59 protein-coding genes (2 of these 59 running past the window's edge) are annotated in these 55909 nt (G+C 64.3%); 32 read left to right on the top strand and 27 right to left on the bottom strand.

Going from position 1 to position 55909, the window contains the following annotated elements; genetic code table 11:
* The 3 genes in view from B4394_RS02750 to B4394_RS02740 are tightly spaced (each overlapping or abutting the next) and all read right to left on the bottom strand, a layout consistent with a single transcriptional unit that may run on beyond the window.
* Positions 1-244: the 5' portion of an SDR family oxidoreductase gene (locus B4394_RS02750; RefSeq protein ID WP_078314067.1), read on the bottom strand. The gene continues 584 nt to the left of window position 1, outside the view; 244 of the gene's 828 nt are visible here — the first part of the coding sequence; it begins with the start codon at positions 242-244; the stop codon falls past the left edge of the window.
* Positions 244-1455 carry a cytochrome P450 gene (locus B4394_RS02745; RefSeq protein WP_078314065.1) on the bottom strand — a complete coding sequence of 404 codons (1212 nt, stop codon included), beginning with the start codon at positions 1453-1455 and terminating at the stop codon, positions 244-246. The genes B4394_RS02750 and B4394_RS02745 overlap by 1 nt, the downstream gene beginning before the upstream one ends.
* On the bottom strand, positions 1452-2039 hold the full coding sequence (locus B4394_RS02740; protein ID WP_078309834.1) for a TetR/AcrR family transcriptional regulator: 588 nt from the start codon (positions 2037-2039) through the stop codon (positions 1452-1454). The genes B4394_RS02745 and B4394_RS02740 overlap by 4 nt, the downstream gene beginning before the upstream one ends.
* 171 nt (positions 2040-2210) lie before the next feature.
* Between B4394_RS02740 and B4394_RS02735 the strand changes: the two genes are divergently transcribed.
* From B4394_RS02735 to B4394_RS02705, 7 genes are read left to right on the top strand one after another with little or no spacing between them, the layout of a single operon-like run.
* A complete protein-coding gene (locus B4394_RS02735) occupies positions 2211-3680 on the top strand; it encodes an aldehyde dehydrogenase (RefSeq protein ID WP_078314063.1) in 1470 nt (489 codons plus the stop codon).
* Positions 3681-3690: 10 nt separating this feature from the next.
* A complete protein-coding gene (locus tag B4394_RS02730) occupies positions 3691-4443 on the top strand; it encodes an SDR family oxidoreductase (protein ID WP_078309830.1) in 753 nt (250 codons plus the stop codon).
* A complete protein-coding gene (locus B4394_RS02725; protein ID WP_078314060.1) occupies positions 4440-5306 on the top strand; it encodes an NAD(P)-dependent oxidoreductase in 867 nt (288 codons plus the stop codon). Before B4394_RS02730 ends, B4394_RS02725 begins: the two co-directional genes overlap by 4 nt.
* Complete coding sequence (locus B4394_RS02720; protein ID WP_078314057.1) at positions 5299-5667, top strand: carboxymuconolactone decarboxylase family protein; 369 nt, start codon at positions 5299-5301, stop codon at positions 5665-5667. Before B4394_RS02725 ends, B4394_RS02720 begins: the two co-directional genes overlap by 8 nt.
* Positions 5660-6883 carry a hypothetical protein gene (locus B4394_RS02715; RefSeq protein WP_078314056.1) on the top strand — a complete coding sequence of 408 codons (1224 nt, stop codon included), beginning with the start codon at positions 5660-5662 and terminating at the stop codon, positions 6881-6883. Before B4394_RS02720 ends, B4394_RS02715 begins: the two co-directional genes overlap by 8 nt.
* A 43-nt stretch (positions 6884-6926) precedes the next feature.
* Complete coding sequence (locus B4394_RS02710; protein WP_078314242.1) at positions 6927-8423, top strand: carboxylesterase/lipase family protein; 1497 nt, start codon at positions 6927-6929, stop codon at positions 8421-8423.
* Positions 8424-8469: 46 nt separating this feature from the next.
* Positions 8470-9066: a DUF5701 family protein gene (locus tag B4394_RS02705; RefSeq protein ID WP_078309821.1), complete on the top strand. Its 597-nt coding sequence runs from the start codon at positions 8470-8472 to the stop codon at positions 9064-9066.
* 5 nt (positions 9067-9071) lie between these two features.
* On the opposite strand, the gene B4394_RS02700 is transcribed toward B4394_RS02705, so the two are convergent.
* From B4394_RS02700 to B4394_RS02685, 4 genes are read right to left on the bottom strand one after another with little or no spacing between them, the layout of a single operon-like run.
* Positions 9072-9653, bottom strand: a complete 582-nt coding sequence (locus B4394_RS02700; protein WP_286141875.1) for a TetR/AcrR family transcriptional regulator — start codon at positions 9651-9653, stop codon at positions 9072-9074.
* A gap of 42 nt (positions 9654-9695) precedes the next feature.
* Positions 9696-11696 carry an acetoacetate--CoA ligase gene (locus B4394_RS02695; RefSeq protein ID WP_078314053.1) on the bottom strand — a complete coding sequence of 667 codons (2001 nt, stop codon included), beginning with the start codon at positions 11694-11696 and terminating at the stop codon, positions 9696-9698.
* Complete coding sequence (locus B4394_RS02690) at positions 11693-13348, bottom strand: FAD-dependent monooxygenase (protein WP_078314241.1); 1656 nt, start codon at positions 13346-13348, stop codon at positions 11693-11695. Before B4394_RS02690 ends, B4394_RS02695 begins: the two co-directional genes overlap by 4 nt.
* Before the next feature lie 5 nt (positions 13349-13353).
* The gene (locus tag B4394_RS02685) at positions 13354-13869 is read right to left on the bottom strand and encodes a VOC family protein (protein WP_078309815.1); all 516 of its coding nucleotides are present in this window, start codon (positions 13867-13869) and stop codon (positions 13354-13356) included.
* Between the two features lie 139 nt (positions 13870-14008).
* Between B4394_RS02685 and B4394_RS02680 the strand changes: the two genes are divergently transcribed.
* Positions 14009-14872, top strand: coding sequence for a fumarylacetoacetate hydrolase family protein (locus B4394_RS02680; RefSeq protein ID WP_286141874.1), 864 nt, complete (start codon positions 14009-14011; stop codon positions 14870-14872).
* A 72-nt stretch (positions 14873-14944) separates the two neighbouring features.
* On the top strand, positions 14945-16327 hold the full coding sequence (locus B4394_RS02675) for a hypothetical protein (protein ID WP_078309813.1): 1383 nt from the start codon (positions 14945-14947) through the stop codon (positions 16325-16327).
* Here the strand turns inward: B4394_RS02675 and B4394_RS02670 are convergent.
* Positions 16310-17218, bottom strand: coding sequence for an oxygenase MpaB family protein (locus B4394_RS02670; RefSeq protein ID WP_078314050.1), 909 nt, complete (start codon positions 17216-17218; stop codon positions 16310-16312). The two genes, B4394_RS02675 and B4394_RS02670, sit on opposite strands and share 18 nt — an antisense overlap.
* A gap of 130 nt (positions 17219-17348) precedes the next feature.
* Between B4394_RS02670 and B4394_RS02665 the strand changes: the two genes are divergently transcribed.
* A complete protein-coding gene (locus B4394_RS02665) occupies positions 17349-17783 on the top strand; it encodes a hypothetical protein (RefSeq protein WP_078309809.1) in 435 nt (144 codons plus the stop codon).
* 75 nt (positions 17784-17858) lie between these two features.
* Here the strand turns inward: B4394_RS02665 and B4394_RS02660 are convergent, their stop codons facing one another.
* From B4394_RS02660 to coaA, 3 genes are read right to left on the bottom strand one after another with little or no spacing between them, the layout of a single operon-like run.
* Positions 17859-19541 (bottom strand): GMC oxidoreductase, encoded by a 1683-nt coding sequence (locus tag B4394_RS02660; protein WP_078309807.1) that lies wholly within the window; start codon positions 19539-19541, stop codon positions 17859-17861.
* Between the two features lie 41 nt (positions 19542-19582).
* On the bottom strand, positions 19583-19978 hold the full coding sequence (locus B4394_RS02655; protein WP_078314048.1) for a nuclear transport factor 2 family protein: 396 nt from the start codon (positions 19976-19978) through the stop codon (positions 19583-19585).
* A 40-nt stretch (positions 19979-20018) separates the two neighbouring features.
* Positions 20019-20951 (bottom strand): type I pantothenate kinase, encoded by a 933-nt coding sequence (coaA, locus tag B4394_RS02650; protein ID WP_078309803.1) that lies wholly within the window; start codon positions 20949-20951, stop codon positions 20019-20021.
* Between the two features lie 118 nt (positions 20952-21069).
* Between coaA and B4394_RS02645 the strand changes: the two genes are divergently transcribed.
* The 6 genes from B4394_RS02645 (at position 21070) to B4394_RS02620 (ending at position 29619) form a co-directional block, all read left to right on the top strand.
* Complete coding sequence (locus tag B4394_RS02645; RefSeq protein ID WP_078314046.1) at positions 21070-22278, top strand: DUF885 domain-containing protein; 1209 nt, start codon at positions 21070-21072, stop codon at positions 22276-22278.
* A gap of 21 nt (positions 22279-22299) precedes the next feature.
* Positions 22300-23757, top strand: a complete 1458-nt coding sequence (locus B4394_RS02640; protein ID WP_078314043.1) for a glycine hydroxymethyltransferase — start codon at positions 22300-22302, stop codon at positions 23755-23757.
* A 127-nt stretch (positions 23758-23884) separates the two neighbouring features.
* Positions 23885-24691, top strand: coding sequence for an acyl-ACP desaturase (locus B4394_RS02635; protein WP_078309797.1), 807 nt, complete (start codon positions 23885-23887; stop codon positions 24689-24691).
* A 365-nt stretch (positions 24692-25056) separates the two neighbouring features.
* Positions 25057-26370 (top strand): RNA 5'-3' helicase PhoH2, encoded by a 1314-nt coding sequence (phoH2, locus tag B4394_RS02630; RefSeq protein ID WP_078309795.1) that lies wholly within the window; start codon positions 25057-25059, stop codon positions 26368-26370.
* A gap of 22 nt (positions 26371-26392) precedes the next feature.
* Positions 26393-27259 carry a polysaccharide deacetylase family protein gene (locus B4394_RS02625; protein ID WP_139359875.1) on the top strand — a complete coding sequence of 289 codons (867 nt, stop codon included), beginning with the start codon at positions 26393-26395 and terminating at the stop codon, positions 27257-27259.
* A 2-nt stretch (positions 27260-27261) separates the two neighbouring features.
* A complete protein-coding gene (locus tag B4394_RS02620) occupies positions 27262-29619 on the top strand; it encodes a penicillin acylase family protein (RefSeq protein ID WP_078314039.1) in 2358 nt (785 codons plus the stop codon).
* Here the strand turns inward: B4394_RS02620 and B4394_RS02615 are convergent.
* Genes B4394_RS02615 through glpX form a run of 3 tightly spaced genes read right to left on the bottom strand, consistent with a single transcriptional unit; the run spans position 29616 to position 32467 of the window.
* Positions 29616-29960, bottom strand: a complete 345-nt coding sequence (locus B4394_RS02615) for a hypothetical protein (RefSeq protein ID WP_286141873.1) — start codon at positions 29958-29960, stop codon at positions 29616-29618. The two genes, B4394_RS02620 and B4394_RS02615, sit on opposite strands and share 4 nt — an antisense overlap.
* Positions 29961-30013: 53 nt before the next feature.
* Complete coding sequence (locus tag B4394_RS02610; RefSeq protein ID WP_078314036.1) at positions 30014-31408, bottom strand: class II fumarate hydratase; 1395 nt, start codon at positions 31406-31408, stop codon at positions 30014-30016.
* Between the two features lie 30 nt (positions 31409-31438).
* Complete coding sequence (glpX, locus tag B4394_RS02605; protein WP_078309785.1) at positions 31439-32467, bottom strand: class II fructose-bisphosphatase; 1029 nt, start codon at positions 32465-32467, stop codon at positions 31439-31441.
* A gap of 94 nt (positions 32468-32561) precedes the next feature.
* On the opposite strand from glpX, the gene B4394_RS02600 reads away from it, so the two are divergent.
* The gene (locus tag B4394_RS02600) at positions 32562-33134 is read left to right on the top strand and encodes a DUF4245 domain-containing protein (RefSeq protein WP_078309962.1); all 573 of its coding nucleotides are present in this window, start codon (positions 32562-32564) and stop codon (positions 33132-33134) included.
* Between the two features lie 4 nt (positions 33135-33138).
* Here B4394_RS02600 and B4394_RS02595 read toward each other — a convergent pair whose 3' ends face one another.
* From B4394_RS02595 to B4394_RS02580, 4 genes are read right to left on the bottom strand one after another with little or no spacing between them, the layout of a single operon-like run.
* A complete protein-coding gene (locus B4394_RS02595; RefSeq protein ID WP_078309783.1) occupies positions 33139-34221 on the bottom strand; it encodes a D-TA family PLP-dependent enzyme in 1083 nt (360 codons plus the stop codon).
* 29 nt (positions 34222-34250) lie between these two features.
* Entirely contained in the window at positions 34251-34445 is a 195-nt protein-coding gene (locus tag B4394_RS02590; RefSeq protein WP_078292881.1) for an exodeoxyribonuclease VII small subunit, read from the bottom strand.
* The gene (gene xseA, locus B4394_RS02585; RefSeq protein ID WP_078314035.1) at positions 34442-35674 is read right to left on the bottom strand and encodes an exodeoxyribonuclease VII large subunit; all 1233 of its coding nucleotides are present in this window, start codon (positions 35672-35674) and stop codon (positions 34442-34444) included. Before xseA ends, B4394_RS02590 begins: the two co-directional genes overlap by 4 nt.
* Positions 35667-36371: a lipid droplet-associated protein gene (locus B4394_RS02580; protein WP_078314033.1), complete on the bottom strand. Its 705-nt coding sequence runs from the start codon at positions 36369-36371 to the stop codon at positions 35667-35669. Before B4394_RS02580 ends, xseA begins: the two co-directional genes overlap by 8 nt.
* Positions 36372-36431: 60 nt before the next feature.
* Between B4394_RS02580 and B4394_RS02575 the strand changes: the two genes are divergently transcribed.
* Positions 36432-37430 carry a 4-hydroxy-3-methylbut-2-enyl diphosphate reductase gene (locus tag B4394_RS02575; RefSeq protein ID WP_078292878.1) on the top strand — a complete coding sequence of 333 codons (999 nt, stop codon included), beginning with the start codon at positions 36432-36434 and terminating at the stop codon, positions 37428-37430.
* Here B4394_RS02575 and B4394_RS02570 read toward each other — a convergent pair whose 3' ends face one another.
* From B4394_RS02570 to B4394_RS02560, 3 genes are all read right to left on the bottom strand, one after another.
* Entirely contained in the window at positions 37431-38357 is a 927-nt protein-coding gene (locus tag B4394_RS02570) for a DUF6542 domain-containing protein (RefSeq protein ID WP_217697760.1), read from the bottom strand.
* A 62-nt stretch (positions 38358-38419) separates the two neighbouring features.
* Positions 38420-38599: a YbdD/YjiX family protein gene (locus B4394_RS02565; protein ID WP_078314030.1), complete on the bottom strand. Its 180-nt coding sequence runs from the start codon at positions 38597-38599 to the stop codon at positions 38420-38422.
* A complete protein-coding gene (locus tag B4394_RS02560) occupies positions 38596-40860 on the bottom strand; it encodes a carbon starvation CstA family protein (protein WP_078314028.1) in 2265 nt (754 codons plus the stop codon). The genes B4394_RS02565 and B4394_RS02560 overlap by 4 nt, the downstream gene beginning before the upstream one ends.
* A 120-nt stretch (positions 40861-40980) precedes the next feature.
* Between B4394_RS02560 and B4394_RS02555 the strand changes: the two genes are divergently transcribed.
* The 4 genes from B4394_RS02555 (at position 40981) to B4394_RS02540 (ending at position 42376) form a co-directional block, all read left to right on the top strand.
* Positions 40981-41298: a hypothetical protein gene (locus B4394_RS02555; RefSeq protein WP_078309771.1), complete on the top strand. Its 318-nt coding sequence runs from the start codon at positions 40981-40983 to the stop codon at positions 41296-41298.
* 36 nt (positions 41299-41334) lie between these two features.
* The gene (locus tag B4394_RS02550; protein WP_078309769.1) at positions 41335-41556 is read left to right on the top strand and encodes a PspC domain-containing protein; all 222 of its coding nucleotides are present in this window, start codon (positions 41335-41337) and stop codon (positions 41554-41556) included.
* 121 nt (positions 41557-41677) lie between these two features.
* A complete protein-coding gene (locus B4394_RS02545; protein ID WP_078314027.1) occupies positions 41678-42010 on the top strand; it encodes a hypothetical protein in 333 nt (110 codons plus the stop codon).
* Between the two features lie 66 nt (positions 42011-42076).
* The gene (locus tag B4394_RS02540) at positions 42077-42376 is read left to right on the top strand and encodes a hypothetical protein (RefSeq protein WP_078309762.1); all 300 of its coding nucleotides are present in this window, start codon (positions 42077-42079) and stop codon (positions 42374-42376) included.
* Positions 42377-42389: 13 nt separating this feature from the next.
* Here B4394_RS02540 and B4394_RS02535 read toward each other — a convergent pair whose 3' ends face one another.
* Positions 42390-42776, bottom strand: a complete 387-nt coding sequence (locus B4394_RS02535; protein WP_078314024.1) for a DUF488 domain-containing protein — start codon at positions 42774-42776, stop codon at positions 42390-42392.
* A gap of 3 nt (positions 42777-42779) precedes the next feature.
* Here B4394_RS02535 and ychF point away from each other — a divergent pair, with 3 nt between their 5' ends.
* Positions 42780-43853, top strand: coding sequence for a redox-regulated ATPase YchF (gene ychF, locus B4394_RS02530; protein ID WP_078314023.1), 1074 nt, complete (start codon positions 42780-42782; stop codon positions 43851-43853).
* 30 nt (positions 43854-43883) lie between these two features.
* Positions 43884-44252, top strand: coding sequence for a CPCC family cysteine-rich protein (locus tag B4394_RS02525; RefSeq protein WP_078309757.1), 369 nt, complete (start codon positions 43884-43886; stop codon positions 44250-44252).
* 541 nt (positions 44253-44793) lie between these two features.
* Here B4394_RS02525 and B4394_RS02515 read toward each other — a convergent pair.
* Positions 44794-45174: a nuclear transport factor 2 family protein gene (locus B4394_RS02515; RefSeq protein ID WP_078314022.1), complete on the bottom strand. Its 381-nt coding sequence runs from the start codon at positions 45172-45174 to the stop codon at positions 44794-44796.
* Positions 45175-45292: 118 nt separating this feature from the next.
* Between B4394_RS02515 and B4394_RS02510 the strand changes: the two genes are divergently transcribed.
* Positions 45293-45691 carry a VOC family protein gene (locus B4394_RS02510; protein ID WP_078314021.1) on the top strand — a complete coding sequence of 133 codons (399 nt, stop codon included), beginning with the start codon at positions 45293-45295 and terminating at the stop codon, positions 45689-45691.
* A 7-nt stretch (positions 45692-45698) separates the two neighbouring features.
* On the opposite strand, the gene B4394_RS02505 is transcribed toward B4394_RS02510, so the two are convergent.
* Together B4394_RS02505 and B4394_RS02500 are read right to left on the bottom strand one after the other, a co-directional pair.
* Complete coding sequence (locus B4394_RS02505) at positions 45699-46064, bottom strand: VOC family protein (protein WP_078314019.1); 366 nt, start codon at positions 46062-46064, stop codon at positions 45699-45701.
* 79 nt (positions 46065-46143) lie between these two features.
* Complete coding sequence (locus tag B4394_RS02500; RefSeq protein ID WP_078314018.1) at positions 46144-47664, bottom strand: multicopper oxidase family protein; 1521 nt, start codon at positions 47662-47664, stop codon at positions 46144-46146.
* Positions 47665-47888: 224 nt separating this feature from the next.
* Between B4394_RS02500 and B4394_RS02495 the strand changes: the two genes are divergently transcribed.
* The 5 genes from B4394_RS02495 (at position 47889) to B4394_RS02475 (ending at position 53288) form a co-directional block, all read left to right on the top strand.
* The gene (locus B4394_RS02495; protein ID WP_078314016.1) at positions 47889-48551 is read left to right on the top strand and encodes a hypothetical protein; all 663 of its coding nucleotides are present in this window, start codon (positions 47889-47891) and stop codon (positions 48549-48551) included.
* Between the two features lie 67 nt (positions 48552-48618).
* Positions 48619-49041: a putative copper homeostasis (lipo)protein LpqS gene (gene lpqS, locus B4394_RS02490; protein WP_502688510.1), complete on the top strand. Its 423-nt coding sequence runs from the start codon at positions 48619-48621 to the stop codon at positions 49039-49041.
* Positions 49042-49208: 167 nt separating this feature from the next.
* Positions 49209-50234, top strand: a complete 1026-nt coding sequence (locus B4394_RS02485; protein ID WP_078314236.1) for a PLP-dependent cysteine synthase family protein — start codon at positions 49209-49211, stop codon at positions 50232-50234.
* A complete protein-coding gene (locus B4394_RS02480) occupies positions 50186-51499 on the top strand; it encodes an MFS transporter (protein WP_078314014.1) in 1314 nt (437 codons plus the stop codon). The genes B4394_RS02485 and B4394_RS02480 overlap by 49 nt, the downstream gene beginning before the upstream one ends.
* Positions 51500-51506: 7 nt before the next feature.
* Positions 51507-53288, top strand: coding sequence for an ABC-F family ATP-binding cassette domain-containing protein (locus tag B4394_RS02475; protein ID WP_078314013.1), 1782 nt, complete (start codon positions 51507-51509; stop codon positions 53286-53288).
* 170 nt (positions 53289-53458) lie between these two features.
* On the opposite strand, the gene B4394_RS25590 is transcribed toward B4394_RS02475, so the two are convergent.
* Together B4394_RS25590 and B4394_RS02470 are read right to left on the bottom strand one after the other, a co-directional pair.
* On the bottom strand, positions 53459-53584 hold the full coding sequence (locus B4394_RS25590) for a hypothetical protein (RefSeq protein WP_044104255.1): 126 nt from the start codon (positions 53582-53584) through the stop codon (positions 53459-53461).
* A gap of 118 nt (positions 53585-53702) precedes the next feature.
* Positions 53703-54224, bottom strand: coding sequence for a DoxX family protein (locus tag B4394_RS02470; RefSeq protein ID WP_078309736.1), 522 nt, complete (start codon positions 54222-54224; stop codon positions 53703-53705).
* Positions 54225-54263: 39 nt separating this feature from the next.
* Here B4394_RS02470 and B4394_RS02465 point away from each other — a divergent pair, with 39 nt between their 5' ends.
* Positions 54264-55808, top strand: a complete 1545-nt coding sequence (locus tag B4394_RS02465) for an ArnT family glycosyltransferase (protein WP_078314011.1) — start codon at positions 54264-54266, stop codon at positions 55806-55808.
* A 13-nt stretch (positions 55809-55821) separates the two neighbouring features.
* On the top strand, positions 55822-55909 hold the 5' portion of the coding sequence (locus B4394_RS02460; RefSeq protein ID WP_078314234.1) for a WS/DGAT domain-containing protein. Its footprint extends 1274 nt past the window's final position; only the first 88 of its 1362 coding nucleotides appear in the window; its start codon is at positions 55822-55824; its stop codon lies off the right edge, out of view.

Genomic DNA, 55909 nt, shown 5'->3' with positions numbered 1-55909 from the left:
CACTCTCCGCGACAAAGGATTTCACGGAGTCGGCGTCGGTGACATCGAGAGGAAAGGCCACGGCCTCGCCGCCGTTTTCCCGGATCTTCTCGACGAGCTCGGTCAGCTTGTCGACGCGACGGGCGCCGAGCGCGACCGGAAATCCGCGGCCCGCGAGCTCGATCGCCGTCGCGGCGCCGATGCCCGAGGAGGCTCCACTGATGATTGATGGGCGCCGGCTCGGGTGAGGCTCGAAACGGGGCATCAGCAGACCTCCACGGTGATGGGCAGATAGGCGAATCCACGGACGTTGCTGGAATGCACACGTACGGCGCTACTCTCGTCGATCTCGTATCGCTTGATCCGGGTGAACAGCTCGGTCAGGGCGACCTTGGCTTCCATGCGTGCCAAGTGTGCGCCGAGGCAGAAATGGGCGCCGCTGCCGAAGCTCACGAGCTTGGCGCCGATCTCGCGTCCGATGCGGTACTCATCGGCGTCATCGAATACCCGGTCGTCGCGGTTGGCAGAACCGGGGAGCAGCAGCAGGACGTCACCGGCGGAAATCTTGGTGTCGTAGAACGTCATATCCTCTGCCACGGTGCGGGCGAGGATCTGGCTGGAGGTGTCGTAGCGCAGCGTCTCTTCCACCCACAGCGGTATCCGCTCGTGATCAGCGTGCACGGCGGCGAGCTGGTCGGGGTTGCGGTGGCCCCAGTACACGGCGTTGGCCAGCAGCTTCGTGGTGGTCTCGTTGCCCGCGATCACCATGAGGAAAAGGAACGCGAGCACTTCCTCGTCGGTGAGCCGATCGCCGTCGATCTCCGCGTGGAGGAGAGCGGACGTCAGATCGTTGGTCTGGTAAGGCGCTCGGCGTCTTTCACGAACCATGTCGATGTAATAGGTCATCAGGTCGATGGAGGCCTGGATGGCCTTCTGCGGTACGTCGGCGACGCCATCCTCGCGGTGCATGACACCGTCGGCCAACTCGCGGATGCGGGTGCGGTCGGGTTCGGGCACGCCCATCAGTTCCGAGATGACATCCATGGGCAGCTTGCCGGCGTAATCGGCAATGAAGTCGAAGCTCTCGGACTGCAACGCCTTATCCAGGTGCGTGCGGGCCAGCGTGACGACCTGACCCTCGAGCTCGCGTATTCGCCTAGGGGTAAACCCCTTCGATACCAGCGTGCGCAGTCGAAGATGCTCGGGGTCGTCCATCGCCAGGAACGACATCACCAGTTTGGCGTGCGGCCCAAAGGAGGCCTTGTCCATCGAGACGCCATTCGCGTTGGACAACGCCTCGCTGTTCCTGAAGCCCTGCAACACGTCCTGGTGTCGCGACAGTGCCCAGAAGTTCAGCTCGTCGTTGCGATACAGCGGCGCCTCGTCACGCAATCGCCGGTAGTACGGGTACGGGTCTTCGTGGAAGTCGTAGTCGTACGGGTCGAAAACCAGTGAGGACATCGAGGCGGCTGTCATTCGTTCTTTCCCAGCATGAGATCCACGACGAACGTGAGCTTGTCGGCGATCTCGTGATACGTGAAGGTGCCGCTGCCCGCGTGCATGAGGGCACCGAAGAAGGTCATTTCGAGGGCCGACACCACGCGCGGATCTGCGTCGGGTCCCATCGCCGAACGGATCCTGCGGTGGATTTCCAGCCCGATCTTGTCGCGGACGGCGCGCACGGCCTCGTCGTTGTTGCTCAGTAGTGCGGTCGTGCATCCCGTCGCGATCTCGGGCTCGTCGGCGACCACCAATGCCAGGCTCCGCAGCGTCTTGGTGACTCGCGCGGACTGGCCGTCGTTGACGTCGGTGAAGTAGGGCGCTTCATGGATGAGGTCGAGGTAGATCTCGGCGACGAGATGACTCTTGGAGGAGAAGTACGTGTAGGCGGTCGCGGGGGCGACCTTGGCGCGGGCCGCCACGCCGCGGATCGTCATATCCGCGTAGGTGGTCTCGCCGAGCATCTCCCGGCCCGCGGTGACGATCTTGCGAATCGTCTCTTCCTGGCGCCGGTTTCGGGGCGATTCACTTGTGAGGGTCACCACAGCTTCACTGGACACATGTCCAGATTAGCGTCCGTGTTGAGTCTGGGCAAGATGCCTCGTGAAAAATGCTGTCCACCACTAATTCCTAAGCCTTCCCTGGCTCCGGTCTTGCCATGATGGGATTTTGATGGTTATGGTTCACGGGTATGGAATGGACAAGTGTCCAGATTCTTGGGATGAGGTGACATGGCGCTCCTGGCCGATGGCGACAGTGATCTGTTCATCGACGGAAAGTTGATTCCCGGAGGTGCCGGGCGGTTCCCGACGGTGAATCCGGCCACGGAAGAGGTGCTCGGCACTGCGGCCGATGCCGACATCGACGACATGAGTCATGCCATCGAGGCAGCGCGCCGCGCGTTCGACGAAACCGGCTGGTCACGGGATGTGGCTCTGCGCGTGCAGTGTCTCCGTCAGCTGCGTGATGGCATGAGAGCTCATATCGAGGAATTGCGAGAACTGACCATCGCCGAGGTGGGGGCACCTCGAATGTTGACCGCCGGCGCGCAGCTCGAGGGGCCGGTGGACGATCTGCGATTCGCCGCGGATACCGCGGAATCCTTCGATTGGAACACCGATCTCGGTATCGCCGCGCCCATGGGTATCAAGACTCGACGCACTCTCGCGCGTGAAGCCGTCGGGGTGGTCGGGGCGGTGACACCGTGGAACTTTCCCCATCAGATCAACCTCGCCAAGGTGGGCCCGGCGCTGGCCGCCGGCAACACCCTGATACTCAAGCCGGCGCCGGATACCCCGTGGTGCGCAGCGGTGTTAGGTCGAATAATCGCCGAGCACACCGACTTTCCACCGGGCGTCTTCAACATCGTCACCTCCAGCGACCACCGCATCGGTGCGCAGCTGTCGACGGATCCCCGGGTGGACATGGTCTCGTTCACCGGCTCCACGGCGACCGGGCGCGCGGTCATGACCGACGCCGCCGCCACTGTCAAGAAGGTGTTCCTGGAGCTTGGCGGCAAATCGGCGTTCGTCGTGCTCGATGATGCCGACATCGCTGCGGCATGCTCCGTCGCCGGATTCACCGCGGCCATGCATGCCGGCCAAGGCTGCGCGATCACTACCCGGCTTGTCGTACCGCGCGAACGATACGACGAGGCGGTGCACGCGGCTGCCGCGACGATGGGCTCGCTCAAGCCGGGGGATCCCACCAAACCGGGAACGATCTGTGGTCCGGTGATCTCGGCCCGCCAGCGAGACAGGGTCCAGTCGTACCTAGATCTTGCTGTGGCCGAGGGCGGTTCATTCGCCTGTGGTGGCGGGCGGCCAGAGGGCAGGGACCGCGGATTCTTCATCGAACCCACCGTCGTCACCGGGCTGACCAACGACGCACGGGTGGCGCGCGAAGAGATCTTCGGCCCGGTGCTCGTGGTGATCGCCCATGAGGGCGACGACGACGCCGTGCGGATCGCCAACGATTCACCGTACGGACTGTCCGGGACGGTGTTCAGCGGAGACGACGAGCGCGCGGCGCGAGTGGCATCCCGGCTGCGCGTGGGAACGGTGAATGTCAACGGAGGCGTCTGGTACTCCGCCGACGCGCCCTTCGGCGGGTACAAGCAATCGGGTATCGGCAGGGAGATGGGCGTAGCCGGTTTCGAGGAGTACCTGGAGACCAAAGTCATTGCAACGGCTGTGAAATAGAGGAGATCTCATGGGAGAGTTTGAGGGCAAGGTCGCCATCGTCACCGGTGCCGCGCAGGGCATCGGGGAGGCGTACGCACATGCGCTGGCCCGCGAAGGCGCGGCGGTGGTCGTCGCCGATATCAACGCCGAGTTGGGCGAGGGCGTCGCCAAGCAAATCGTGGCCGACGGCGGCAAGGCCATCTTCGCGAGCGTCGACGTTTCCGACCCTGATTCGGCAATAGCCATGGCGGACAAGGCAGTCGCTGAGTTCGGTGGCATTGACTATCTGGTGAACAATGCGGCGATCTACGGCGGTATGAAGCTCGATCTGCTGCTATCGGTGCCGTGGGATTACTACAAGAAGTTCATGAGTGTGAACCAGGACGGGGCGCTGGTCTGCACCCGGGCCGTGTACAAGCACATCGCCAAGCGCGGAGGTGGCGCCATCGTCAACCAATCCTCCACGGCGGCATGGCTGTACTCGGGCTTTTACGGATTGGCGAAGGTAGGCATCAACGGGCTTACCCAGCAGCTGTCCCGTGAATTGGGCGGGCAGAAGATCCGTATCAACGCCATCGCGCCGGGGCCCACCGACACCGAGGCGACCCGCGGTACCGTGCCGGAGCAGTTCCGCAGTGAGCTCGTCAAGAACATCCCGCTGAGCCGCATGGGCACCGTCGACGACATGGTGGGCATGTGCCTTTTCCTGTTGTCAGATAAGGCTTCCTGGATCACCGGCCAGGTGTTCAACGTCGACGGCGGACAGATCATCCGGTCATGACGCAGTCTGCCCTCACGCTGGGGTACATCGGTCTGGGCAATATGGGTGCGCCCATGGCTCAGCGACTTGTCGACTGGCCCGGCGGTCTGACGGTCTTCGATCTGCGGACTGAGACCATGACGCCGCTCGTCGAGGCCGGCGCGCGCGCCGCGGACAACCTGGCCGATATCGCCGCTGCCGACCTCATCAGCGTCACCGTGCTGGACGACGCGCAGGTGCGTGAGGTGGTTGGGGAACTCGCGCCGAGAGTCAAGCCGGGCACCATCATCGCCATCCACTCCACCATCAGTGACGCGACAGCGGTGCAGCTCGCCAAGGAACTTGCGCCCCAACAGATTCACGTCATCGACGCACCGGTGAGCGGTGGCGCCCCCGGCGCCCACAAGGGCGAGCTCGCCACCATGGTCGGCGCCGACGACGAGACGTTCGCACGGGTCAAGGAGCCCTTCTCGAAGTGGGCGTCGCTGGTGATTCATGCCGGTGCCCCGGGTGCGGGCACCCGAATGAAGCTGGCGCGCAACCTCCTACATTTCGTTGCCTTCACCGCGGCAGGGGAGGCGCAGCGCCTGGCCGAAAGTTGTGGCCTGGATATCACCGATCTGGGCAAGGTGGTGCGTCACACGGACGCCATCACCGGTGGGCCGGGCGCCATCATGTTGCGCGATACCACCGAACCGGTGACATCGGACAGCTTCTGGCACCCGATCTTCACGCATGTGCGCGGTCTCGGTGAGAAGGACCTGAGCCTGGCCCTGGCGCTGGGCGAAGCGCAGTCAGTCCAGCTACCGCTGGCCTCGTTGGCTCGTGAGCGACTGGCCGCGAGTCTTGGTGTGCCACACGAGGAAGGGGCAAGTAATGGATGAGCTGCGCCGCAAGGGCCTGGACAAGATGAAAGAGGTCTACGGCTGGGACATGCCCGACCTGCCCGGCGACTACTTCAAGTACACCGCCGAGCATCTCTTCGGCACTATTTGGGATCGCCAGGAGCTGTCGATGCGTGATCGTCGACTGCTGCTCCTGGGTGCGGTAAGTGCCCTGGGGCTCGACGAGATTCTGGAGATCCAGACGGGTGCCGCGCTCAAGAACGGTGAGCTCACCGATGCCGAGCTGCGGGAGGTGGCGCTGTTTATCACGCACTACGTGGGGTGGCCACTCGGGCAACGGGTCAATAAGCATGTCGAGATGGCCATCGCCAAACGCGCGAAAGAGTCAAAGGGTGACTAGCCGATTCTCCGCGCTATCCCAGGGCCAGTTGGCGGTTCTGGTTCCGGAGCTGCTGCTCATCGGTCAGCTGATCGATCGATCTGGAATGGCCTATTGCATACAGCATTTCGGGCGGGAGGAGATGCTGCAGGTCGCCATCGAGGAGTGGGCGTCATCGAGTCCGATCTACACCCGTCGCATGCAGAAGGCGCTGCGGTTCGAGGGCAACGATGTGATCACCATCTTCAAGGGTATGCAGCTCGACATCGGGGCTCCGCCACAGTTCATGGACTTCCGTTACACCGTGCATGACAAGTGGCACGGGGAGTTTCACCTCGACCACTGTGGTGCGCTGCTCGACGTCGAACCGCTTGGACCCGATTACGTGACGGGTATGTGTCACGACATCGAAGACCCCACCTTCGATGCGACGGCATTCGCCACCAATCCGCATGCCCAGGTACGCCCGATTCACCGGCCTCCGCGCACGCCCGCCGACCGGCATCCGCATTGCGCGTGGACGGTGACCATCGACGAGTCGTATCCGGCGGTGTCCGGTATCCCGGCCCTGGATGTCGTCGGTGCATCGATAGCTGCCGGTTGGGAATTGGGCGGAATCGATCCGGCCGACGCGGGAGCCTCCGACTACGCCGGACCGCTACTGTCCGACCTGGACTTCGGTGCGTTCTCACATTCGGCACTGGTGCGGATAGCCGACGAGATCTGTCTGCAGATGCATCTCCTGTTTCTGGGGTTCTCGATCGCGGTAGGCAAGAGGGCGGCTGATGCCGAGCTGGCCCGCACTGTATGTACCCAGCAGCTCATCGGTATTGCGGGTGTCGCCGCGGCGCGGATCAAGCAGGCGTTGCAGGTCCCCGACGGGATCGATGGAGTGCTGCAGGTACTCCACGTGCACCCGCTGTTGAATCCCGTCGGATATGTGAACGCCGAAATCTCCGGAGGTCAGCTCCGTGTGTGGGAGTCGCCCGCGCACCAGGATCGGGCTTGGATCTCGCTGTGCGGTCCCGCCGAGACGCGGCCGCTGCAGGCCATCGCGACCGCGGTCGATCCGCATATCGGCGCGGAGGTTTCGGGAGATGCCGAGGAATGGGTGGCCGCATTCGTCGAGCATGAGGGTGAGGACAAACAGCTGCCCGAGGTGATGATCGCCAATGTCAGCGGGGGATCGCGGTTCGTCTTCGAGACGCGCAAATCACTGCCTCTGACCGTGGTGTGAGGCGCCGATGACAAAGGGCTCGAAAGACGTTGCGCGGGTTCCGGTGCGGGTGCAGACCGCGAACGGCGTGGTGGAGGGTTTCCGCGATACCGGTGTGCATCGTTTTCGCGCTATACCGTACGCCGAGCCCCCGGTGGGTGCATTGCGCCTGCGCAGCCCGGCGCCCGCGAAACCCTGGGCTGGGGTGCTGCCCTGCGATTCCTGGAAATCGGCGTCTCCGCAGAAACGTATCTACGTACCGCTCTCGATCAACAGGTTCCAGGCGGTCAGCGAGGACTGTCTGACGGTGAACGTCACCGTCCCGGATGAGACCTCCGGGGAGGCACTGCCGGTGATGTTCTACATCCACGGCGGCGCCTATGTTTTGGGCAGTTCCGCGCTGGCCTTATACGACGGCGCCGATCTTGCACGGCGTGGCTGTGTCTTCGTCTCGGTGAACTATCGGGTGGGGGCCTATGGGGCCATCGACCTGTCCTCCCTGTCGGATGGCCGGCACACCATCGACAGCAATCTGTACCTGCGCGATCTGGTGCTGGCACTGCGGTGGGTGCGCGACAACATAGCGGCCTTCAACGGAGATCCCAACAGTGTCACGATCTTTGGCGAAAGCGCCGGTGCGCATTGTGTCCAGATGCTGGTGACCGTTCCGGCGGCCGCCGGGCTGTTCCAGCGCGCGATCTGCCAGAGCACGGCCAGCGGAATGATCCACACCCGGGACGAGGCGGCGGCCACAGCGCGCCAGCTCGTCGAGTATCTCGGTGTCGACCGCCGCGGCTCCGCTGAGGCGGTCATCAATGCCAGGCCGCGCGATCTCGTGCGGGCGACACACCGGCTGCTCACCGCGAAAACCCGGGAATCGGCCTTCTCGCTGGGTGTGGGCCCCAGCATAGACGGTGAGGTTGTACCCGATGACCCGATCGCGATGATGGAACGCGGTGAGGCGCACCGGGTCCCGCTCATCATCGGATACAACGCGGAAGAGGTCCGGTTGTTCAACCGACTGCTGACCCGGGTGATGTCGGTGTCCCGGTTCGACGCACGTGCTGTCGCGGGAACTCTCGGTGCCCTCGGCCCGGAGGCCGCGAAGCGGGTGATCAGTTCCTACGAGGGCTATCCGTCCAAGACTGCTGTGGTGCGTCTCATGGGGGATGCGATGTTCGGCTCGGAGGCCTGGCGCGTGGCGCAGGCGCACAGCCATCACTCGTCGGTCTACTTCTACCGGTACGACTATGCGCCGCGCCCGCTGCGGCGTTTCGGGCCGGGGGCCGCGCACGCGACGGAACTGTTCGCGGTGTTCGGCCACTTCAAGCGCTGGCCCGCATTGGCCGGGAAAAGAGATATGCCGGACGCGTTGGCGCTCACCGAGGACATTCAGAGCCGCTGGCTGGCGTTCTCACGCACGGGCATCCCGGGCACCGAATGGCCGGTCTACAGGGAGCCGGAGCACGCCGTCATGGTGTTCGACCACCATCGGCGTATCGATCTGGACCCGCATCGCGCGCAGCGGGAGTTATGGCGCGATCTCAGCCGCGCAGCCTGAGCGGTCCTCGCGGGAACTTGCCGGGAGATCGCTGCGTTGACGGTCAATGCCCGCTGCTCAGGATGAATTCGACCGCCAGCTCGCCCATCTGACTGAACGTGGATACCCAGTCGACGACAGCGCCGTCGAGCTTCGTACTCGGATCGCTGATCTTCCACCGTCCACCGTCGAGCCCGGCGATCACATTCCGTTCGTTCTGGTCGTCACCGGACTCAGCTATGAGCAGACGGCGCCGTTGATGAGCCTGAATGGGCGCAACGGGTTTCATGTCATGGATGACGGCGACGCCGAGGTGTACCAACCGATCGTGAACATCCCGGGTCGGGTCTACCTGCTCACCGATATCGACACCGGGAGCGAGTTCTGCGATGTGACGCCGGAGCGGGCACTGGAGACGATCACCGCGCGCGGACGCTCTCCGCTGACGATCGACGAGGGCATCATTCTGGTGATGATGCGGCCGGACATGTTGCGCAAGAACAAGTGCTTCTCGCTGGCCGCCTCGCGGGGGAAAGGACAGCGGGTGCCTGCGATCTGGATATCCGATCGGCGCCCGAAGCTCGGATGGTGCTGGGATCGCAATCCGCACACCTGGCTGGGCACCGCCTCATGCGGCGCGAGGTTGACGAGCGGTAATCCGTGAAGTGATTACTTGCGTCTGGCCTTGCGCGCGCTCGCCACGCCAATAGCCGCATCGACGACCATGTCGATGTATTCGGTCAGGGGACGGTCGATCGCGCGGACACTGATGAGCATCCCCTCGAAGAAGATGTGTGCCACGTCGGTCACGAGCGTTCGGTCGACATCGGAGGGCGCATGCGCGTCGATGACCTTCAGAAGCCGTTCTTCAAGCCACCGTTGCACCTCGCCGTAGACCTCGCGAAGGGCCTCCGAATCGGCCATTCGCTCATAGGCCTCGCGATGCATACCGCGAAACGGAAGCATCTGTTCGAGCAATTCCGCCAATTCGGCATGGGGGTCACCGGCGATCTTGCGGTTCGACTCGATGTGTCGACGGCTCTCGATGAAAATCTTGTGCAGTGATGCCGCGAATAGGTCGTCTTTGGTCGGGTAGTACCAGAGCACCGCCGCCGGTGCCACGCCGACGGCCTTACCCACCGCGGCGATGCTGGTCTCCCGGTAGCCCTGGGTGGTGAACAGCTTGCTCGCAGCATCGAGGACTGCTGCCTCGCGTAGGGCCTTCGGTACCCCCTGATTGTTTTTCGGCACGACATCGACCATATGGCATCCGGACAGCATCTTGACGCTCAGTCAAGGGGTAGCCGGTCCGTTCGCGGGTACTCCGGTACGGCTGTGGGCAAACGCTGTGTACCAATCGAGCGCATCCGGGTTGGCCAGCGCGGACGCTGCAGTACTGGTTGCCGAGCTACCTTCCGCCAGTATCCTTTTCACCGAAATCTCGGCCCTTTTGTTTGTGTGGGTCATAGGAATGTCTGGTGCGGCGACGATGTCGTCCGGTACATGCCGCGGCGAGGCCTCGCGACGGATGATGGCGCGAATCCGCTCTTTGAGGTCGTTGTCGAGGGTGTGTCCGTCGGCCAACACGACGAACAGCGGCAGGTAGTACCCGCCGTCCTGTTCTTCGACGCCGACCACGAGCGAGTTCTTGATTTCAGACATGCCATCGAGTGCGGTGTAGATATCCGCACTACCGAAGCGCACGCCGAATCGATTGAGAGTGGCATCGGAGCGTCCGTGGATGATGAAACCGCCGTGCTGTGTCTCGGTGATCCAATCGCCGTGGGTCCACACGCCGGGGAAGCGTTCGAAGTACGCGGCTCGGTATCGGGTCTCCTCGGGGTCGTTCCAGAATGCAACGGGCATGGACGGAATGGGGCGGGTAATCACCATTTCGCCCACCGAACCGATCACTCTGTCACCCCGTTCCGACCAGGCCTGCACCGCGACCCCGAGGGCCGGTCCTTGTATCTCGCCCAGACGTGTGGGCTCAAGTGGATTGGATCCGACGAAGCTGCTGCAGATGTCGGTTCCTCCTGAGACCGAAGCGAGGTGCACGTCGGCCTTGACGGCCTCGTGCACCCACGACCACGTCGGGGTGGGCAGCGGCGATCCTGTGGACATCAGATGCCCTAGCTTGCGCAGGTCCCAATCCTGGCCCGGATTCAGTCCGGCCTGTTGGACACGGCTGAGATAGGCGGCACTGGTGGCAAATTGCGTGACGCCCAGGCGCGCGACGATCTCGAATTGTCGGTCGATGCGTGGGTATGTGGGTGAGCCGGGATAGACCACAACCGATGCACCGCACATCATGTTGGTTAACAACGTATTCCACATCATCCACGACGTACTGGCGGCGGTGTAGTAGACATCGGCGTACCCGACGTTGTGGTTGAGCGCGCCACTTTTCCACGCTTCCAAGACGATTCCGCCGTGCCCATGCACGATTCCCTTGGGAACGCCCGTGGTGCCCGAGGAGAACAATACCCACAGCGGATGATCGAAAGGGACGCGATCATAATGTGGCTTGGCGTCGCCCACGCAGAGAGTACCGAAGTGGAGCCACGCCGGGCTATCGTCGGTGTCCGTGACCAGTACGGCGTGCCGCAGCGTCGGCAGTTGCATACGGATCTGTGCCAGATGTTCTTGGCAGTCCACATGTTTGCCGTTGTACTGGTAGGACATTGACCCGATGAGGGCCACGGGCTCCAGCTGCGCGAAACGATCCAGCGTCCCTTGCACAGAGATCTCCGGGGAGACGATGGCCCACACAGCGCCGATGCTTGCGGTGGCCAGCTGCGCGATGATGGCCTCGGCAGTGTTGGGGAGCACCGCCACGATCCGATCGCCGCGTTTGGTCCCCAACTCGCGCAGCGACGCGGCCAGGGCGGCCACGCGGGTTTCCAGCTCGCGCCAACTGATCTCCCGCGTGGCGTCCTCCTCGTCGATCTCGTAGAGGGCGGCGTCGTCGGCGTGCTGGGGCAGCCGCGCGTAGCGCAGTACGTTCTCGGCGAAGTTCAGCCGGGCCTGTGGATACCAGATGGCATCAGGCATCTGATCGACCGCCAGCGCGGGGCCGTCGAGTCCTTCTCCGATGACATCGAAATACCCGCGTACACAGCTCCAGAACTCAGAAGGGTCGCGCACCGACCATTCCCAGGCCTGTCGGTAACCATCGAGGGTGAGATCGCGTTCGTCTTCTAACCACTGTAAGAACCGGGACAGACGGCTGTCACGCCGCTGAAGGGCGGTGGGACGCCAGCTGATGGGAGGCTCGTCAGTTGCTCTACTCATGGAAGCGCATCCACCACCTCACGACACAAGCCTGTGGTCAGTACGGAGTGCAAGACACTCCGTACTTCATTTTCCGAGATCCCTGCGGACTCTCTTATGCGCCAGGCGATATGGCCGTCCGGGCGCACCAGAATGGCGCCGTCCCGGCCGATACCGAGCGGATCCTCGCCCTCGATATGAAGATCCTTTCCGACACGCAACACCTGGCCGGGAGCACCGTAAAGGTTCCCGGCAGCAAGCCATGAGAGCGCATCCGGTCCCGCGATCAGCGTGAGCCCCGGAACCACGAGGTCCAACGTCGACACCCGCTCTCCGCGGCAGCGCACCCAGGCGTGCGGCAGGCGGCCCCCGACCGCGCCCTGGTCGGGCGGGAACACCGATGCCCGCGGGGTCCCGGAGCTGCCGTAGACGTATCCGATCTCCTGGTCGAGGCAGCGGAAATGCTCGCGTTGTTCGGGAATCGCCCGCGCTAGAGCCTCTCGCGCCGACTGTGCGACCTCCGGGTCGCTACTTTCCAATAGTGCTGCCACCTCCCGGGTTTGGGGTCCGACACCGGCTTCCGTCATCTTGATCGCGTTGGTGAGGCTGAATCGGCCATTGTCCAGGGCAACGGGGCGGCGCTCGGATTCGTAGCTGTCCAGGAGTTCTGGCGGCGCCCACCCGTTCATGACGGCCGCCAGCTTCCAGCCGAGGTTGTCGGCGTCGGCAAGACCGGTATTCATGCCGTAGCCACCTGTCGGGGGAAATTGGTGAGCGGCATCGCCGACCAACAAGATTCGACCGTCACGGTAGTGTGCCGCGGTTCTCAGACTCAGGTTCCAAGCCCCCACAGACTTGACGTCGACGTCGAGTCCGGGAATGCCGATGGCATTGCGCACCAATTGGCGACAGCGTTCATGAGTGAACTCAGCCAGGGATTCGGCAGCAGGGTCGTAGCCGAAGTTGTATGTCCAGCGGAGCTTTCCGTCCATCGCGATGAGTGCGCCCGCCGACTCCGTATTGAGGACCCAGGTCAGGATGCTCGGGACAACCCCGGCGCGTGCGGCGATATCGGCGTGGAAGTACACGTTGATGTGGTGGGCGAGAGATATCGGATCTCCCCAATCCATATTGAGCCAGGTGCAGCTCGTGGCGCCGGCACCCACCGCCGCTACCGCGTATTCGGCGTATTCGGTACCGCCATCGGTATGGACGGCTACCGTGTCGCCGCGGTCTTGCACGTCCATAACTGACGTGTCAAACCGAACTTCCGACATGCCTTGTACACGTAGGGCATTGAGTAGATGCGTTTGGACGCGATCCTGGGCGCAGGAGACCGTGCGCGTCGGGGAGGCGTGCGCCCGGCGGGTCAACTCCGGCTGCGGCATGTCATCAAGGTCGATGCACCCGAACTCCTCGCCGGCCATGGTGCTTTTCCACGTGACGTGACGCATGAAGTTATGGCCGATCGCATCCGCTTCCACTGCGTTGGCGATGCCCCAGGCGCGGAAAAGCTCCATGGTCCTCGTGTTCACCACATGGGCACGCGGGTGCGGGTTGACGCCCGTGAATCGCTCGAATATCACACTGCGAATCCCGTAGCGGCCCAATACGTATGCGGTGGCCAGACCGGTTGGTCCTGCTCCGATGATGGCAACTGGCGATGTGGACATGGCGGTCACGGCACCTTCACGAGCTCAGCAACGGGTTCCCCGGCGTCAAAGCGGGCCACCAACTCGTCGGGATCGAATTCCACGCCAATGGGGTTGGCGTGGAATTTGCCGGAGTCCAGGTATTCCTGAACCTCCTGTGCGGTGGCGAAATTGTCGATCTGCAGTTCAACCTGGTTGTCATCAGGATCGCGGAAGTACATCGAGGTGGTGGGTCCGTGGTTGATCGTCCAATGTGGCTTTACCCCAGTGCCTTTGAGTCGAACATAGGTGGCCAGCAGGTCGCCCAGGTTGTCGTACGTGAACGCGACGTGGTCCATCCCGCAGTGCTGGTAGGTCGGATGCTCCTGGGCGCCCATGTTCAGGAACGCCATCCGGTGATGTTCGTCGTCGTAGGTCATGAATGCCAACACGTCGTTGACGTAGGCCGTGTGCCCTTCGAGTACGAGGTTGTACCAGTCCAGCATCGTTCGGTGCTGCGCGGTGCGCAGAACGACATGGGCAAGCTTCGCGGGAGACGCCATTGTGGATCCCTTCGATGATCGGTAGCGCCGAGACCCTCCCGGCTCATGATCGTTAGTCAAGAGACAAGATCTCATTCTCTTGTCTATGAGTCAAGAGATGCGTATCGTCTGGATCAGCCCACACCAAAAGAAGAGGTAGATGTCCATGCGCCTGTATTCGACGACCGACGGCATCGCCCGTGAGGACGGGCCCGGAGAGCTTGCCTTTCTGGAACTGGATGTGCTCGACCTGGGCGAGTTACTACGGGTGGGGTCGCTCGACGAGGCTCGCACCGCGCGGGTGCGTAAGCATCTCGCGCTGCAGGAATGCGGCCTGATGGCGCCGGTGCCCCGCCCGGGAAAGGTGCCTATTGTTGGCCTGAACTATCAGAGCCATCTCGACGAGGTTGTCGGGGCGATGGGCATCCAACCTTCGGACCTCCCAACGGAACCCAACGTCCACCTCACTGCTGGCTCGGCAGTCGTGGGGACGGGTGCTCCGATCCTGCTACCTGCTTTCGCGCCATCCGCAGTCGACTATGAGGGTGAGATTGCTGTTGTGATCGGCCGGCGCGCCACATCGGTCGACGAGCGCCACGCGTGGTCGCATGTCGCCGGATTTACGGTGGCCAATGACGTCAGCGCCCGAGATATCCAACGCAGGGCGATGTCTGGGGATCTCACGGTTTCCATGGGACTTGCCAAGAGTTTCGATACCTTCAAACCGCTCGGACCATGTTTGGTGACGGCAGACGAGTTCGGTCCGCGCTTGGATCTGGCGATCCGCACCACGGTCAACGGCGAACTCCGTCAGGACGCCACGACCGGCGAGTTCCTGCATCAGATCCCGGAACTCATCGCCTTCGCCTCCCGGCTGTTCACCCTGGAACCCGGAGATGTGCTGCTCACCGGTTCTCCGCAGGGTGTTGGACTTTTCAGCAACCGGTTCCTTGCGGCGGGAGATGTCGTCGAGGTCAGCGTCGACCGTATCGGGACGCTTACGAACTCCGTCGAGGCTTCGTAAGGATCGTCGCCCTTAGGTCGCTTCGTCGCGGTCACTGGATGTGATCAACGCGCACCTGTCACACTGTTAATAATGGTGGCGATGTCGGCACTGGTTTTCGGACTCAGCTGGTGGCTGGGTCTGTATCTGCTCGCGCGCAACCCCCGCAAGCCCGTCCTGGTCCTCGCCGCGATCGGACTGATTGGTTACTCCGTTGTCGTCGCACTCGACGCCATCCGGGTTACTCCGGGATCCGATGCCGAGCTGCTGGGCCGCATCGAGGTTTTCACCGCGATCATCCCGAGTGTCGCCTGGCTGCTGGTGCTGCTTGAACTCACCAATACCGGCGACCGGTGGCGTGATCGCGCCGCGATGGCTGTCCCCGGTGCCGTCCTGGCGGTCGTGCTGCTGGTGGGCGCGTCGCTGGCCGGAACCATCGCCGGTCCCGCACAACTTGGGCACTGGATCATGTTCTGTGCCAATGGGACCGCCGCCATCGGTGCGGCGATCTTGTTGTTCCGCCGACGTGCCTCGATACCCGGTTCGGCGCGGGGCGTCGTCCTGGTCGCCACCATGTTCTTCACCCTCGGTGATGCGCAGCTGATCATCCCGCTCGGCATCCTGCCGAGCTGGCTGGCGCTGGCGTCGACAGGTTTCGATCTGGTGTTGCTCGGTCTGGGGGTTGCACTCTGGGACGCCTTCGACGAGGGACAGGCCCTGCGCGGTGACATGCTGCGTTCGTTCGTCGCCTCCATTCTGGTCGGGGCGTTGTTCGGCGCCCAGGCCATGATCGGCATCGCCGTCGTCGGTCAATCGGTCGCCCTGGTGGTCCTGTTGTTCACCAGCGTCGCCCTGGCCATCTGCATCCAGGTGCAATCGGGCCCCTTCGCCGACTTCCTTGACCGCCTGGCGTTCTCGCGCTCCCCGCAGCTGCGTCACGAGCGTTCCGAGCTGCGTAACACCGAGGCCGCGTTGCCGCTGAAATCGGCATCGCCCATCGACGGCGTCGACGACGAAACGTTCACCCGTCTGACGCGCCGGGCACTGAGCCATTACGGCGACCTGGCCAAACTCGTCGCCAGCCCGCTGACATCGCTGCCCGCCATCGATGAACGCCTCACCGATCGTGGCGCCTCTGATCAGCCTGTCGAGCGTGCCAACGAGCTCAGGGCGGTGCTTGCCGAATCCATTTCACGGCTCAAGCCCCGGGAGGACGGGGATTTCGGCACCACCGATCAATGGCGCTACTACAACGCGCTGTACTTTCCGTACGTCATGGGCGTGCGGGCATACGCGCAGGGTGCGACCGCCGCGGGACTGGACCCGGTATCGCGTCAGGCGTGGCAGTGGCTGGTCACCGAGGTGCCGCAGCGTTCGTTGCACAACTGGCAGAACGCCGCGGCCAAACTCATCGCCGCGGATCTGCGCGCACAGACCGTCCCGGTGTCCAATGGTTCATCACCAGTTTCGCGGTAGCCGTCCCCGTTCCCGCCGCCAGCCGGCATGGCTGCCCGGATGCCATCTCCACGATGTCGGGATGAAGGGCCACGCCAGTGGCACGGCGCGCAAAAGCGCGCGGTAGGCCGTCTCGTCCGCAAGGTTCCAGCGGATCCCAAAACGCTTGCGTACCTGGGGCGGCAAGCCGCCGTAGATGGTGAGTCTCAACGGTGGCGCCAACGCCATGCGCATCGGTGCGGTGGGCAAAGCGAGTCTGGCGGCCGGCTTCAAATAGGACGCCACCGGTAAATACGGGGACTTGCTCATATCGGGCACGGCACGCCCCTCGATGACCTTCATCAGATAGTCGGCCGCGGGGTTGGGGGCGAGCACCTCGTCGCAGTATCGATCCCACTCCCGTTGGAACGCAGCTCTATTCGGTGGCAGCGGCTGCTCGCTCATCGCGTACCGGCGATACCATTCGACGCCCTCTCGGTAGAGCTGCTCTCGTTCGGCGTCGGTGAGCCGGTAACGGGAGTACCTGTCTATGGTCTGTTCGACCATCACCTGAAACGTCGCATGAGCCCACCAGAAGGTCGTCGGGTTCAGTGCGTGATACCGGACGCCGTCGGGCTGGATCCCCTTGATGTCGCGGTGAAAGTCCCGCACCTTCATGCCAGTACCGGCCGCGGGATCGTCGTACACGGTGCCGAGGATCGGGGGTAACGAGCGGAAGACCCTGTCCACAGGGTCTGCGAAGAAGTTCGAGTGCTCGATCAGTGCATAACCGATGGCGGGGTCCATCGTTTGCAGAAGCCCGGCCGTGCCTCCGGTGAAGGCGATGCGCATATCGCCAGCCCAGCGCCATAACAGTGAATGACGGCCGAGCTGCGCACCGGGCGCGGTAGAGATGACATCCGCTGTTGTCATCCTTAGATGATGGCACACCGCGCGGTGAATTGGCAGGGATTGGCAGTGCCGAATGTCGAGATGGCAGTACATCCCGAGGAATGTCGGTGGTGTCAGCTTTCACCCGGAGCTTTCACACAAGGAGTCCCCAATGTCCATAGCTTCAGAGAACGCCTCAGTACTTCGCACCCGATTCGCCCAACCCGACTCGCTCCTGCGATTCGGAATCGGCCTCGACGGCATCGTTACCGGTTCGGTTGCTGTCGTCCTGCTGATCGCCGCGAAATGGCTTGTCGGGCCGCTTGGTCCCTCGCTGGGATTTCAGGTGGCGCATGCCGCCGCTCTCATCGGATACGGGGTGTTGGCCTTCGTGCTGAGCCGGGCCGACAGGTCCAGGCTCGGAACCATCGGCGTCGCCTATATCGCCGGCAACCTGCTGGCCACCGTGCTCTATGTGGCAGCGGGTGTCGTGAGATGGATACCGCTGACCACCGCCGGGGTGACGCTTTCCATCGCATTCGGCATCTACACCGCCGTCATGGCGGACATCCAATTCCTCGGACTACGGCGCCTGCGCTCGGCGTAGCCGCCCACATGCTCGCCTCTTTCTGACGGCGAGCCGGTGCCGGGCCATCCACTGGGTGGCCCGGCACCTTCATGTTTAAACCGGGGTCAGCGGCAAGCGCAGCGCGCCGGGTGCGGACTCCGGAACGGTCGGACGGTTGGGTTGCACCGGGAAGACGCGCTTGTAGGGCGAGCCCAGCGCCGGCCGCGGATCGAGCTCACCCTTGTTGGGCCAGAACGCCATTGCGCGTTCGGCTTGGGCGGTAATGGTGAATGACGGATTCACCCCCAGGTTGGCCGAGATCGCCGAACCATCGGAGACATACAGCCCGGGATATCCGTAGACCCGTTGGTACGGATCGATCACGCCGGTCTCGGGAGAATCGCCGATGGGGCAGCCGCCGATGAAATGCGCCGTCAGCGGGATGTTCATCGAATCCAGGTGGGTGCTGCCCGCGTATCCGTCGACCTTGTCGGCCATCCGCCGTGCGACATCGTGTGCGACCGGGATCCAGTCCGGGTTCGGTTCTCCCGAGCCCTGTTTGGTGGTCATCTTCTTTCCGAACAGCCCGCGCTTGAGATAGGTGGTCAGCGAGTTGTCCAACGACTGCATCACCAGCACGATGATGGAGTGCTGCGCGGCGCGGTAGGGGAACATTGAGCGGAACACCATGGCGGGGTGCCGCACGTTGGCCAGCCAGGTGCGCGCGAAACGCCACGGGCCGCCGTCAACCATGTTGGTGCCCAACATGCTCAGGAAGGTCGAGCCTTCCCCGTATCGGACCACCTCGACATGGGTGTTCGGTTCGGGGTGGATCGACGAGGTAATGGCGACGCCTTGCGAGAAGTCATCGCGGGTGGGGGAGTAGACGATGGGCACGGATTCGGAGTTGGTGCGTGTCTGTTCGCCCAGACGATCCGACAGGTTGGGTAGCGACCCTGAATCCTTGAATTTGTGCAGCAGCCGCTGGGTGCCCAGCGATGCCGCCGAGAACACCACATGCTGTGCGGTGAACGTGCGCTTCTTTTTGCGTACCAGCCGCCCGGTCTGTTTGGTGCTGACCGCATAGCCCTCACGATCCTGCAGGGGCCGCACATCGAGCACCTCGGTAAGCGGATGTATTTCTGCGCCCGCGTGTTCCGCGAGATACAGGTAGTTGGTCTCGGTGGTGTTCTTGGCGTTGTGCTTGCAGCCGGTCATGCAGGCAGCACAGCCGATGCAGCCGGCGCGCTCGGGCCCCGCGCCGCCGAAGAACGGATCCGGCACGGTCTTGCCCGGCTCATCGCCGAAGAAGACACCGACATTGGTGGGGTGGTAGGTGTCCTCGACGCCCAGGTCCTTGGCGACGGCGAGTAGCACCTCATCGGGTGGGGTGGTGTGCGGAGTCTGCGCGACTCCGAGCATCCGGCTGGCCTGGTCGTAATAGGGCGCCAGTTCGGACTTCCAGTCGGTGATATGCGCCCACTGCTTATCGGTGTAGAACTGCTCCAGCGGTTCATACAGCGTGTTGCCGTAGATCAGCGATCCACCGCCCACGCCCACCGCGCTGGCGATGAAGGTCTTGCCCAACACGGTAAGTCGCTGCGGTCCGAAGCACCCGAGCGCGGGTGCCCACATCGCCTTGCGAACGTGCCAGTTGTTCGGGGGAAAATCCTCGCGTTTCCAGCGTTTTCCCATATCAAGTATGCCGACTCGGTAGCCCTTTTCGGTGAGGCGGAGGGCCGCAACGCTCCCACCGAAACCGGACCCGATGACGACCACGTCGTAGTCATAGTCCATGCGGTCAACCTACTGGTTGGTTGCCGCTGACGCACCGTAAATCAGGACGCAGCTTCTAGAGCCGCGCGCATCTTCTCGTGGATCGCGGTGATGGCCTGCAACGGGCGGATCATGACCTTGAACTCGGTGATCTTGCCGGCGTCGTCGCAGGTGATGATGTCGACCCCGTTGACGTACTTGCCGTCGATGGACGACTCGAACTCCAGGGCCGCGGTGTTGCCATCGAGGACTTCCTTGACGTAGTGGAAGTCGCCGTCGGGTCCGGCGAGTGTCGCGAACGCGGCCAGCAAGTACATGGCGGTGATCGCCTTGCCGCGCTGGGGGGTGAACACCACGGGGGAGTAGAAGACGACATCCTCGGCCAGCAGGTCGTTGAGTGCTTCCGGGGTCGCGCCGGAAATGATGCCGTGCCAGGTTTCAACCACGCCGTTGATCATGAGGCGAATATACCTTTCGGTCTACTTCGCGCAAGGCCGTCTACAGCTTGCGCAGGCGCAACCGGTTGATCGAGTGGTCGGCATCCTTGCGCAGTACCAGCGTCGCGCGTGGGCGGGTCGGCAGGATGTTCTCGAGCAGGTTGGGCAGGTTGATTGAATGCCAAATCTCCTGTGCGGCAAGGGTTGCTTGCTTATCGGACAGCTTGGCGTAGTGATGGAAATGCGAGGAAGGATTTGCGAACGACGTGGAGCGCATCGCCAGGAATCGGGAGATGTACCACTGTTCGATGTCCTCGATGCGTGCGTCCACATAGATCGAGAAATCGAACAGGTCCGAGACCATCAGCGTCGGGCCCGTTTGCAGTACGTTGAGGCCCTCAAGAATGAGGATATCGGGTTGCTGCACAACGTGTTTCTCGTTCTTGATGATGTCGTACAGCAAGTGCGAGTAGACCGGGGCGGTGACCTCATGCGCCCCCGATTTGACCTCGGTAACGAATCGCAGCAGTCCGCGCCTGTTGTAACTCTCGGGAAATCCTTTGCGGTGCATGATGTTCCGTCGAGACAGCTCGGCATTGGGGTAGAGAAATCCGTCGGTGGTCACCAGGTCCACCCGGGGATGGTGGTCCCAGCGCGCGAGCAGTGCCTGCAGCACGCGGGCCGTTGTCGACTTGCCGACCGCGACGCTGCCCGCCACTCCAATGACGAAGGGGACCAGACGGTCCGGGTGTTGATCCCCGAGGAAGGTGGCGGTGGCGGCGAACAAGCGCTGCCGGGCGGCCACCTGGAGATGGATGAGACGAGCGAGCGGCAGATAGACCTCCGCGACCTCGGTCAGGTCGATCTGTTCGCCCAGACCACGCAGGCCGATGAGCTCTTCCTCGGTGAGGACCAGCGGCGTGGATTTACGCAGCGCGCGCCACTGTTTCCGGTCGAACTCCACATAGGGGCTCGGCTCGCTCAGCCGCGGCATCGACGCGCCGCTCGCAAGAAGGAAGAGTGCGTGGATGGGCCGCTTGCGCGAAGACCAACACTCATAGTGGCAAGTCTTGCAGGAACCCTTCGTGAACGCGGCACTAGGGTTGTGTGACATGGGCGATAACGGCGCATCGAAGAATGGTGTCGTAACCGAATACCTGCTGCTCGGGCTGCGATTTGACCGCATCGAAAGTGGATACGTCGACTCGTTCACCGGTGATCCCTCGCTGCGGCAGCGTGTCGAGAATGAGCCCACTCCCAATCCGGCCGACCTCGCACGGCAGGCGAGTGCGCTGCGCGGAGAGCTGGCCGCCAGCGACCTGGACGGGGCGCGTAAGGCGTTCATCGACACCCACCTGAAGGCACTGGCCTGCGCCGGGCGCAAGTTCGCGGGCGAGGACATCGGGTTTGTCGACGAGGTGCATGACTACTTCGATGTGCGCATCGAGAAGGGCGACGAGGAGCGCTATGAGCAAGCGCATGAGGCCCTCGATTCTGTTCTGCCGGAGGGCGGTTCGCTGCTGGAACGGAAAACCGCCTATGACCGGTCTCAGGAGATCGACCCGAACCGCCTGCAGGAATGTGTGGACGCTTTCTCCAGCGCACTGCGTGACCGGGTGCGTGCGGAGTTTCCGCTGCCCGACACCGAGACGGTGACCTACGAGGTCGTCAGCGACAAACCCTGGTCGGGGTTCAACTACTACGAGGGCAACTACCGCTCGACGGTCGCCGTCAATTCCGATCTCAAGCAGTATCTGAACAACGTGCCCGCTCTGATCGCCCACGAGTCCTACCCCGGGCACCACACCGAGCACTGCCGCAAGGAAGCCGGCCTGGTGCACCTCGGAGACCAGCAGGAACAAACCATCTTCCTGGTCAACACGCCACAGTGCCTGATGGCCGAGGGGCTCGCCGACCTCGCCCTGTACGCCGCCGTCGGCGAGGACTGGGGGCTGTGGGCCCAAGAGATCTACGCCGACCTCGGGCTGCGCTTCGACGGCGAACAGGCTCAGGCCATGGGGCGGGCGCGCGCAGGGCTGATCAACGTGCGCCAAGACGCGGCGCTCATGCTCCATGACGAGCACCGCGACGTCGAAGACGTGATCGCATTCCTGAAACGCTGGCTGTTGGTCCCCGATGAGCGTGCCCGGCACATGCTCAAATTCCTGTCCTCGCCGCTGTGGCGGGCATACATCTCGACCTACGTCGAGGGCTATCAATTGTTGAAGGGGTGGCTGGATCGTCGTCCGCCCGAACAGTCCCTCACGACCCGCTTCGGGCGGCTGCTGGACGAGCCCCTGGTGGCGTCCACCTTGGTGTAGGCGCCTACTAGGCTGAGGGTCATGACGACTTCAGCTTCCAGCGACATTGCGCAGGGCGCGCAGTACGCCGAGACCGCCAGCGCCGCGTACCGTTCGGCCCTGGAGGTCATCGAGACCATCGAACCGCGGATCGCCGACGCGACCCGAAAAGAGCTTGCCGACCAACGCGATTCGCTCAAGCTGATCGCCAGCGAGAACTACGCCTCGCCCGCGGTGTTGCTCACCATGGGCACCTGGCTCTCCGACAAGTACGCCGAGGGCACCATCGGCCATCGCTTCTACGCCGGCTGCCAGAACATCGACACCGTCGAGGCGCTGGCCGCCGAGCATGCCCGCGAGCTGTTCGGTGCGCCCTACGCGTACGCCCAGCCGCACTCGGGAATCGACGCCAATCTCGTTGCCTACTGGGCAATCCTGGCCACTCGGGTCGAGGCGCCGGCGCTCGCCGAGAAGGGTGTGCGCAACGTCAACGACCTGTCCGAGACCGATTGGGAGGAGCTGCGCCATCAGTACGGCAACCAGCGCCTGATGGGTATGTCACTGGACACCGGCGGCCACCTCACCCACGGCTTCCGCCCGAACATCTCGGGCAAGATGTTCCACCAGCGCAGCTACGGCACCGACCCGGAAACCGGGTTGCTGGACTACGACGCGCTGGCTGCGGCCGCACGCGAGTTCAAGCCGCTGGTGCTGGTGGGTGGCTACTCCGCGTACCCGCGCCGGGTGAACTTCGCCAAGATGCGCGAGATCGCCGACGAGGTGGGCGCCACCCTGTTCGTGGATATGGCGCACTTCGCCGGCCTGGTCGCAGGCAAGGTGTTCACCGGTGACGAGGATCCGGTGCCGCACGCCCACATCACCACGACCACCACCCACAAGTCGCTGCGCGGCCCGCGTGGTGGCCTGGTGCTGGCCACCGCCGAGTACTCCGATGCCGTCGACAAGGGCTGCCCCATGGTGCTGGGCGGACCGCTGTCGCACGTGATGGCCGCCAAGGCCGTCGCCCTGGCCGAGGCGCGCCAGCCCTCCTTCCAGGCGTACGCGCAGCGCGTCGCCGATAACGCCAAGTCGCTCGCCGAGGGCTTCCTGAAGCGGGGCGCCCGCCTGGTCACCGGCGGCACCGACAACCACCTGGTGCTGCTCGACGTGCAGTCCTTCGGGCTCACCGGGCGGCAGGCCGAGTCGGCTCTGCTCGACGCGGGCGTCGTCACCAACCGCAACGCCATCCCGGCCGACCCCAACGGCGCCTGGTACACCAGCGGTATCCGGTTCGGTACCCCGGCGCTCACCAGCCGCGGATTTAACGGTGACGAGTTCGACAAGGTTGCCGAGCTCGTCGTCGACGTGCTGTCCAACACCGAGGCTGACGGCACCTCGAAGGCGAAGTACACGCTTGCCGACGGTGTCGCCGACCGCGTGAGGGCCGCTTCGGCCGAATTGCTGGCCGCGAACCCCCTCTATCCGGGCCTCACTCTCTAGGGTCTTTAGTCACCACGGCTAGACGTAAAAGCCCCCGGCACGCTGGTGTTTCGGGGGCTTTTGCGTCTGCCCGCTAAGGGTCGCGTGGCGATTTCACATTTCCTACGCGTCCGGTTACTGTTACCGCATGGCACAGAAACCTGTACCCAATGCGTTGACTCTTGAGCTGACGGATGTCGTCGCCGAGAACATCGATCGCCACCGCGACACGGCGGAGCTTTGGTACTCCCATGAGCACGTCCCGTATGACGAGGGTGAGAACTTCGCCTTCCTGGGTGGACGCGACTGGGAACCCTCTGACGTCAAGCTGCCCAAGGCTGTCGTCGACGCCCTCCAGATCCTGCTGATCACCAAGGACAACCTGGCGGGTTATCACCGCGAGATGGTCGAGCATTTCTCGCTGGAGATCATCCCGTGGGCGGATTTCATCGGTCGCTGGACCGCCGAAGAGAACCTGCACGCCATCACCCTGCGCGAGTACCTCGTGGTGACCCGTAATGCCGATCCCAGCGGCGATGAGGACACCCGGCTGGCTCACGTCATGAAGGGCTACCGGGCCGACTCGTACAGCCAAATCGAGACGCTGGTGTTCAACGCGTTCTTCGAGCAGATGCACGCGGTGTTCGTACGGAACCTCGCCGCGCTGACCGACGATGACGTGCTCAAGGGCCTGCTCGCGAACATCGAGAAGGACGAGCGCCGTCACGAGCAGATTTACAGCAACATCGTGCTCGAATGCCTGCGTCTGCACCCCGAGGACACCATCGCGGCCATCAAGGCCCGCGCCGCGGAACTGCAGGTCATCGGCGCCGACATCGACGGTTACGAGGACAAGGTCGCCTCCGTGGCCGAGGCCGGAATCATCGACGAGGTCACCGTGCAGGACGTGGTTCGCGAACTCACCGACAAGTGGGGCGTGACCGAGCGGCTCTGATTACTAGGCCAGCTGTCCGTCGAGCGCATACCGCGCGCGCAGAATCCGGGGGATTCATGTGCACCTGGTATGCGCTCGACGCATTCAGGGCTCCGCCGCACGCCTGTAACCGGCGTTAACCCGGTGTTAGTCAACACGCTCGATTCGGTGCGCGGCATCTACGCGTAGGTGCGAGTAGCGTCAAAAGCGATGGCTAGCGACATGCTTTGCTATCCGGGAGGTACTGATCGTGGCGAAAACGACAGGACCGGCCCCGGTCCTGATGTGGACGGTCTCATGAGGCGTCCACACACGGTACCGACCGCGTCCACGACAGATCGCGTGTGGTGCCGCACGGATGTCAGGAGCGCTCGGTGACTGCTTCAATGAACCCTGGGACAATCCGTACCTATGTGCTCGACACCTCGGTGTTGTTGTCTGACCCTTGGGCCACAAACCGATTCGCCGAACATGAGGTAGTGATCCCGCTGGTGGTGATCAGTGAGCTGGAAGGCAAACGTCACCATCACGAGCTGGGTTGGTTCGCCCGTACCGCGTTGCGGATGCTCGACGATCTGAGGCTGGAGCATGGCCGTCTCGATCAGTCAATTCCTGTTGGGACACAGGGTGGTTCGCTTCATGTCGAGCTGAATCACACCGATCCCTCGGTGCTGCCTGTGGGCTTCCGCACCGACTCCAACGACTCCCGGATTCTGGCGTGCGCGCTCAACCTCGCCGCCGAGGGCAAGCTGGTTACGTTGGTGAGCAAGGACATTCCGCTGCGTGTCAAGGCCGGTGCGGTGGGCTTGGCTGCCGACGAGTACCGGGCTCAGGACGTGGTGAACTCGGGCTGGACGGGCATGACCGAGCTGGACACCGCTCCTGACGTCATCGACTCGCTCTTCGAAGCCGGTGAGGTCGATCTGGAGGCGGCGCGAGATCTACCGTGCCACACCGGAATCCGGCTGCTGGGCGGCACCTCGAGCGCACTTGGCCGAGTCAACGCGGAGAAGCGGGTACAGCTGGTACGCGGTGATCGTGAAGTCTTCGGGCTGCGCGGGCGCTCCGCGGAACAGCGTGTGGCACTGGACATCCTGCTTGACGAGTCGGTGGGCATCGTTTCTCTCGGCGGCAAGGCGGGTACCGGTAAGTCGGCCCTGGCACTGTGCGCCGGACTCGAAGCGGTACTCGAGCGGCGTAGCCACCGCAAGGTTGTGGTGTTCCGTCCGCTGTACGCAGTCGGCGGCCAGGAGCTGGGCTATCTGCCGGGCAGCGAGAGCGAGAAGATGGGCCCGTGGGCGCAGGCCGTCTTCGACACTCTCGAAGGACTGGCGTCACCTGCGGTCATCGAAGAGGTGCTCTCCCGCGGCATGCTCGAGGTGCTCCCACTTACGCACATCCGTGGACGGTCCCTGCATGACTCCTTTGTGATCGTCGACGAGGCGCAATCCCTGGAGCGCAATGTGCTCCTGACGGTGCTGTCGCGGCTGGGCAGCGGCTCGCGAGTGGTGCTCACTCACGACGTCGCACAGCGTGACAACCTGCGTGTCGGTCGTCACGACGGTGTGGCCGCGGTGATCGAGAAGCTCAAGGGCCATCCGCTGTTCGCGCACGTCACGCTGGTGCGTAGCGAGCGTTCACCCATCGCCGCGCTGGTCACAGAGATGCTGGAGGAGTTCGGGCCCGGGCTCTCCTCCTGAACTGACGGTTACGCTGTGGGGCGTGCTATCCAAGCGTGATGTCTTTCGGTGGACGATGGTCGCGGCCGCTGTCGGAAGTTTGATCGCGGCCGCGATCGTCGTCACCGACAAGCAGCGCGCCCTGGACGAGCCGGTGGACTGTCAACGCGAGAAGTGCGTGGCGCTGACATTTGATGACGGGCCGAGCCCATTCACCGACCGGCTGCTGGAGATCCTGCGAGCCAATGGCGCGCACTCGACCTTCTTCGAAATCGGCAACAAGGTCCAGCGCGATCCGGCGGGCGCCAAGCGGGTCGTGGACGCCGGCATGGAGCTGGGCAGCCATACCTGGGAACACCCCAACATGACGACGATCCCGCCGGAGGCAATCGCGGGCCAGCTGAGTAAGGCCAGCGACGCCATCGAAGCGGCCACGGGTCAGCGCCCCAAGCTGTTCCGCACCGCAGGTGGTCTGATCAACGATCAGGTGCTGGCCGAAGCCAAGAAGCAGGGCCTGGCCGATATCAACTGGGATGTCATCCCGTTCGATTGGGCCAACGATTCGAACACCGATGCCAGCCGGGCCATCCTGATGTCACAGATCAAGCCGGGATCCGTGGTGCTTTTCCACGATACTTATTCGAGCACAGTGGATCTCGTCGAGCAGTTCCTCCCGGTGCTCAGGGCCAACGGCTACCACGCGGTGACCGTCACGAAGTTACTCGGCCCGCGTGAACCCGGCAGCAGTTACGGAAGCCGGGACAACGGTCCACCTGTGAACCTCCTGAAAGACATTCCGGCGTCCGAGATTCCGCGGCTGCCGAACACGCCGTCCCCGCTGCCCGCGACAAATATCCCCATCACCGACCTGCCCAACCAGGGTGCGGGTGGGCCGGCCGTCGGGCAATAGGGGTGCGCCTCGTCGCTTTGGCGTTGATCACGGCACTGCTTGTCGGACCTGCCAGCGTCGTGCTTCCCGCCCCGCAGCGCTATTCGGCGACGATCAGCCGAGACGAACGGGGTGTCCCACATGTCAGCGCCGATGATTGGGGCTCACTGGGTTACGGCACCGGCTACGCATTCGGTGAGGATCGTGCCTGCACCCTGATCGACCAGATTGTGAAGGTGCGCGGTGAGCGCAGTAAGTGGCTCGGGCCGGGCGCCAACAATCGGAACGTCGATATGGACTTCGGCTACCGCCACCTGAAACTGTGGGAGAACGCGCCCAAGCGCTGGGCCAACCAGCCGGCCAGGGTGCGCGAACTGGTCGACGGTTACGTCGCGGGGTTCAACGAGTCATTGTCGATCAACGGCGTGAACGGTGGCTGGTGCGATGGCGCCGGGTGGGTAGCGCCGATCACCGCGCAGGACCTGTACGCGCATTTCTCCGATGTCGTGATGACGGTGTCCAGCGTCTCCATGATCACCGAAATCGGCAGGGCACAACCGCCTTCAGGTGCATCCGCACCCCGCCCTGGCGCATTGCCCGCTCCGCCGCGGATGGGTAGCAACGGATGGGCCCTGGGCTCGGATCGTTCCAGCACCGGCGGCGGGCTGTTGTTGGCCAACCCGCACTACCCCTGGACGGGTGAGAACCGTCTCTGGGAGGCGCACCAGAGCATTCCCGGACAGCTCAACGTCTACGGTGTCGGATTGTCCGGAATGCCTTTGGTGCAGCTCGGATTCACCGATGCGGTGGCCTGGACGGCCACCGTGGCGGCCGGGCGCCGCTTCGCGCTGTACCGCTACGACCTGGATCCGTCGGACCCCACCGCCTACTACATCGATGGCCGGCGCCAGGTGATGACGCCCGACCCCATCACCATTGACGTGGCCGGTGAGCACGGCATCGCGCCGATGAGCCGCACCCTCTACTCCACCAACCACGGGCCGGTGGCCGATGTGGACACCGTGGGCTGGACACGGGCCCAGGCAGTCGCGATGGCCGATGCCAACGCCGACACCAACACCACGTTGTCGCAATACCTGGGCATGGCCACCGCAGGTTCTATGGACGAGTTCCAGGATGTGTTCCGGGCTAATCGCGGTGTGCCATGGATGAATACCGTCTCGACGAGCGCTGACGGGCGCGCCTGGATCGTCGATAGCTCGGCGACTCCCAACCTGTCCCAGGAAGCCCTTGCCGCATGGGCGACCGACCGCGAGAAGCCGGGGCTGATCAGGGACGCGTATCGCTCCGCTGGAATGGTGGTGCTCGACGGATCCCGGTCGCTCTTCGACTGGGCCGACGATGAGAATGCCGCCGCTCCCGGGCTCATCGGATATGGCCACATGCCGCAGCTGGAGCGGCGCGACTACGTCTTCAACGCCAATGACAGTATGTGGCTTGCGAATCCGGATCAACTGCTCACCGGCTATCAGCCCCAGCAGGGTGGCGAGGGGTGGATGCTGTCACCCCGGACCAAGACCAACGCGCGGCTGCTCGCCGGCAACAGTGGCAAGTGGTCCGTCGACGACGTGGGTGCCGCGTTGTTCAGCGATCGCGCGATCCTTGCCGATCAACTGCGCGTACCGCTGGTGCGGGCGTGCATGGCGGCCAAGGTGGTCGATGGCGTCGACCTGGGGCCCGCCTGCTCCGCGCTGGCCGGCTGGGACGGCAGGTTCACCAAGACCGCGCGCGGTGCCGTCGTGTTCCGGGAATGGCTCTCCCGGTTCACTGCGGCGGAGCGCAAAGACCGGGGCAGGTTGTTCGCGGACGGATTCGATCCAGCCAAGCCCGTTGATTCGCCCTCGGTTCCGGCGGCCGATGTCACGCCCTGGCTCACGGAACTGGCTGCCGCCGTGCGCCTTCTGCAGCGCGCCGGTATCCCCGTCGATGCGCCATTGGGGGATCTGCAACGCGAAGTGCATACCGGCCGTCTGTTGCCGATCGGCGGTGGAACGGATATCGAAGGTGCCGCCAATATCGTGGATTGCTGCTCCTGGGGCACCAGCTCTGAACCGCAACCCAATCCCGGGGACCGACTGGAACCGGGTACGGAGTTGCGTGCCATCCCGAGTCCCTCGGGGGTGTTCAACGGCTATCCCATCCAAGAGGGGGACAGCTTCATCATGGCATTGCAGTACGGCCCCGATGGGCCGGACGCGAAAGGCCTTCTGGTCTACGGAAACCCGGACGATTCGAAGAACCCTGCGTACTACGCGGGGGCCCAGGCCTTCAGCGCCGAGCAGCTGCGCCCGTTGGCCTTCACCGCCGGTGACGTCGCCACGGAGGCGGTGTCCACGGTGACCATATCGCGGCCGCGTTAGTCCTTTTCGGAGTCGGATTCCTCGGAGGCCGCGAACCACAGCGCCAGCGCCAACAGTGCTGCCGTCACCAACAGGCCGACACCTTCGAACAATCCCAAGGCCTGGCCCTGGTGATGGTTGGTGTCCACCAGGTGGCTCACGGTGTGCAGTACCCAATGCCCGGTGGCGATGGCCAGCGCCGGTACCCGCCACGACGGCCATCTCACCGAGACCAGCAGGGCCAGCCCCAACGGGATTGCGAACGAACCAAAGTCGAACAGGTAGTGATCGTTTCGCACACCGAACGCGCCGAGTGTGTCGAAGAACGACTGCGGAGCCACGATCGCCCACGCCCCCGTCACCGCCTGGTAGATACCGGCGATGACGAGGGTCAGTCGGACGAACCGGGCCTTAATTAATCTTTCACCTTTGCCATGGCGAGCACGTCCAGGCGCTTGTCCAGCTCCTCGATGCTCAGCTTGTCGCCGATCAGGCCACGGTCGATGACGGTCTGGCGAATCGTCTTGCGCTGCTTGAGTGCTTCCTTGGCCACGGCCGCCGCTTCCTCGTAGCCGATGGCCGAGTTCAGCGGGGTGACGATCGACGGTGAGGACTCCGCCAGCGTCCGCAGGTGATCCTCGTTGGCGATCAGGCCGTCGACGCACTTGTCGACGAAGAGGCGAGACACGTTGGCCAGCAGCGTGAACGACTCCAGCAGGTTGCGGGCCATCACCGGGATGTACACGTTGAGCTCGAAGGCGCCGGACAGGCCGCCCACGGTGATGGCGGCGTCGTTACCGATCACCTGTGCGGCCACCTGGGTGACCGCCTCGGGCAGCACCGGGTTCACCTTGCCGGGCATGATCGAGCTGCCGGGCTGCAGATCGGGCAGCTGGATCTCGCCGAGACCGGTCAGCGGGCCCGAACCCATCCAGCGAATGTCGTTGGCGATCTTGGTCAGCGAGGCCGCGATGGTCTTCAGTGCGCCGGAAGCCTCGACCAGTCCGTCACGCGCGGCCTGCGCCTCGAACGAATCCGTGGCCGTCTTCAGCTCCGAGAGGCCAGTCGACTTCTTCAGTACCTCAACAACTTTCGAACCGAAGCCGTCGGGGGCGTTCAGGCCCGTGCCGACGGCGGTGCCACCGATGGGCAGCTCACCCAGGCGGGGCAGGGTGGCCTTGACCCGTTCGACGCCGGCCTCGATCTGGCGGGCGTAACCGCCGAACTCCTGGCCGAGGGTCACCGGCACCGCATCCATGAGGTGGGTGCGGCCGGACTTCACCACGGTCTTCCAGGCCTTGGCCTTGGTGGCCAGCGCCTGCTGCAGGTACTCCAGCGCCGGAACCAAGTCGCGTGCAGCGGCTTCGGTCGCGGCCAGGTGGGTGGCCGTCGGGAAGGTGTCGTTGGAGGACTGCGACATGTTCACATCGTCGTTCGGGTGCACCGTGACGCCATTGTTGGCGGCGATCGAGGCGATCACCTCGTTGGCGTTCATGTTCGAGCTGGTGCCCGAACCGGTCTGGAATACGTCGATGGGGAACTGGTCGTCATGCTTGCCGTCGGCGATTTCCTGTGCCGCAGCGATAATCGCGTCGGCCTTCTCCGGCGCGAGCAGGCCCAGGTCCTTGTTGACCTGGGCGCAGGCGCCCTTCAGCAGGCCGAGCGCACGGATCTGTGTGCGCTCCAGGCCACGCCCCGAGATGGGGAAGTTTTCGACGGCGCGCTGTGTCTGCGCGCGCCACAGTGCTTCCACGGGCACGCGAACCTCGCCCATGGTGTCGTGCTCGATGCGGTACTGCTGCTCGGACATGGATACCTTCCGTCGTCGATGAGGGAGTGATCAGGGGAGAGGATGGGTGGCGTCGTCGTCGCCGGTGAAGTCGACCGCGGAGTATTCGCGGAGCTTGGTGAGGCGGTGGTAGGCCTCGATCATCCGGACGGTGCCGGACTTGGAACGCATCACGATGGACTGTGTGGTGCAGCCGCCGCCGAAGTATCGGACGCCCTGCAGCAGATCGCCGTCGGTGACGCCGGTCGCGCAGAAGAAGACGTTCTCGCCGGAGACCAGGTCTTCGGTGGTGAGGATCTGATCCAGGTCGTAGCCGGCATCGATGGCCTTCTGGCGTTCCTCGTCGTCGCGCGGGGCGAGCTTGCCGTGGATGGCGCCACCCATGCAGCGCATGGCGGCGGCGGCGATGATGCCCTCGGGGGTGCCGCCGATGCCGAGCAACATGTCGGTGCCAGAGTTCGGGCGGGCCGTCGAGATGGCACCGGCCACGTCGCCATCGGAAATCAGGCGGATGCGGGCGCCGGTCTCGCGGACGTTCTGGATGAGCTCGCCGTGGCGGGGCCGGTCCAGGATGCACACGGTGATGTCGGAGACCGAACAGTTGCGCACCTTGGCGACGCGCTTGATGTTTTCCGAAACCGGCGCGGTGATGTCGATGACATCCGCGGCGTCGGGGCCGACGGCGATCTTCTCCATGTAGAAGACGGCCGACGGATCGAACATGGTGCCGCGTTCGGAGACCGCGAGTACCGAGATCGCGTTCGGCATGCCCTTGCTCATCAGGGTGGTGCCGTCCACCGGATCTACCGCGAAATCACAGTCCGGTCCGTCGCCATTGCCGACGTCTTCGCCGTTGTAGAGCATCGGGGCGTTGTCCTTCTCGCCCTCGCCGATGACGACCACACCGCGCATGGAAACGGAGTTGACCAGCTCACGCATGGCGTCGACGGCGGCGCCGTCGCCCTTTTCCTTTTCACCGCGGCCGACCCATCGACCCGCGGCCATGGCACCCGCCTCGGTGACTCTGACCAGCTCTAATGCCAGGTTGCGGTCCGGGGCTTCTCTGCGCGACGGGCTCATGAGTTGTGATTCTTTCATGCGCGCCTGCAAGGATGGGGGCGTGGGAGGTGCACCAGATCCGGACCAAGATTCGGGACCCGACGATCGCATCGCCGTGCCTGCACCCCGGCCCGCCAAGCCGCGGCTGTTCCAGGATGGCCGCGACATGTTCTGGTCGATGGCTCCGCTGGTGGTCGCATGCATCGTGCTGGCCGGCTTGTTGGGAATGTGCTCCTTCACTCCCAACGGTCCGACAGCCGGTGACCCGCCCTCCTATGACGCGCACGCCGCGCTGCAGGCCGATGCCCGGCAGTTCTCGTTCCCGGTTCGGGAGCCGTTGCTGCCCGAGGGCTGGCGGGCGAATTCCGGGGGGCGAGACAGTGTCGAGGGAGTTCCGCTGACCAGGGTGGGATACCTGAGTCCGTCGGGTGCGTACATGGCGGTGGTGCAAAGCGGCGCCGCCGAGGAGAAGCTCGTGCCGAAGCTGGACAGTGCACTCGTGCCGCGCGGACCCGAGGATGTGGACGGTGTGCGTTGGATCGCGTACGAGGGCGGTGAAGGTACCGAACCGCTGTGGGTCACCCGGCTGGACAACAAGGTGACCGTCGCCGTCACCGGGGCCGGTAACACCGAGGCCTTCCAGACCGTCGCGCGTGCGGTACAGACGGCCAAGCCGCTGTCGCGCTGATCGGCTAGGTGTTGGTGCCGCGTGCGGCCACTGCCCAGTGCCGCGGGCCGTCCGCCGTATCAATGACCAGCGAGTCGACCAGGTTCACCGCGTTGCATAGATGATTCGGCGCAATCCGCAGGCGGGTGCCGGGAGATGGTGCGGCGCTGGGGAACTCAATGGTCGCGTGGTGCTCGGACAGTGCCACGATGCGGGCATCAGGATCGTCGATCAGGCGTCCGAAACCAGTGGCCCAACCCGGCCGGTCGGCGCCCAGGATCTTGCTGCCCGCATCCACGATCGCGGTCCTGCCCCGGGTGTGCACCACGGTGGTGACGGCGCTGAGCGCGATGTCACCGAGCGTGCAGACGTCTAACTCGAACTGCTGTGCGTCGTTGAACGGGTAGACGCCGGGCCTCACCTCGGTCAGCACTGTGTTATCGGCGGAGTCGACGGTGGGGGTGGAGCCGCCGCTGCGCACCGAAGGTTCGATTCCCTCTGCGCGCAGGCTGCCGGCGGCCGCGTCCAGTGCATGTGATTCCTGCGCGGCGACTTCCGCACGTTGTCCCGGGGTGTAGCCGTGTCCCGGAAATGTGAAGACACCCACGACGTTCAGCCCGGCCGAGCGCGCCGCTGCCGCCACCGCACCGGCTTCGGCCGGGGCTACCCCGGTGCGGTGATGTCCGGAATCGATCTCTACGACAACGGTGATGGGCAGGTCGCCCAGGTGCTCGGCCAACTGCCGGGCACCCACAACGGAATCCACCGCCACCCGGAGCTGCGCGCGGGTGGCGACCTGGCGCAGCCGATGTGCCTTCTGCGGGGTGAGCCACAGCGGGTAGGCGATGAACAGGTCGGTGAATCCCGCCTCGGCGAAGACCTCGGCCTCGCCGATCGTGGCGACGGTCAGGCCAATCGCTCCACTGTCGATCTGGCGCTGCGCGATTTCCACGCATTTGTGGCTTTTGGCATGTGGCCGCAGCTGGACCCCAGTGTCGCGGAGGCGTCCGGCGAGCCGTTCGATATTGCGGTCCATCACTGCCAAATCGACAGCCAGGAAAGGAGTGTCGAGACTGTCCAGTCCGTCGTGTGCCGTCGTGTCAGACATGCCGTGACACTAACGGAGGCCGGTGCAGGTCAGGAATCCAACGCGTCTTCGATGCGCTTACGGGCGCCTGCCAGGTGCTCCTCGCAGCGTTTGGCCAGTGCCTCACCGCGCTCCCAGAGGGCCAGCGACGTGTCTAGATCCAGCCCGCCCTGTTCGAGCTGCTGCACGACGTCGATCAGCTCGGCGCGCGCCTGCTCGTAGCCGAGCTCGGCGGGGTTGGTCATGACGGTTCTCCTGTCACGGTCGCGGTCACGGCACCATCGGAAACGCGCACACGCAGCGATGCCCCGGCGGGCGCGTCGGCCACCGTGCGCAGAACCTCCACGGTGCCATCGTCGCGTACGCGTTGCACCACCGAATACCCGCGGGCCAGAGTGGCGGCCGGTCCCAGCGTGGCCAGCTGTGCAGACAGGTGGCCTACCCGTTGGGTTTCGGATTCCACCAGCCGCTTCATGTCGCGGCGCAATGCTGTTCGGGCAATGCTGATTTCGTCGTGGCGCGCCGTCACCATGCGGAGCGGGTCGGCCAGCACCGGCCGGCTGCGCACCTGGTCCAATCCGCGCTGCTCGCGCTGTACCCAGTTGCGTAACGCTTGGGCCGAACGTCGCCGCAGGTCCAGGATCAGCGCCTGCTCGGCGGCCGCATCGGGCACCAGCTTTTTGGCCGCATCGGTGGGTGTTGCCGCGCGCAGGTCTGCCACCAGATCGGACAACGGGTTGTCTGGCTCATGCCCCACGGCGCTCACCACTGGGGTGCGGCAAGCCGAAATCGCGCGGCACAGCGTCTCATCGGAGAACGGCAGCAGATCCTCCACGCTGCCACCGCCGCGGGCCAGCACGATCACATCCACCGAGGGGTCGGCGTCCAGGGCTTGCAGCGCCGCCACGATTTCGGCCACCGCGTGGGGGCCCTGTACCGGGGTGTTGCGGACCTCGAATTGCACTGCGGGCCAACGTGCCAAGGCCACGGAGGTCACATCGTGCTCGGCGGCGCTCGCGCGGCCCGTGATTAGTCCGATGCGGGCAGGCAGAAACGGAACCGGGCGCTTCAACCGGGCATCGAACAATCCCTCGGCGGCCAGCAGCTGACGCAGCCGCTCGATCCGGGCCAGCAGCTCACCGATGCCTACAGCACGAATCTCGCTGAGCCGCAACGAGAAAGATCCACGAACCGTGTAGAAAGTGGGCTTACCGCACACCACCACTTGGGTGCCTTCGGTCAGCCTTACCGGCGCGTTGCGCACCATGTCGGGTGGGCATGTCACGGTCAGCGACATGTCGGCGGCCGGGTCGCGCAGCACCATGAACACGGTCTTGCTGCCGGGCCGGACGTCGATCTGCGTCAGCTGACCTTCCACCCACACCTGGCCCAGGCGGTCGATCCACTTGGCTACCCGGGTGGCGACAGCCCGGACCGGCCAGGGGTTTTCGGGGCTGGTACCCGGATCAGCCACGGGCTGCGGCGCGGGTGATCCTGTTCGCGAGCAGGGTCTGATACGGCGCCCGTGCCTTGTGCGCGTCTTCGTAGGTCAGCAGCTCTTCGAGCTCGCTCACCGACAACGACTGCAACCGCGCCCGCAGCTGAGCCAGCGTCAGGTCGTGGTAGCCCAGCTCGACGACGACGTCGGGGGCGTTCGGATCCGCGGGTTCGGCGGGCGCCGCCGGTGCCGCCTTTTTGGCTGGGGCCTTCTTCGCGGCGGCCTTCTTCACGGGCGTCTTGCGCGGTGCGGCCTCAGTGACCTCCGGCTCGGTCTCGGCCGGCGGCGCCGCCGCGGGTTCGGCAGCCGTCGGCGCCGTGGGCTCCGAGGAGTACAGCGCAAACCGCCCCTGCGTCATCCGCTCGGCAGCGTCCTCGTAGACGGCGTTGGCCTGCGTCTCGTCGGGTTCGGGTGCGTCGAGCTCGTCCAGATCCTCGTCGAACGTTGCCCACTCCGGCTGCTCGTCGGTGGGCGGGAAGATGTTTTCCCAGGTCTCGTCGCCCTTGATGGCCAATTCCGTGACCGTCTGCTGGAACCGCATGAAGTTCTGCACGGTCTGGCTGGCGGCCGTCATGGGATAGGTCAGTACCGCCTGCGGCAGCTTGCGGGTCTCTTCGAGAACGGTAGCGGCGACCCCAAGAAGCAACCGGACGCCGAACGGAGGACGAATCATGGGTCCAAGCTTGCCTTACATCGGTCGTGCAGCGAAAGGCTGGGCCGTAAGCTGGTGAGCATGGCTGCAGTCGATATGGGCACTCCGGGGATGGTGAGCGCCGTCGTCGGCCCGGCGACGAGCAAGCGAGTGCTGCTGGCTGAGCCGCGCGGTTACTGCGCGGGTGTCGATCGTGCGGTCGAGACCGTGGAGCGTGCGCTGGAGAAACACGGCGCCCCCGTCTACGTCCGTCACGAGATCGTGCACAACCGCTACGTGGTGGACACGCTGGCCAAGGCCGGGGCGATCTTCGTCGACGAGACCGACCAGGTCCCCGAGGGAGCCATCGTGGTGTTCTCCGCTCACGGGGTGGCTCCGACCGTCCACGTGGACGCCGCGGCGCGCAACCTGAAGACCATCGACGCCACCTGCCCGCTGGTCACCAAGGTGCATCAGGAGGCCAAGCGTTTCGCGCGCGACGACTACGACATTCTGCTCATCGGTCACGAGGGGCATGAGGAGGTCGTCGGCACCGCCGGTGAGGCTCCCGATCACGTGCAGTTGGTCGACGGTCCCGGCTCGGTGGACAAGGTCACCGTGCGTGACGAGAACAAGGTCATTTGGCTGTCCCAGACGACGCTGAGCGTGGACGAGACCATGGAGACGGTCCAGCGCCTGCGCGAGCGATTCCCGACGCTGCAGGACCCGCCGAGCGACGATATCTGCTACGCCACCCAGAACCGCCAGGTCGCGGTGAAGGCGATGGCTCCCGAATGTGAGCTCGTGATCGTTGTCGGTTCGCGCAACTCGTCGAACTCGGTGCGCCTGGTGGAGGTTGCCCTCGGCGCGGGTTCGCACGCCTCGTACCTGGTTGATTACGCCGAAGACATCGACCCGGCCTGGCTTCAGGATGTGACGACGGTCGGGGTCACCTCGGGTGCTTCAGTACCGGAAGTACTGGTGCGCGGCGTTCTGGATCGGCTCGCGGAGTACGGCTACGGCGAGGTGCAGCCGGTCACCACGGCCAATGAAACGCTGGTGTTCTCGCTGCCGCGAGAGCTGCGGGCGGCACGTCGCTAGCTAGCGGTCGTAGTCCCAGGCGTCGTCGTATCGGTCCTGACGACGCCGTGGCGCTGCCGGGCGTTCGTCTCGGTACCTGACCGCCGGGCGGTGCGGTTCGCGTGTGGGTTCCGCCAGAGGCTCCCGGTAGCGGGGCCGCGGTTCGTATCCGTACTCGTCATATTCGTCGCGGGCCCGACGCGCGGGACGACGTTCGGTCCGCATCGGGCGCTCGTCCTCCCACGGTGTGCCCACCGCCGACGTCCGCCGTGAGACGGGCTCGGAATCGAGTGGGGGACGGCGACGGACTCCAGATTCATGCCGTCCGTGGCGTGTGCGTGTGGCGGCCTCGTCAGTGCGGGGGCGGCGGGTCCGCGCGGTACTTCCCGCGGCCCTACCGGTTGCGTCGGCGTCGGCATCCACCAGCGCCTGCACCCGCGTCCGCGCGGAAGATCTCGCCTTGGTGGTCTTCGTCCTGGCGGGCTTGGCCGCCTTTTCGTTGGCGGGCCTGCCGGTGAAAATCCCCCAGTACCAGCGCACCACCCCGATGATCAGCACGCCCAGCGCCGTGCTGATCATCAGTGGAAAACGTTCGATCAGCGGGTACCCGATGGTGATCGCCGTCGACTTTCCGCCGGATAGTGGCGCCTGCGACATGACCATGTAGGCCAGGGGAATGCTCGCGAACAGGATGAGCGGGGGCTGCACGACGGCGGTGAAAATCGATGAGTACCGCACCGCGAAAACCGCCACGACACATCCCGCCGCGTAGCATCCGGCAAACGCGCCGGTCAGCTTCTCGCCATTGGTCATCGCGTCAATCGCAAAACCAAGAGCGGTACCAGCGACCGCGATCAGGATGGCGCCCCACCATGGCACACCCGGAATATCGGGGTGCGCCGACCGGTGATCGGCTTCCACCGATGAGCGGGCGCGTTGACCTGTCACATGTTGAAAGGTACCGGTGCCGAGCCGGATGTTCGGTAACGGTGCCCGTCAGCGCGCTTGTGTCAGCAGCATCGCGCAGCGGGATTCGCGTCGGCGTCGGCGTATCGCGCGCGCCAGAATTCGGCTTCGGTGGGCACCGGATGGCCTGGATGGCGGCGCTGCAGGTGCTCGACGTACCGCTGGTAGTCGTGGTCACCCATGAGTGAGGTGAACCACCACACCAGCCCCTTGATCACCTTCATGTCCGGGTCGCGGCCAGTTCACGCGCTGCCCATTGTTTTTCGACTTCCTTTTCCACATCGGTGGGCAGGACGCCGCTGGGTGCGAAGAGTCTGGAAGGCACTGCCGGATCTTCGGTCGTGGGCAGACCTCCGGACCGAAGCGCGCGTAGACATGTCCAGGCGCCGGCCGAAACGACTACCAGCACCAACGAAGCGAAGACAACCGACAACGTCCCCTGGATCAACGTGTTGCGAATCACGGCGTCGATGGCTTCGGGCGTCTTGGCGGTCTTGAACGTCGTCAAACCCGCGTCGCGGGCCGCCGCGTAGAGCCGGTGCTGTGTGAAGTACCCCACGGCCGGGTCCGAGGAGAAGATCTTCTGCCAGGACGCGGTCATGGTGACGATCAGGTCCCAGGCCAGCGGGATGCCCGGAATCCACGCCCATGCGTAGAGCCGCTGTTTGACGGTGACCGTGAGCACCACCGTCAGCGCGATCGCGGCCAGCAGCTGGTTGGCGATGCCGAACAGCGGGAACAGGGTGTTGATACCGCCCAGAGGGTCCGTGACACCCATCAGCAGGATCGAACCCCAGCCACCGACGACGATCGCCGAGCAGATCCACGCCCCGGCACGCCAGGAGGCGTCCTTGAAGCGGCGCAGCGGCCCACCCAGGTTCCCCAGGGAGTCGGACAACATGAACCGGGCGACCCGGGTACCGGCGTCGACGGTGGTGAGGATGAACAGTGCCTCGAACATGATCGCGAAGTGGTACCAGAACGCCTTGAAACCGCTGCCGCCGAATACATCCGACATGACGTGTGAGATTCCGATGGCCAGGGTGGGGGCACCGCCCGTGCGCGAGACGATCGATGTCTCGCCGATGTCCTTGGCGGTTTGGGTCAGCTGCGCGCCGGTGATGTCCGGCCCGCCGATCGGCAGCGCGTTGACGTAGGCCGCCGCAGTCTCCGCGGTACCGCCGGTTGCCGCGGTAGGGGCATTGATCGCAAAGTACAAGTGCTGATTGAGGATCGCCGCGGTGACCAATGCCATGACGGCGACGAAGGACTCCGTGAGCATGCCGCCGTATCCGATGAAGCGGGCCTGGCTCTCCTTCTGCAGCAGCTTGGGAGTGGTACCGGAGGCGATCAGCGAGTGAAAGCCCGACAGCGCCCCGCAGGCGATGGTGATGAACAGGAAGGGGAACAGCGATCCGGCGAAGGCCGGTCCCGAACTGTTGAAGGCGAACTGGCTGACCGCCGGTAGTTGCGCCACCGGCCGGGCGATCAGGATGCCGACGGCCAGCATCGCGATGGTCCCGACCTTCATGAAGGTTGACAGGTAGTCGCGGGGAGCGAGGAGCAGCCACACCGGCAGCACCGAGGCGGCGAATCCGTAGAACATCATCAACCAGGCGATGGTGGTCTTGTCGAGGCTGAACAGTGTTTCGCCCCAGCCCGATTCGGCGACCCAGCGGCCCGAGATGATGGCGGCGAGCAGGAGCGCCACGCCGATGACGGTGACCTCGGTGACCTTGCCGGGTCGCAGATAGCGCAGGTACACACCCATGAACAGTGCGATGGGAATCGTCATCGCGATCGAGAACACACCCCACGGGCTTTCGCCGAGGGCGTTGACCACGACCAGGCCCAGCACCGCGATCAGGATGATCATGATGACGAAAATCGCCACCATCGCCGCCACTCCGCCGACGGTTCCCATCTCGTCGCGGGCCATCTGGCCCAGACTGCGACCGCCGCGCCGGGTCGAGATCACCAGCACCAGGTAGTCCTGAACAGCCCCGGCCAGAACGACGCCGACCACGATCCAGATGATTCCGGGCAGATACCCCATCTGGGCGGCCAGCACCGGACCCACCAAGGGGCCGGCCCCGGCGATGGCGGCGAAGTGGTGACCGAACAGCACCCGCCGGTCGGTGGGGACGAAGTCCTTACCGTTGTCGAGTGCCTCCGCGGGGGTGGCGCGGTCATCGCGCGGTCTGACCAGTTTGCGTTCAATCAGCTTGGCGTAGAACCGGTAGGCGATCAGGTACGTGCAGATCGCGGCGACCACGAACCACACCGCGTTGACGTGCTCCCCACGCAACAGCGCGATCATCGTCCAGGCGAAGGCTCCCAGCAGTGCCACCAGTACCAGCACCACACGCGATGTGGGCGAGGGCGCCCGGTTGTCGACGACGCCGACGGGCGGGAGGTCGGGGTCGGTGCGCAGCAGCTCGACGCCGGGTGGGGGAGTCAGATCTTGCGCCGCATCAGTGGCCATGCGCGTTACCTTAGGTGCCCGCTGTGGCGCCCTGTCGTACATCGAGTGTCTGCTCAAGTTCAGGGATAGATCGGGGCGATCCCTGATGTGGCTCGTGATCTTGATTCATAGCGTTGGGGTATGACCAAAACAGTGTGGTTTACAAAGGCTTTGGGTGCCATCGTGGTGTTCCCGATTGCGGCGGTGGCACTGTCGGCCGTTGCGCATGCGCGTCCGCAGGACTATGGCGACCCCGAGACTGTGATCAGTTCCCTTGAAGAACAAGGAAATTACGTCATGCTGAACCGAACGGGTACTTGGCCATTGGAGGATTGCGTGGTGACCGGAGTGCGGCAGGGCACTTCCGTGTACCGAGAGGAGCATCCTGTCGGCGCTCACCGCAAGTCGGTTCAGAAGACGCTGGATCACGGAACCTATTACGTGGACCTGAAATGCTGAGTCGCGAAGACCAGGAAAAGATCAGGGACTTCCCCGATGCGCCACGGTGTTTCGGTGGCCTACCGTGATGACATGACTACTGCACTGCGACGTCCCCAGGCCGGGAAGATGATCGGCGGGGTGTGCGCGGCAATCGCCCAGCGCTTCGGATGGGACGTGACCATCGTCCGGGTGCTCACGGTCGCGTCGATCCTGCTCCCAGGGCCACAGGTCCTGGCCTACCTGGTGTTGTGGGCCCTCATTCCGCGGGAGCAGTGAGCCCGACAGCGGGCGTTAAGTTAATTTTTCGTAACCACCGGGTGTATAGATCTCGGCACAGGGGCAAATCGTGAGCTAGTGTGCGGGCATGCGGCCATACGATTACCCCCTAAGGGTTACCGTGCTGGTCCTTGTCGCCGCAGTGCTGTGCTTCGTGGGGGTCAACCCTGGAAGCGTCGTAGGTCAGCCAGGATCGGGGGCCACGGTGCACGCTCTCGATGAAGATGGGGCGAATGCCTCGCCGGCGCACGAGCCCCAGGTCGATGCCTTCGCGCAGGTCGTACAGATCGCCAAGATGTGCCGGGGTATCCCCGCGGGGGCGATGCTCGTGGTGCTGGCGTTCGTGGTGGTCTTCTTGCTGTTCACGGCGACACGTGGATCGCCTGGGTCGCAACGAATTATCGCTCGAGGTGGCCGGGTGCTGCTACTCAAAGGCTGTGTGAATCGGTGCTGACGGGGTCGGCTAACCCGACCTCATATCAGTCATGCCGCGATATCGCGGTTCTACACAGGAGCATCCATGATTTCTCGTTTTGCGGTATCCGCGCTGGCTGTCGCAGCGACACTTCTCACCGCGCCGACGGCGCACGCTGGCCCCGATGGGGAGAGCGCCGCCGACGTGATCGCCGACCTGGAGTCACGCGGCAACATCGTGGTGGTCAACCGCGTAGGTAGCGGTCCCATGGCCGACTGCAAGGCGACCGCCGTCCGTCCTGGTCGGCTATTGGCGCCCGGGGCGTCGATCAATGCGCCGGGAGCCAGCTGGGGTGGCTCCATCCTGTCGAATCACCGGGTCATGCACGTCGACATCGCCTGCTGAGATCGGCCACTGACTAACCACTAAGGAATTCCAGCAGCACGATCCCGTGATTGTGCTCTGGATCCTTTGCGGCGTAGAGCAGCGTGACGGTGCCGTGTTCGCGTTCAAGCTCATGCGCGGTCTCCACCGCCGGGTTGGCGGCCAGCTCGGCGCGGTACTCGTCGGCGTAGGTGCCCCAATCCTCGGCGGGGGCGTGATGCCAGCGGACCCGCAGGTCGGGGCTCGGTGCGATGTCCTTGAACCAGAGGTCGACCTGCGCGGCGGCCTTGCTCACGCCGCGCGGCCACAGCCGGTCGACCAGCACGCGATAACCGTCCGACGGGTCGGGAGTCTCGTAGATCCGCTTGGTGGAAAAGGTCACCTGAGCATTCTTATCTGCCGGGGTCCGTAGACTCACCATCTCGTGAGCCTGAACTTGGGAATCGTTGGTCTGCCGAACGTCGGAAAGTCGACGCTGTTCAACGCGCTAACGCGCAACAACGTGCTGGCGGCCAACTACCCGTTTGCGACCATCGAACCGAACGAGGGCGTGGTGCCGCTGCCGGACCCGCGCCTGGACAAGCTGGCGGAGGTATTCGGCTCGGCGCGGACGCTGCCCGCGACCGTCACGTTCGTGGACATCGCCGGAATCGTCAAGGGTGCCTCTGAAGGGGCGGGGCTGGGGAACAAGTTCCTGGCCAACATCCGCGAATGCGATGCCATCTGTCAGGTGGTGCGGGTGTTCGCCGATGACGATGTCGTCCACGTCGATGGTCGGGTGGATCCGGCCGCCGATATCGAGGTGATCGAGACCGAGCTGATTCTCGCCGACATGCAGACGCTGGAGAAGGCGGTGCCGCGGCTGGAGAAGGAAGCCAAGACCAAGAAGGAACGTCAGCCGCTTGCCGATGCCGCCAAGGCCGCGCAAGAGGTGCTCGACAGTGGCAAGACGCTGTTCTCCACGGGACAGGACTGGTCGGTGGTGCGCGAGCTGAACCTGATGACCACCAAGCCATTCCTGTACGTGTTCAACGCCGACGAGTCGGTGCTCGGTGATGAGGCCCGTGTTGCCCAGTTGCGGCAGCTGGTGGCCCCGGCCGATGCGGTGTTCCTGGATGCGAAGATCGAGTCCGAGCTGCAGGAGCTGGACGAGGAGTCCGCCGCTGAGCTCTTGGAGTCGATCGGGCAGAGCGAACGGGGCCTGGATGCGTTGGCGCATGCGGGTTTCCACACGCTCAAGCTGCAGACGTACCTGACCGCCGGGCCGAAAGAGGCGCGGGCGTGGACGATTCACCAGGGCGACACCGCGCCGAAGGCTGCCGGTGTCATCCACACCGACTTCGAGAAGGGCTTCATCAAGGCCGAGGTGGTGTCTTACGAGGATCTCGTCGAGGCCGGCTCGATGGCCGCGGCGAAGGCTGCGGGGAAGGTCCGCATGGAAGGCAAGGAGTACGTCATGGTCGATGGCGACGTAGTGGAGTTCCGCTTCAACGTCTAGGAGCAAGGGCAAAGTAGTAGGCATCCATCGGTGTATCCCTGCGTGTGCTGCGGCCACCTGACGGCTTCGGGACCGCCGGGCAACTACGAGATCTGTCCGATCTGTTTCTGGGAAGACGATGCCGTTCAGCTTCGTTGGCCAGCCATCAGCGGCGGCGCGAACACGGTGTCGCTGGTCGAGGGGCAAGCGAACTATCGCGAGTTTGGTTCGTGCGAATCCCGATTGATCCGGCACGTGCGCCTGCCGCGGGATGACGAAGAGATCGAGGCCGGGTGGCGGCCAATAGACGAGGAGCGTGACCGTTTCGAGGCTTGGGAAGCCGAGCCGAGGCCAGATTGGCCTGACGACATGACCGTCCTCTACTGGTGGCGGCCTACCTGGTGGAAACTCGTTCGATAAAGTTCGACGTGGTCGGTTTCGGCTTTAATGTCTGATCACTGAACACGCTCCGTCGGCGGTAGATCCCAGGTCGACATTTCAGCGGGAGGTGTGGGGCGATGCCGCGACGCCGTGAACTTCGGGACGTTTGCCGAGGGATCGCGACCAGTTTCAGCAGCCGGAACAACGATATCGCTGGCTGGTGGGGGATTGGCGTGCTTTGCCGCACGCCTGGGACACCCGGTATCAACCTAGATTTGTGCGCCGATTTCGATGGTGATCCGTTGGTCCGTAAGTACGGCGGACAGTTAGTCCGGCAATTGCAGGCTCGACGCATCCCGAGCGATTGGGTAGTGGCCGCTGGGATATCCGTGCGGTTCGAACCGGATCCGACGGCAGTCCGTATGTGGCGATATACGGTGACGGTGGAGATCCGTGATGACTTGGACCATGTCTGGTCCTATCACGCCAATGGGCAATGCTGGCCTCACAGTTGGCTTCGCGAGATGAGGTCGACTCGTCGATGAGCGGCGACGTGGTGGAGTTCCGCTTCAACGTCTGATCACCCGATGGGTTCAACCCACTGAGCGCGGGATGGCCCCGTTTCGAAGGGCTCGCCGAAGTACTGCGTTTCGCGCACGACCTCGCCGTCGTCGAACTCCATGATGCTCACCACATGGAAGGGTTTCGCGTCGTAGGTCGTGACGAGCTCACTGACCCATAGATCGCCGCCACCAGTGATTCGTCGCACCGTGAACCGTTTCTTGTCCGGTTGCGCTTCGCGCGAGGCTTGAATGTTGGCGCGGCCCCGGATTCGCTCACCGGACTGTGGGTACTCGAGAACCGCATCACGTCGGTAGAGACGATGTTCTGTATCGAAGTCGTTCGCGTCAGAGGCTGCCCAGTGGGCTTCGAGCGCGCTTCGCAGATCCATGTCGTTCATGGCGACCTTTCTTCGATCAGATGCTTCCAGTGTCCCGGACTTGTCGGGGTGCGCACCTAGCATCTGGCTCAGCGCGCAATCCGCCGAGCGTCGGCGGCATCCCCAGGAAGGTCTGCCCATGAGATTCGTTTCGACGCGGATCATCACAGCCGATGTCGATCGGTTAGTCACGTTCTACGAGATGGTCACCGAAGCAGAGGCGGTCTGGGGGAACGAACTCTTCGCGGAGATTCCGACTCCGGTCGGCACGCTGGCGATCGGCAGCGAGAAAACCGTTCCGCTGTTCGTGCAAGGATCTGCTGAGCCGGCGGCCAACCGCACAGTCATTCTGGAGTTCATCGTGGATGACGTGGACGCCGAATATGTCAGGCTTCGTGAGCAGCTCACCGAGGTGGTCACCGAGCCGACAACAATGCCGTGGGGGAATCGCGCCTTGCTGTTCCGGGACCCCGACGGGAATCTCGTCAATCTGTTCACCCCGGTCAGCGACGCGGCGCGCGCCAAGTTCGGAGTATGACCTGCCGTCAGTCGTAGAACTGGACGAGGCAGAACTCATTTCCTTCCGGATCAAGCATGACGAGCACCACGCCCTCGGCGTAGTCATGACGCTCGCCCGACCACGATCCGCCGAGTCGCTCCACTTGAGCCCTCGCGATCTCGATGTCATCGACCTCAACATCGAGATGAAGGCGCAACTTCGAGGTTTTCGCTTCGGGCACACGCTGAAAGGTAAGTCGCGGTTGACTGCCGGTGCGTGTGCCTAGTGTCGCCCAATCCGGATCATCACCATGCTCGGTGGAGGGTGTGAGCTCGAGCAGCGCGCCCCAGAACGACGAGAGCCGTGCAGGGTCCGCGCAGTCAATCGTCAGCCCCATCCAGCGATTCGTCACTAGCTCATTGTTGACCGATCAACCGGAGTTGTCGCTGATAGCCGGGCACTTCGTGGTGTGTCGGGGAATCTGCCGCACGTTAGCCCTGTACGTAGGACACGACCGTCATCATTCCGGCTTCGCCGTGATAGATGTTGTGGCAGTGGGTAAGCCACTGCCCGGGATTGTCGGCGTCGAAGTCCACCTCGACGGTCTTCATGGGGGCCACGAGAACCGTGTCCTTCCGAGCGCGGAAGGCCCCCTTTCTATCTCGGACGGAGAAGGTGTGTCCATGTAGATGCATGGGATGGAACATCATTGAGTCGTTGATGAAACGCAGACGGACCCGTTGCCCCTCGCGCACTGGCAGCCCATCGCGCGGGTCGTAGGTCTTGCCGTTGATGGTCCACGTGTACTTACCGACCGGGCCGGCCAAGCGCACATCGTGGGTGACGTCCGGGTCGCGACGCCCGAGCTGGACCTCGGGGGTGGCGGTCAGCGTCGCGGTGTCCAGCGGCACCTGCGACTTCATCAGCATCGCGGCATCTTCGGCGCGCCCGCGCACCGGAGTATCGCCCGAACGCAGAATCAATTGTGCGAAGCCATTTTTCCCCTCGGGCACGGCCACTAGCGGCACTGACGAACCCGGCATGGTGACGACGGCATCGACCCGCTCGCCCATGGTGACCAGGACGGTGTCGGCCTGGTAGGGCTGCACCGGGAAGCCGTCGGTGTGTGTGACCGTCATCGGCACGCCGGGAATGCTGACCCGGAACGCCGTATCGCCGCCGGCGTTGACGATGCGCAGCCGCACCCGCTGTCCGGCGCGATAGGTGACGGTCTGCGGATCGGCAGCCACCCGTCCATTGATCAGATAGTGGGGGTACTTCACATCGCCGGCGTCCATACCCAGCGGCGCGGTCGGGTCCATTCCCATGCCGCTCATGGAGTGATCCATCGGGGGCATGCCCTTGGCGCGCAATCCTTCGAGCACTTGATCGGGATCGGTACCGGTGCCGTCGATCCAGTCATCGAGCGCCACCACCAACTCCTCGTCGTATTCGGTGCGCTCGTCGGGGTCTTCGATGATCAGCGGTGCATACAGTCCGCGATCGATTTGCGTACCGACATGGGGGTGGAACCAGTACGTCCCCGCGTGGGGCACTGCGAACTCGTAGTCGAACACCCCCGTCGGCGGGATCTCCGGCTGGGTGAGGCCGGGCACACCGTCCATGTCGTTGCGCAGGGCGAGCCCGTGCCAGTGCACGGTGGTGGGCGCCGGGAGGTTGTTGACAGTTTGCATGCGGAGGATTTCGCCCTTGCGGACGCGGATCTCCTGACCGGGTACCCGTCCTCCGTATGTCCATGTTGATACTCGGGTTCCGGCAAGGTCAATCTGGGCGGGTCCGGCATTCAGGGCGAATTGTCTGACCGGAGCCCCCTGGCTCCGCCGGGCAGCTTCCACTGCGCCGACTCGGGCCGAATCAGGGTTAATACGTTGCGCTATAGCGGCCGCGGGCGAGTTCTTGGTGCAGGACGCGAGAAATCCTGCCGCGGCAACTGTCATACCCAGACGGAGGAGTCCGCGGCGGTCAAGCAGTGGTGAATTGCTCGTTGTCATGACGTCATATATACCCCGTAGGGGTATATAAAGGCAATTGCGTGCTACGGTCACGATGTGTTGCCGTCCGATGGCGAACTGCAACCGGTGCGGCGAAGCTGCGTCGTGTCGGCCGTTCTTGCGCGGGCATTGACGTGCTGAGTCGTCGCCAGTCGAGACGGCGATGGATTGCACTGCTCGCCGCGGGCGTGATCGCTGCCCTCCCAGTTTTGCACTGCACGGTGATGGCCGACGCCGCGCTCCCGGTCGTCTCACATCATTCCGCTGCTGCTGTGCCCGGCTCAGTCGAGGACGTGGGGCAGCGCATGGGGCGGGCGGTCGTGAACTTCTCTAGCCAGATCTTTGACGTGATCGCCGGAAAGATCCGATCCGGCGGTGCATTCCGAGATGCTCTGGGCGGCGGCGCTGATCGTGCCCCTGTTCTTGTCGCTGCGCCTTGTGCGGGTGGCTGTCACGCGCACGCCACCGCGCCGACGTGCGTCTTCGGCGATGGGGAGTGGTCGGGACTGTCAGTGAAGACTCGCCACACCGATGTGGCGCAGACGTTGGGAATCGTTATGTACGGACGCCTCATCTTCCACCGCCTCGGCGGCCTCTGTATGGCCGCGGCCGCTGCTGGTGCTCTCCTCGCTGTTGGTGCTCCGTGTGCCGACGGGGGTCCCAAAGACCTTGGGAATGCCGACCTCGTCATCACCTCCCTGAAGGCCAGCGGTGACAGGGTCGTCATCAATCGTCGCGGCAGTGCGCCACTGGCCGAATGTGTCGCGACCTCCGTGCGTGAGGGGCGGTCGGAGTATCGCTGGCAGCGCGTACGTTCGGCCGATCCCACGAGTCCGCTCGTTCAGGTACTGGACTATCGGGTCATGCATGTCAACGTGGACTGCTGAGCACAGGTAGGTAGCGATCAGGTCACATACCCCATGAGGGTATGTAAAATCGTGCTAACCTCGCGTCATGCTGACCGGAGTGCGCCGCACGAGTCGCCGTGGGCGGCTGTGGCTGGTCGCAGTCCTGGTCGCCCTGGTCGCGAGCCTGCCGGTCTTGCACTGTGTTTCCGCCGGTCACGGTGGCGGTGAGGCGCCGCACCATCAGGCAACGCATGCCGCACTCCAGGGGCACGGGCCGTCGGCTACCCATGCACACCTCGACAACGCGGTCCATGAGATGGCATGTCAGACCGCGGACGGGCTGGTTGCACTGGCCAGGGGTCTCAATCCACTGCGGATTCTCTTCGTGCTGGCTGCGTTTGCTCTCGCCATGCTGGTGTTCCAGCCCGTGGCCGCCCAACTCTCGCGCGGTCCGCCACTTGCCGTTGGCTATCACGGGGCCCGAACGGGCCGCGACATTCTCACCAAGCTCTGCGTCATTCGGCGCTGATCGGCACCTCGGGCAAAGCGGAGTTCCGCCATGCCCACACGCCGTCATCAGCTTCCCGGCCGCGCCGTGCGGCCCCCACGCAGGGATTCTCCATGAACAACAGCATTGCTCTGTCATCTCGTCGTAGCTGCACACACTTAGGACCGAAGTTCCACGACCCCAACACGCTGGTGGGCAACACCCCGGTGCTGTGGGTATCGGAGCCGTTCGCGACGCCGGGCACCGGCTTCTGGGCCAAGCTCGAAGGACATAACCCCAACGGCATGAAAGACCGGCCCGCGCTGCACATGATCGAACAGGCCAGGGCGCGCGGAGAACTCAAGCCCGGTGCCATGATCGTCGAATCAACCAGCGGAACACTGGGCCTGGGACTGGCCCTAGCCGGAATCATTTACCGACACCCGGTCACCCTCGTCACCGATCCGGGTCTGGAGCCCATCGTGAGCAGCATGCTGACGGCCTATGGTGCGCGGGTGGTCACCGTGACCGAGCCGCATCCGATAGGGGGCTGGCAGCAGGCACGTAAGGATCGTGTCGCCGAAATACTTGCCGCCGAAACGGATTCGTGGTGCCCCGATCAATACCAGAACCCCGACAACGTGGACGCCTATCGCGGGCTCGCTGAAGAGTTGATCGATCAGCTCGGAACCGTGGACACCCTGGTCTGCTCGGTGGGAACCGGTGGGCACTCCTCAGGTGTGGGACGTGTACTGCGGGAACATAATCCAAACCTACGACTGGTCGGTGTCGACACTATCGGCTCCACGATATTCGGGCAGCCAGCCAGCTCGCGGCTGATGCGCGGCCTCGGATCGAGCATCTACCCGGGCAATGTCGATTACCCCGCATTCGACGAAGCTCATTGGGTCGCACCGAATGAGGCCGTGTGGGCGGCCCGCACCCTGGCCTCCACCTACCATGCCAGCGGTGGATGGAGCGTCGGGGCGGTGGCATTGGTCGCGGGGTGGGTAGCGCGAACGTCGGCGCCCGAATCGCGCGTCGCCGCCATCTTCCCCGACGGCCCGATGCGCTACCACGGCACCATTTACGATGACGATTACTGCCGTGACCACGACCTGTTGGATCGCCCACCGGCGCAGGATCCCGATGTGATCGACGATCCGTCGGATCGGGTGGTAGACCGATGGACCAGGCTGACCCATGTGATCGACCCGATAGGACGCCCCGCGTGATCGAGACCTTCCGGCAGTTCCGGTCTTTCGATCGCCCCAGCCAGATCCTGATGGTGAACCAATTCGCCATCAACGTGGGCTTCTACATGCTGATGCCGTACCTCGCCGGATACCTTGCCGGGCCATTGGGTTTGGCGGCGTGGATGGTCGGGCTGGTGCTGGGCGTCCGGAACTTCTCCCAACAAGGCATGTTTCTGGTCGGCGGCACCCTGGCCGACAGATTCGGATACAAGCCACTGATTGTGGCCGGATGTCTGTTGCGCACTGCCGGATTCCTGATGCTGGCCTTCGTCGGCTCTCTACCGGCGATATTGATCGCCTCGGCGGCAACGGGTTTCGCGGGTGCCCTCTTCAATCCTGCGGTGCGCGCCTACCTGGCGGCGGATTCGGGGGAGCGCCGGGTGGAGGCGTTCGCGGTCTTCAACGTCTTCTACCAGGCGGGAATCCTCTTCGGGCCGATCGTCGGTCTGGCATTGACGGCGTGGGATTTTCGGATCACGTGCGCCGTCGCCGCAGCGGTTTTCGCGGTGCTGACGGTGATCCAATTGATGGCGCTGCCGCCGAACCGCGTCGAGCAGGATGCGGACAGACAGCCCGTACTCGCCGACTGGCGCTCGGTGGTGTCCAACAAGGCCTTCCTGTTGTTCTCCGGCGCCATGATCGGCTCGTACGTGCTGACATTCCAGGTGTACCTGGCGTTGCCGTTCCAGGCGGCGCTGCTGACCAGCGACAAGAAATCCGAAACGGTTTTGGTGACAGGCATCTTCGTGGTCTCCGGACTGGTGGCTATCGCCGGGCAAGTGCGGCTCACCGGGTGGTTGTCCGCGCGGTTCGGCCCCAGTCGCAGCCTGGTGCTCGGGATGCTGGTCATCGCGGCAGCTTTTGTGCCGCTGATACTGCTCCCCACGGGGGCAGCGGCCGGATCAGTCCCGGCGATCGCTGCGCTGCTGCTGGCGGCGGCCCTGCTGGCCGTGGGCACTATCGCGACCTTCCCGTTCGAGATGGACACCGTGGTCAGGTTGGCGCGTCACCGGCTAGTTGCCACTCACTACGGGCTGTACAACACGATCGTCGGTGTCGGCATTCTGGCGGGGAATCTGCTGACCGGATCGATATTCGGCTACAGCCAGCAGCACGATACGCCTGCCTTGCTGTGGGTATCGCTTACCGGTATTGGGCTGGTGTGTGCCGCGGCGTTGTTCGCATTGCGGCGGTCGGGGCTCCTCGACCGCGGCAGCGAAGTGGCGCCGGCTGCCAGTGCCTGAGTAGTTTGTGGAGGCCATGACCTCCCCTGCCAAAGCCATCAACCTCGTCAACCTCGAGAGCGTCTCGAAGTCATACGGCGTCAAGCCGTTGCTCTCGAATGTGAGCCTCGGGGTGCAAGCGGGAGATCGCATCGGGGTGGTGGGCCTCAACGGCGGAGGCAAGACCACGCTGCTGGAGGTGCTCGCGGGCGTCGAGCCGGCGGATCAGGGCAGAGTGAGCCGGACCGGGGACCTGCGCCAGGCCGTCGTCACCCAGCGCGAAGACCTTGTCGGCGCCACTGTGTTCGATGTGGTGATCGCGCCCCTGGGCGTCGCCGAACACGAATGGGCCGGGGATGCCCGGATCCGTTCGATTCTCGACGGGCTTGGAGTTGCGGCCCTTGGGCTCGACAGGCGCGTAGACCAGCTGTCCGGTGGCCAGCGGCGTCGGGTGGGGCTCGCCGCCGCACTCGTTCGCGATCTTGACCTATTAATTCTTGACGAGCCGACGAACCACCTGGACGTCGAGGGCGTGCAGTGGCTCGCCGAGCACCTCCTGGCGCGGCGCACCGCGCTGGTGGTGGTGACACACGATCGGTGGTTCCTGGATACCGTCGCCACCCGCACCTGGGAGGTCGTCGACGGCGGCGTCGAATCGTACGAAGGCGGATACGCGGACTGGACGTTCGCGCGTGCCGAACGGGGCCGGCAGGCGGACGCCGCGGAGGCACGTCGCCGCAACCTCGCGCGCAAGGAGCTGGCCTGGTTGCGGCGCGGCCCACCCGCGCGCACCTCCAAACCCCGTTACCGGATCGAGGCGGCCGAAGCCTTGATCGCCGATGTCCCGCCACCGCGAGACTCTGTGGCGCTCAGCGCATTCGCGCGTCGACGTCTGGGGCGAATCGTCATCGAGCTTGAGGATGCGACGGTGACCACACCCACCGGTGAGGAGCTGGTGAGTGATCTGACCTGGCGCCTGGCCCCGGGCGAGCGCATCGGCCTGGTGGGGGTCAACGGATCCGGGAAGACGACTCTGCTGCGCGTGCTGGCAGGCGCCGTGCCCCTGGCGGCCGGGCATCGCAAGGAAGGCAAGACGGTCAGCATCGGCTGGCTGCGCCAGGAACTCGACGACTTGCCGGGGGACATCCGGGTGCTCGATGCGATCGAGGAGGTCGCTCTCCGGATTGTGCTGGGCGACAAGGAAATGTCGGCCTCCCAGGTAGCCGAGATGCTCGGGTTCAGCCCGGCGCGTCAACGCACACCGGTCGCCGACCTCTCCGGTGGTGAGCGTCGGCGCCTGCAGCTGACTCGTGTGCTGATGGCCGAGCCGAACGTGCTTCTTCTCGACGAGCCCACCAACGACCTGGACATCGAAACCCTGCAGCAGGTGGAGGATCTGCTGGACGGCTGGGCGGGCACCTTGGTTGTGGTCAGCCACGACCGGTATCTCATCGAGCGGGTCTGCGATTCGACGTGGGCGCTACTTGGTGACGGCAAGCTGACCAACCTGCCCGGAGGCATCGAGGAGTATCTGCGTCGGCACGCCCAACCGGCTGCCGCTCCGGCGAAACCCGTATCCGATCGCGGTCGCGATGGCGCGGCACTGCGGAACGCGCAGAAGGAGCTCGGACGACTCGAACGGTCCGTTGCCAAGCTGGGGGAGCGGGAGGCCGCGCTGCACGCGCGGCTTGCCGAGCACGCTACCGACCCGGACCGGGTGGTGACCTTGACCGCCGAGCTCAATGCCGTCGTCGCCGAGAAGGACGCGGCCGAGGTGCAGTGGATGGAGCTCGCCGAAGAGCTCGAATAGCTCGGGACGCAGTCCTTAACGACTGGCTCATAAAAAAGCGAGGGCAGTCATCTGACTGCCCTCGCCTACAACTGGATGGATGAGTGAGAATCATCCGGGACTGGGCCCGGCATGCGATGCGCTACGCGCCTCGCCGATGCGTCCCCCCTTTGGGGTTCGCCTACCTGCCGTTATACGGCTAGCGGGAACCACTCATCGGTCTGCTCCGAGTTGTCGCCCTCAACCAGCATCTCGCCGCTGTAGATGGCTTCGAAGTCGATCTCGATGACCGTGGCACCGAATTCCTCGTTCGTCATGTACTGAACAGTAGGGGTCACTATTAAGAAATCATTGAGTCACGAATCGGAAAAGTCTGGCAATTTTCGCTAGACGCATCGGCCCAGGTCATAGACCATGACCGGCCTTGCTGAACTCTTAAGAAAATGGATTTGTGCCCTTGACGAGCACCCAGGCCGCAATCGCGCCCCCGATTCCCGCTATGACCAGCACCGATGAGACAGCTGCTGGCCACTCGTCGCGGCCAAATCGCCCGTCCACAGAAATGCGTCCCGGGCCAAGCAGCAGAACCGCCAGTGCGGCCGCGCCGAGAATAAGGGGGAACTGCAGAGCTGGGCTAGATGGAAAGAGGTCGTTTCGCACCGAATAGGTCTGGACCGCGGCATAGAGCATCGAACCGAGCACCGCGCAGGCGCCGAAGGGAGTGAGGAGTCCGGCGACCAGCATGGCGCCGCCGATGCTGTAGATACCTGCGAGCACACGGGTCGGCAGATCGGGATGCACGTCGATCGGTAACGAGCCGAGTTGCACGAGCTGGCCGGAGGCGAACACGATGTTCAGCCCATTCCAGCACAGCGTCACTCCCACCGCGACACGCAGAATAAAAAGTCCAATATCGTTGCGGGTCAATGGATCGCTGTACTTACTGGCGCTCGGCACCGCGGAAGTCTATGGCATGGGGGCTATGGTGAATCCGCTATGGCGGCGGTCACTTCCCGGTACGACGACGGCAACGACATCCCCGGCATACCGCCCGTGCGGGTCGCGCGTGCCGACCTGACAGCGATTACGGCGCTGACGGCCCTCGTGTTCGGGTGGGCCAGCAGGGGATACGGGTACTTCTTCGACGAGGCCTATTTCGTTGTCGCCGGACGCGACCACCTGTCCTGGGGATATTTCGACCAACCCCCACTGGTGCCGTTCATCGCGGGCATGGCCGACAACATCGCGCCCGGGTCGTTGTGGGTGCTGCGCCTCACCGCGACCGCGGCGGTGGCGATCGGGACGTTGATGTGCGGCTTGATCGCGGCGGAGCTCGGTGGGGGCGGCCTGACGCAGTCTCTGTCGGCGATCGCCTACGCCACCGCGATGTTCCAGATCCTGGCCCATTGGCTGCAGACGCCGGCCATCGATCCGGCGCTCTGGTCGGTGGTGTGCTGGCTGCTGGTGCGCTGGACCCGCGGCCTCCGGGAACGGCAGCCTGACGATCGGCTGTTGCTGTGGGCGGGAATCGTCACCGCCATCAGCATGCAGACCAAATTCCTGATCCCGGCGCTGTGGATTGCGGTGCTGCTGGGTGCGGCGGTCCTCGGGCCGCGTGCGCTGCTGCGCCGCCGGCAATTGTGGATCGGGGCGGGTTTCACCGTCGTGGCCACCCTCCCGACCCTCATCTGGCAGGCCACCCACGGGTGGCCGTACCTGCGGATGGCTGGGATCGTGGCGGCGGAGTCCGAACGCGGGGCGGCCCTGTTGGGGGGCATGCTCGTCGGCGCCGCGGTCATCGGACTGGTGCTGCTGCTGGCCGGGGTTGTGGCGCTACTGGCAGCGCCGTCGTTGCGGCCCTACCGATACCTGGGCGTGGCCGCCCTCCTGGTGGGAGCGTTCATGTTCGCCTCTCACGGACGTGCCTATTACGCCATGGGGCTGTACGCCTTGCTGATCGCTGCGGGTGCGGTGGGACTTTCCCGGTGGCGCCCTTCCCGGCCTGCGGTGCGGGGCGTGGTTTACGGGTTCGTGGGGGTGGTGACGGCCGCATCGGTGATCATGGCGGTCGTCAGGCTGCCCATCGTGTCCGAAACCACTGCGGCACGCTGGTTTTCCTGGGCGGGCGAGATGGGGCCCACCATGCTTGCCGGCGGCGATCGCTCCACGGAGGGCCTGCGCCAGGTGGCCCGCGACACTTACGATTCGATGCCGCCGGACGTACGCGACCGTACGGCTCTGGTGCTGCAGATCTATCCCATGGCCGCCGCCTATGACGTCGAAGCCGGACGTGAGGGAGTGTCCCGTGCCTACAGCTTCCACCGCGGGTACTACTACTTTGGGACGCCGCCGGAATCCATGACGGACATGATGTACATCGGCGTCGACGATCCGGATCCCGCACTTGCTCAAGGTTTCCAGGGGGTGCAGCGGATCGAGCTGTTGCACGCTCCCGACGAGGACGAGGAACACGTCTATCGCTACTACGGCAGAATTGCGCCGTGGCAACAGCTGTGGGACACCTGGCGCACCTACAAGTAGGCGTCGCATGACGATGTTCAATGCTCTTCGCGCCAGCGGCTCATCCGTCGAACAGATGGCACCCCGCGACGCCCAGATGTACTGGATGTCGACCAGGATCC

The organism is Mycobacterium sp. D16Q16 (genome assembly GCF_002013745.1).
In the GTDB taxonomy this organism is placed as follows: Bacteria; Actinomycetota; Actinomycetes; order Mycobacteriales; family Mycobacteriaceae; genus Mycobacterium.
The sequence above is the reverse complement of the archived record's forward strand: the minus strand, read 5'-3'. Positions and strand labels throughout refer to the sequence as shown.

Excerpts from the sequence above, each read along its gene's own strand:
- B4394_RS02705 (WP_078309821.1), top strand. The coding sequence starts at position 8,470 with ATGCCCGCTGCTCAGGATGAATTCGACCGCCAGCTCGCCCATCTGACT.
- B4394_RS02575 (WP_078292878.1), top strand. The coding sequence starts at position 36,432 with ATGGCTGCAGTCGATATGGGCACTCCGGGGATGGTGAGCGCCGTCGTC.
- B4394_RS02695 (WP_078314053.1), bottom strand. The coding sequence starts at position 11,696 with ATGAGTAGAGCAACTGACGAGCCTCCCATCAGCTGGCGTCCCACCGCC.
- B4394_RS02540 (WP_078309762.1), top strand. The coding sequence starts at position 42,077 with ATGATTTCTCGTTTTGCGGTATCCGCGCTGGCTGTCGCAGCGACACTT.
- lpqS (WP_502688510.1), top strand. The coding sequence starts at position 48,619 with ATGCTGACCGGAGTGCGCCGCACGAGTCGCCGTGGGCGGCTGTGGCTG.
- B4394_RS02640 (WP_078314043.1), top strand. The coding sequence starts at position 22,300 with ATGACGACTTCAGCTTCCAGCGACATTGCGCAGGGCGCGCAGTACGCC.
- B4394_RS02685 (WP_078309815.1), bottom strand. The coding sequence starts at position 13,869 with ATGGCGTCTCCCGCGAAGCTTGCCCATGTCGTTCTGCGCACCGCGCAG.
- B4394_RS02610 (WP_078314036.1), bottom strand. The coding sequence starts at position 31,408 with ATGTCCGAGCAGCAGTACCGCATCGAGCACGACACCATGGGCGAGGTT.
- B4394_RS02670 (WP_078314050.1), bottom strand. The coding sequence starts at position 17,218 with ATGACAACAGCGGATGTCATCTCTACCGCGCCCGGTGCGCAGCTCGGC.
- B4394_RS02590 (WP_078292881.1), bottom strand. The coding sequence starts at position 34,445 with ATGACCAACCCCGCCGAGCTCGGCTACGAGCAGGCGCGCGCCGAGCTG.
- B4394_RS02725 (WP_078314060.1), top strand. The coding sequence starts at position 4,440 with ATGACGCAGTCTGCCCTCACGCTGGGGTACATCGGTCTGGGCAATATG.
- B4394_RS02635 (WP_078309797.1), top strand. The coding sequence starts at position 23,885 with ATGGCACAGAAACCTGTACCCAATGCGTTGACTCTTGAGCTGACGGAT.
- B4394_RS02745 (WP_078314065.1), bottom strand. The coding sequence starts at position 1,455 with ATGACAGCCGCCTCGATGTCCTCACTGGTTTTCGACCCGTACGACTAC.
- B4394_RS02560 (WP_078314028.1), bottom strand. The coding sequence starts at position 40,860 with ATGGCCACTGATGCGGCGCAAGATCTGACTCCCCCACCCGGCGTCGAG.
- B4394_RS02660 (WP_078309807.1), bottom strand. The coding sequence starts at position 19,541 with ATGGACTATGACTACGACGTGGTCGTCATCGGGTCCGGTTTCGGTGGG.
- B4394_RS02495 (WP_078314016.1), top strand. The coding sequence starts at position 47,889 with ATGGCCGACGCCGCGCTCCCGGTCGTCTCACATCATTCCGCTGCTGCT.
- phoH2 (WP_078309795.1), top strand. The coding sequence starts at position 25,057 with ATGAACCCTGGGACAATCCGTACCTATGTGCTCGACACCTCGGTGTTG.
- B4394_RS02480 (WP_078314014.1), top strand. The coding sequence starts at position 50,186 with ATGGACCAGGCTGACCCATGTGATCGACCCGATAGGACGCCCCGCGTG.
- B4394_RS02465 (WP_078314011.1), top strand. The coding sequence starts at position 54,264 with ATGGCGGCGGTCACTTCCCGGTACGACGACGGCAACGACATCCCCGGC.
- B4394_RS02550 (WP_078309769.1), top strand. The coding sequence starts at position 41,335 with ATGCGCCACGGTGTTTCGGTGGCCTACCGTGATGACATGACTACTGCA.
- B4394_RS02730 (WP_078309830.1), top strand. The coding sequence starts at position 3,691 with ATGGGAGAGTTTGAGGGCAAGGTCGCCATCGTCACCGGTGCCGCGCAG.
- B4394_RS02665 (WP_078309809.1), top strand. The coding sequence starts at position 17,349 with ATGTCCATAGCTTCAGAGAACGCCTCAGTACTTCGCACCCGATTCGCC.
- B4394_RS02645 (WP_078314046.1), top strand. The coding sequence starts at position 21,070 with ATGGGCGATAACGGCGCATCGAAGAATGGTGTCGTAACCGAATACCTG.
- glpX (WP_078309785.1), bottom strand. The coding sequence starts at position 32,467 with ATGAGCCCGTCGCGCAGAGAAGCCCCGGACCGCAACCTGGCATTAGAG.
- B4394_RS02565 (WP_078314030.1), bottom strand. The coding sequence starts at position 38,599 with ATGAAGGTGATCAAGGGGCTGGTGTGGTGGTTCACCTCACTCATGGGT.
- B4394_RS02680 (WP_286141874.1), top strand. The coding sequence starts at position 14,009 with ATGTCCATGCGCCTGTATTCGACGACCGACGGCATCGCCCGTGAGGAC.
- coaA (WP_078309803.1), bottom strand. The coding sequence starts at position 20,951 with ATGCCGCGGCTGAGCGAGCCGAGCCCCTATGTGGAGTTCGACCGGAAA.
- B4394_RS02720 (WP_078314057.1), top strand. The coding sequence starts at position 5,299 with ATGGATGAGCTGCGCCGCAAGGGCCTGGACAAGATGAAAGAGGTCTAC.
- B4394_RS02555 (WP_078309771.1), top strand. The coding sequence starts at position 40,981 with ATGACCAAAACAGTGTGGTTTACAAAGGCTTTGGGTGCCATCGTGGTG.
- B4394_RS02535 (WP_078314024.1), bottom strand. The coding sequence starts at position 42,776 with ATGGTGAGTCTACGGACCCCGGCAGATAAGAATGCTCAGGTGACCTTT.
- B4394_RS02510 (WP_078314021.1), top strand. The coding sequence starts at position 45,293 with ATGAGATTCGTTTCGACGCGGATCATCACAGCCGATGTCGATCGGTTA.
- B4394_RS02675 (WP_078309813.1), top strand. The coding sequence starts at position 14,945 with ATGGTGGCGATGTCGGCACTGGTTTTCGGACTCAGCTGGTGGCTGGGT.
- B4394_RS02595 (WP_078309783.1), bottom strand. The coding sequence starts at position 34,221 with ATGTCTGACACGACGGCACACGACGGACTGGACAGTCTCGACACTCCT.
- B4394_RS02735 (WP_078314063.1), top strand. The coding sequence starts at position 2,211 with ATGGCGCTCCTGGCCGATGGCGACAGTGATCTGTTCATCGACGGAAAG.
- B4394_RS02515 (WP_078314022.1), bottom strand. The coding sequence starts at position 45,174 with ATGAACGACATGGATCTGCGAAGCGCGCTCGAAGCCCACTGGGCAGCC.
- B4394_RS02500 (WP_078314018.1), bottom strand. The coding sequence starts at position 47,664 with ATGACAACGAGCAATTCACCACTGCTTGACCGCCGCGGACTCCTCCGT.
- B4394_RS02580 (WP_078314033.1), bottom strand. The coding sequence starts at position 36,371 with ATGATTCGTCCTCCGTTCGGCGTCCGGTTGCTTCTTGGGGTCGCCGCT.
- B4394_RS02690 (WP_078314241.1), bottom strand. The coding sequence starts at position 13,348 with ATGTCCACATCGCCAGTTGCCATCATCGGAGCAGGACCAACCGGTCTG.
- B4394_RS25590 (WP_044104255.1), bottom strand. The coding sequence starts at position 53,584 with ATGACGAACGAGGAATTCGGTGCCACGGTCATCGAGATCGACTTCGAA.
- B4394_RS02655 (WP_078314048.1), bottom strand. The coding sequence starts at position 19,978 with ATGATCAACGGCGTGGTTGAAACCTGGCACGGCATCATTTCCGGCGCG.